The organism is Microbacterium sp. STN6, from assembly GCF_026410545.1.
Classification (GTDB): domain Bacteria; phylum Actinomycetota; class Actinomycetes; order Actinomycetales; family Microbacteriaceae; genus Root112D2.
Genome location: NZ_JAPMIT010000001.1, coordinates 915,123 through 972,793 on the forward strand (window position 1 = coordinate 915,123; position 57,671 = coordinate 972,793).

At 68.5% G+C, this 57,671-nt stretch carries 51 protein-coding genes (2 of these 51 cut by a window edge); 39 read left to right on the top strand and 12 right to left on the bottom strand.

What is annotated here, in order from left to right; translation table 11 throughout:
- Both OSC27_RS04180 and OSC27_RS04185 read left to right on the top strand, forming a co-directional pair.
- Positions 1-326 carry the 3' end of a hypothetical protein gene (locus tag OSC27_RS04180; RefSeq protein WP_267180143.1) on the top strand. 1,240 nt of this gene lie to the left of the window's left edge, so only the last 326 of its 1,566 coding nucleotides appear in the window; its start codon lies off the left edge, out of view; the stop codon is at positions 324-326.
- A gap of 90 nt (positions 327-416) precedes the next feature.
- Positions 417-671 (top strand): hypothetical protein, encoded by a 255-nt coding sequence (locus OSC27_RS04185; RefSeq protein ID WP_267180144.1) that lies wholly within the window; start codon positions 417-419, stop codon positions 669-671.
- A gap of 421 nt (positions 672-1,092) precedes the next feature.
- Here OSC27_RS04185 and OSC27_RS14450 read toward each other — a convergent pair whose 3' ends face one another.
- The 4 genes from OSC27_RS14450 to OSC27_RS04200 form a co-directional block, all read right to left on the bottom strand.
- A complete protein-coding gene (locus OSC27_RS14450; RefSeq protein WP_323373917.1) occupies positions 1,093-1,251 on the bottom strand; it encodes a hypothetical protein in 159 nt (52 codons plus the stop codon).
- Between the two features lie 169 nt (positions 1,252-1,420).
- Positions 1,421-2,122, bottom strand: a complete 702-nt coding sequence (locus OSC27_RS14455) for a DUF222 domain-containing protein (protein WP_323373919.1) — start codon at positions 2,120-2,122, stop codon at positions 1,421-1,423.
- 145 nt (positions 2,123-2,267) lie between these two features.
- Positions 2,268-3,632 carry an MFS transporter gene (locus tag OSC27_RS04195; protein ID WP_267180145.1) on the bottom strand — a complete coding sequence of 455 codons (1,365 nt, stop codon included), beginning with the start codon at positions 3,630-3,632 and terminating at the stop codon, positions 2,268-2,270.
- A gap of 112 nt (positions 3,633-3,744) precedes the next feature.
- Positions 3,745-5,484: a S53 family peptidase gene (locus OSC27_RS04200; RefSeq protein WP_267180146.1), complete on the bottom strand. Its 1,740-nt coding sequence runs from the start codon at positions 5,482-5,484 to the stop codon at positions 3,745-3,747.
- Positions 5,485-5,611: 127 nt separating this feature from the next.
- Here OSC27_RS04200 and OSC27_RS04205 point away from each other — a divergent pair, with 127 nt between their 5' ends.
- Complete coding sequence (locus OSC27_RS04205) at positions 5,612-5,770, top strand: hypothetical protein (RefSeq protein WP_267180147.1); 159 nt, start codon at positions 5,612-5,614, stop codon at positions 5,768-5,770.
- A 113-nt stretch (positions 5,771-5,883) separates the two neighbouring features.
- Here the strand turns inward: OSC27_RS04205 and OSC27_RS04210 are convergent, their stop codons facing one another.
- Positions 5,884-6,327, bottom strand: coding sequence for a hypothetical protein (locus OSC27_RS04210; protein WP_267180148.1), 444 nt, complete (start codon positions 6,325-6,327; stop codon positions 5,884-5,886).
- Between the two features lie 244 nt (positions 6,328-6,571).
- Between OSC27_RS04210 and OSC27_RS04215 the strand changes: the two genes are divergently transcribed.
- Both OSC27_RS04215 and OSC27_RS04220 read left to right on the top strand, forming a co-directional pair.
- Positions 6,572-8,809, top strand: coding sequence for a glycosyltransferase family 2 protein (locus OSC27_RS04215; RefSeq protein ID WP_267180149.1), 2,238 nt, complete (start codon positions 6,572-6,574; stop codon positions 8,807-8,809).
- Entirely contained in the window at positions 8,748-10,394 is a 1,647-nt protein-coding gene (locus OSC27_RS04220; protein ID WP_267180150.1) for a chitinase, read from the top strand. Before OSC27_RS04215 ends, OSC27_RS04220 begins: the two co-directional genes overlap by 62 nt.
- Here the strand turns inward: OSC27_RS04220 and OSC27_RS04225 are convergent.
- A complete protein-coding gene (locus OSC27_RS04225; RefSeq protein WP_267180151.1) occupies positions 10,354-11,196 on the bottom strand; it encodes a DUF1295 domain-containing protein in 843 nt (280 codons plus the stop codon). The genes OSC27_RS04220 and OSC27_RS04225 overlap by 41 nt on opposite strands.
- Before the next feature lie 66 nt (positions 11,197-11,262).
- Here OSC27_RS04225 and OSC27_RS04230 point away from each other — a divergent pair, with 66 nt between their 5' ends.
- The 4 genes from OSC27_RS04230 to OSC27_RS04245 all read left to right on the top strand — a co-directional run bounded on the left by OSC27_RS04230 (position 11,263) and on the right by OSC27_RS04245 (position 13,777).
- Complete coding sequence (locus OSC27_RS04230; protein WP_267180152.1) at positions 11,263-11,883, top strand: CDP-alcohol phosphatidyltransferase family protein; 621 nt, start codon at positions 11,263-11,265, stop codon at positions 11,881-11,883.
- A gap of 32 nt (positions 11,884-11,915) precedes the next feature.
- On the top strand, positions 11,916-12,407 hold the full coding sequence (locus OSC27_RS04235) for an FHA domain-containing protein (RefSeq protein ID WP_323373921.1): 492 nt from the start codon (positions 11,916-11,918) through the stop codon (positions 12,405-12,407).
- Positions 12,407-13,105 (top strand): MerR family transcriptional regulator, encoded by a 699-nt coding sequence (locus OSC27_RS04240; protein ID WP_267180153.1) that lies wholly within the window; start codon positions 12,407-12,409, stop codon positions 13,103-13,105. Before OSC27_RS04235 ends, OSC27_RS04240 begins: the two co-directional genes overlap by 1 nt.
- A gap of 120 nt (positions 13,106-13,225) precedes the next feature.
- On the top strand, positions 13,226-13,777 hold the full coding sequence (locus OSC27_RS04245; RefSeq protein ID WP_323373923.1) for a MerR family transcriptional regulator: 552 nt from the start codon (positions 13,226-13,228) through the stop codon (positions 13,775-13,777).
- An 86-nt stretch (positions 13,778-13,863) separates the two neighbouring features.
- Here OSC27_RS04245 and OSC27_RS04250 read toward each other — a convergent pair whose 3' ends face one another.
- The gene (locus OSC27_RS04250; RefSeq protein WP_267180154.1) at positions 13,864-14,667 is read right to left on the bottom strand and encodes a ParA family protein; all 804 of its coding nucleotides are present in this window, start codon (positions 14,665-14,667) and stop codon (positions 13,864-13,866) included.
- A 78-nt stretch (positions 14,668-14,745) separates the two neighbouring features.
- Here OSC27_RS04250 and OSC27_RS04255 point away from each other — a divergent pair, with 78 nt between their 5' ends.
- The 4 genes from OSC27_RS04255 (at position 14,746) to def (ending at position 21,587) form a co-directional block, all read left to right on the top strand.
- Positions 14,746-18,150 (top strand): pyruvate carboxylase, encoded by a 3,405-nt coding sequence (locus tag OSC27_RS04255; protein ID WP_267180155.1) that lies wholly within the window; start codon positions 14,746-14,748, stop codon positions 18,148-18,150.
- Positions 18,151-18,236: 86 nt separating this feature from the next.
- Entirely contained in the window at positions 18,237-19,580 is a 1,344-nt protein-coding gene (locus OSC27_RS04260) for a MinD/ParA family ATP-binding protein (protein WP_267180156.1), read from the top strand.
- A complete protein-coding gene (locus OSC27_RS04265; protein ID WP_267180157.1) occupies positions 19,573-21,099 on the top strand; it encodes a mycothione reductase in 1,527 nt (508 codons plus the stop codon). The genes OSC27_RS04260 and OSC27_RS04265 overlap by 8 nt, the downstream gene beginning before the upstream one ends.
- Positions 21,096-21,587, top strand: a complete 492-nt coding sequence (gene def / locus OSC27_RS04270; protein ID WP_267180158.1) for a peptide deformylase — start codon at positions 21,096-21,098, stop codon at positions 21,585-21,587. The genes OSC27_RS04265 and def overlap by 4 nt, the downstream gene beginning before the upstream one ends.
- A gap of 4 nt (positions 21,588-21,591) precedes the next feature.
- Here the strand turns inward: def and OSC27_RS04275 are convergent, their stop codons facing one another.
- On the bottom strand, positions 21,592-23,421 hold the full coding sequence (locus OSC27_RS04275) for an AMP-dependent synthetase/ligase (RefSeq protein WP_267180159.1): 1,830 nt from the start codon (positions 23,419-23,421) through the stop codon (positions 21,592-21,594).
- Between the two features lie 168 nt (positions 23,422-23,589).
- On the opposite strand from OSC27_RS04275, the gene OSC27_RS04280 reads away from it, so the two are divergent.
- From OSC27_RS04280 to OSC27_RS04290, 3 genes are all read left to right on the top strand, one after another.
- Complete coding sequence (locus tag OSC27_RS04280) at positions 23,590-24,537, top strand: ROK family glucokinase (protein WP_267180426.1); 948 nt, start codon at positions 23,590-23,592, stop codon at positions 24,535-24,537.
- Between the two features lie 32 nt (positions 24,538-24,569).
- Entirely contained in the window at positions 24,570-25,259 is a 690-nt protein-coding gene (locus tag OSC27_RS04285) for a lysophospholipid acyltransferase family protein (protein ID WP_267180160.1), read from the top strand.
- 105 nt (positions 25,260-25,364) lie between these two features.
- Complete coding sequence (locus OSC27_RS04290) at positions 25,365-26,738, top strand: class II 3-deoxy-7-phosphoheptulonate synthase (RefSeq protein ID WP_416348810.1); 1,374 nt, start codon at positions 25,365-25,367, stop codon at positions 26,736-26,738.
- A gap of 152 nt (positions 26,739-26,890) precedes the next feature.
- Here the strand turns inward: OSC27_RS04290 and pknB are convergent, their stop codons facing one another.
- Both pknB and OSC27_RS04300 read right to left on the bottom strand, forming a co-directional pair.
- Positions 26,891-28,804 (bottom strand): Stk1 family PASTA domain-containing Ser/Thr kinase, encoded by a 1,914-nt coding sequence (gene pknB / locus OSC27_RS04295; protein ID WP_267180161.1) that lies wholly within the window; start codon positions 28,802-28,804, stop codon positions 26,891-26,893.
- Between the two features lie 79 nt (positions 28,805-28,883).
- Positions 28,884-30,017 carry a lytic transglycosylase gene (locus OSC27_RS04300; RefSeq protein WP_267180162.1) on the bottom strand — a complete coding sequence of 378 codons (1,134 nt, stop codon included), beginning with the start codon at positions 30,015-30,017 and terminating at the stop codon, positions 28,884-28,886.
- Positions 30,018-30,188: 171 nt separating this feature from the next.
- On the opposite strand from OSC27_RS04300, the gene OSC27_RS04305 reads away from it, so the two are divergent.
- The gene (locus OSC27_RS04305; RefSeq protein WP_267180163.1) at positions 30,189-30,530 is read left to right on the top strand and encodes an Rv2175c family DNA-binding protein; all 342 of its coding nucleotides are present in this window, start codon (positions 30,189-30,191) and stop codon (positions 30,528-30,530) included.
- A 38-nt stretch (positions 30,531-30,568) separates the two neighbouring features.
- Here the strand turns inward: OSC27_RS04305 and OSC27_RS04310 are convergent, their stop codons facing one another.
- Complete coding sequence (locus OSC27_RS04310; RefSeq protein ID WP_267180164.1) at positions 30,569-31,666, bottom strand: polyprenyl synthetase family protein; 1,098 nt, start codon at positions 31,664-31,666, stop codon at positions 30,569-30,571.
- Between the two features lie 88 nt (positions 31,667-31,754).
- Between OSC27_RS04310 and OSC27_RS04315 the strand changes: the two genes are divergently transcribed.
- From OSC27_RS04315 to dnaE, 21 genes are all read left to right on the top strand, one after another.
- Entirely contained in the window at positions 31,755-32,153 is a 399-nt protein-coding gene (locus OSC27_RS04315; RefSeq protein WP_267180165.1) for a DUF3040 domain-containing protein, read from the top strand.
- A 348-nt stretch (positions 32,154-32,501) separates the two neighbouring features.
- On the top strand, positions 32,502-32,933 hold the full coding sequence (gene mraZ, locus OSC27_RS04320; protein ID WP_267180166.1) for a division/cell wall cluster transcriptional repressor MraZ: 432 nt from the start codon (positions 32,502-32,504) through the stop codon (positions 32,931-32,933).
- Positions 32,934-33,037: 104 nt separating this feature from the next.
- Complete coding sequence (gene rsmH, locus OSC27_RS04325; RefSeq protein ID WP_267180167.1) at positions 33,038-34,000, top strand: 16S rRNA (cytosine(1402)-N(4))-methyltransferase RsmH; 963 nt, start codon at positions 33,038-33,040, stop codon at positions 33,998-34,000.
- On the top strand, positions 33,997-34,620 hold the full coding sequence (locus OSC27_RS04330) for a hypothetical protein (protein WP_267180168.1): 624 nt from the start codon (positions 33,997-33,999) through the stop codon (positions 34,618-34,620). Before rsmH ends, OSC27_RS04330 begins: the two co-directional genes overlap by 4 nt.
- Positions 34,621-34,645: 25 nt before the next feature.
- Positions 34,646-36,403: a peptidoglycan D,D-transpeptidase FtsI family protein gene (locus OSC27_RS04335; RefSeq protein WP_267180169.1), complete on the top strand. Its 1,758-nt coding sequence runs from the start codon at positions 34,646-34,648 to the stop codon at positions 36,401-36,403.
- A gap of 13 nt (positions 36,404-36,416) precedes the next feature.
- Complete coding sequence (locus tag OSC27_RS04340; RefSeq protein ID WP_267180170.1) at positions 36,417-37,964, top strand: Mur ligase family protein; 1,548 nt, start codon at positions 36,417-36,419, stop codon at positions 37,962-37,964.
- Positions 37,961-39,373: a UDP-N-acetylmuramoyl-tripeptide--D-alanyl-D-alanine ligase gene (locus OSC27_RS04345; RefSeq protein ID WP_267180171.1), complete on the top strand. Its 1,413-nt coding sequence runs from the start codon at positions 37,961-37,963 to the stop codon at positions 39,371-39,373. The genes OSC27_RS04340 and OSC27_RS04345 overlap by 4 nt, the downstream gene beginning before the upstream one ends.
- A complete protein-coding gene (gene mraY / locus OSC27_RS04350; RefSeq protein ID WP_267180172.1) occupies positions 39,370-40,488 on the top strand; it encodes a phospho-N-acetylmuramoyl-pentapeptide-transferase in 1,119 nt (372 codons plus the stop codon). The genes OSC27_RS04345 and mraY overlap by 4 nt, the downstream gene beginning before the upstream one ends.
- The gene (gene murD / locus OSC27_RS04355) at positions 40,488-42,026 is read left to right on the top strand and encodes a UDP-N-acetylmuramoyl-L-alanine--D-glutamate ligase (RefSeq protein ID WP_267180428.1); all 1,539 of its coding nucleotides are present in this window, start codon (positions 40,488-40,490) and stop codon (positions 42,024-42,026) included. Before mraY ends, murD begins: the two co-directional genes overlap by 1 nt.
- A complete protein-coding gene (gene ftsW, locus OSC27_RS04360; RefSeq protein ID WP_267180173.1) occupies positions 41,992-43,344 on the top strand; it encodes a putative lipid II flippase FtsW in 1,353 nt (450 codons plus the stop codon). The genes murD and ftsW overlap by 35 nt, the downstream gene beginning before the upstream one ends.
- A complete protein-coding gene (locus OSC27_RS04365; RefSeq protein ID WP_267180174.1) occupies positions 43,341-44,408 on the top strand; it encodes a UDP-N-acetylglucosamine--N-acetylmuramyl-(pentapeptide) pyrophosphoryl-undecaprenol N-acetylglucosamine transferase in 1,068 nt (355 codons plus the stop codon). The genes ftsW and OSC27_RS04365 overlap by 4 nt, the downstream gene beginning before the upstream one ends.
- Positions 44,409-44,480: 72 nt before the next feature.
- Positions 44,481-45,878 carry a UDP-N-acetylmuramate--L-alanine ligase gene (murC, locus tag OSC27_RS04370; RefSeq protein WP_267180175.1) on the top strand — a complete coding sequence of 466 codons (1,398 nt, stop codon included), beginning with the start codon at positions 44,481-44,483 and terminating at the stop codon, positions 45,876-45,878.
- A 15-nt stretch (positions 45,879-45,893) separates the two neighbouring features.
- Entirely contained in the window at positions 45,894-46,940 is a 1,047-nt protein-coding gene (locus OSC27_RS04375; protein WP_267180176.1) for an FtsQ-type POTRA domain-containing protein, read from the top strand.
- Positions 46,941-47,108: 168 nt separating this feature from the next.
- Complete coding sequence (gene ftsZ / locus OSC27_RS04380) at positions 47,109-48,287, top strand: cell division protein FtsZ (protein WP_267180177.1); 1,179 nt, start codon at positions 47,109-47,111, stop codon at positions 48,285-48,287.
- A 34-nt stretch (positions 48,288-48,321) separates the two neighbouring features.
- Positions 48,322-48,999 (top strand): YggS family pyridoxal phosphate-dependent enzyme, encoded by a 678-nt coding sequence (locus tag OSC27_RS04385; RefSeq protein WP_267180178.1) that lies wholly within the window; start codon positions 48,322-48,324, stop codon positions 48,997-48,999.
- 69 nt (positions 49,000-49,068) lie between these two features.
- Positions 49,069-49,542, top strand: coding sequence for a cell division protein SepF (locus tag OSC27_RS04390; RefSeq protein WP_267180179.1), 474 nt, complete (start codon positions 49,069-49,071; stop codon positions 49,540-49,542).
- An 89-nt stretch (positions 49,543-49,631) separates the two neighbouring features.
- Complete coding sequence (locus tag OSC27_RS04395) at positions 49,632-49,931, top strand: YggT family protein (protein WP_267180180.1); 300 nt, start codon at positions 49,632-49,634, stop codon at positions 49,929-49,931.
- Positions 49,932-50,126: 195 nt separating this feature from the next.
- Positions 50,127-50,879: a DivIVA domain-containing protein gene (locus tag OSC27_RS04400; protein WP_267180181.1), complete on the top strand. Its 753-nt coding sequence runs from the start codon at positions 50,127-50,129 to the stop codon at positions 50,877-50,879.
- Complete coding sequence (gene lspA / locus OSC27_RS04405; RefSeq protein WP_267180182.1) at positions 50,869-51,531, top strand: signal peptidase II; 663 nt, start codon at positions 50,869-50,871, stop codon at positions 51,529-51,531. Before OSC27_RS04400 ends, lspA begins: the two co-directional genes overlap by 11 nt.
- A 16-nt stretch (positions 51,532-51,547) precedes the next feature.
- On the top strand, positions 51,548-52,471 hold the full coding sequence (locus OSC27_RS04410; protein WP_267180183.1) for an RluA family pseudouridine synthase: 924 nt from the start codon (positions 51,548-51,550) through the stop codon (positions 52,469-52,471).
- Positions 52,472-52,574: 103 nt separating this feature from the next.
- On the top strand, positions 52,575-56,036 hold the full coding sequence (dnaE, locus tag OSC27_RS04415) for a DNA polymerase III subunit alpha (RefSeq protein ID WP_416348823.1): 3,462 nt from the start codon (positions 52,575-52,577) through the stop codon (positions 56,034-56,036).
- Between the two features lie 59 nt (positions 56,037-56,095).
- Here dnaE and OSC27_RS04420 read toward each other — a convergent pair whose 3' ends face one another.
- Complete coding sequence (locus OSC27_RS04420) at positions 56,096-56,608, bottom strand: flavin reductase family protein (RefSeq protein ID WP_267180429.1); 513 nt, start codon at positions 56,606-56,608, stop codon at positions 56,096-56,098.
- A 224-nt stretch (positions 56,609-56,832) separates the two neighbouring features.
- Between OSC27_RS04420 and hisD the strand changes: the two genes are divergently transcribed.
- Positions 56,833-57,671, top strand: partial view of a histidinol dehydrogenase gene (gene hisD, locus OSC27_RS04425; RefSeq protein WP_267180185.1) — the 5' portion only. Its footprint extends 487 nt past the window's final position; only the first 839 of its 1,326 coding nucleotides appear in the window; the start codon lies at positions 56,833-56,835; the stop codon falls past the right edge of the window.

A 57,671-nucleotide genomic window follows, 5' to 3' on the forward strand; every position in this document is an offset into this window, starting at 1 on the left:
CGGGAATACTCCCGATCGTCCTACGTATCGGCTCTGAGCCGGTGGTGGCGGTCGGCGTAGGCTCCGATCCGACGTCCGATTCGCCTGCGGTGACGGCCCCTGTCGCTGACACTCCATCAAGCGAGGGAGACCTGGTGGCAGGCGATCCTGGCATGGCGGGTCTCGGTTCTGGTGTTCAGGCTGCCGGCCTCGTGTCGTCCGCGATTCCGACGGCACTTGCACAGACCGGTGTGGACGCCGCTGGTGGCCTTGCCGCTATGGGTCTGCTGCTCGTTGGCGGCATGGCGTTCATCGGCCTCGCGCTGAAGCGCCGAGGTCACGTGTAGCGCCGGGCGAGCTGTAACGAGGCCGCATGCAGGCAGTCGCGGTGCAGGCGTGATCCCGCCTGCACCGTCGACGCCTTCGCCTACCGTCTCTTGACCACTTCGCTCACACGCCCGCGAATCCACGTCGTCGTCACCAACGTCGTCGTCACCAACGTCGTCGTCACCAACGTCGTCGTCACCAACGTCGTCGTCACCAACGTCGTCGTCACCCACGTCGTCGTCACCAACGTCGTCGTCACCCACGTCGTCGTCAACCCGCCTCGTCGTCAACCAACGTCGTCGTCAACCAACGTCGACGACATCACGGGCGGTGGCCGCATGACTACCGCCGGGAGTGTTCGGTAGGTGTGGCCGCTCGGTGAGGTCCAGGTCAGAGCGCCGTCTCGCGCATGTGCCACCTGCCACGCCGTGTAGTGCTTCATCGCGTGGTGCATGGGGCAGAGATGCGCGAGATTGTCGTGCTGGGTCGAACCATTGAAGGCCCAATCGCGGGTATGGTCCACATCGCACCGCTCAGCCGTGCGGTTGCACCCGGGGAAACGGCAGGTCTCGTCGCGCACCCGCAGCCAGGTTCGCAAGTCTTTCGGGACTTTGTAGTGTTCGCGGCCGACCGAGAGCACCGTTCCCTTCTCGGGGTGAGTGAGCAGCCGCGTGAAGCTCGGGGCATGACCGGCGAGTTCGCGCGCCGTCTGCGGGTCGATCGGCCCGTAGCCCTCGAGCTCGCCGGGTTCTTCACTCAGCCCAAGGAGCGTCATGACCGGGACAGTCACGAGTACGCGCGGGCGAATCCCGCGCCCGATGCCGTGCTTGGGTCGCCCGGTACTGCCGTCATGCTCGGTACCGCCGCCTTGCTCGGCACCTCGGTCTCTGCCAGTACCTTGCCCAGCGCGTTGCCCAGCGCATCGCGCAGTGCATTGCCCAGCACCGTGACCAGTGCAGCCGTTGTGCCCCGTTCCGCCGTCGCCCGAATCCGCGCCCAACGTCACGCCCTCGAGAAGCAGATCGGCGAACGTATCGGCCCGCAGCTGCGTGATCGTTCGCGGCTCGTCAGGGCATTGCAGGCTCGCAGCGATGTCGCTGACGCGACGGTAGATTCAGTCGGCCACGTGCGCCGGCAGGTAGCTGTTCAGCCACGCCATCCCGTCGTTCGCAGGAACGAACTCCACATGGCGGTCGCCCACCGCCTGGGTGTGCCGCTGGGTGATGGTCTGCGGATGCATGTGCTCGCGCACCTGCCTCGCCTTGCGTTCCAGGCGTGAAACCGTCTGCGTCGCCGCGATCGGCAGTACCTGGGTTTCGAACTCGTCGCGCGCATCGGCGGGGACCGACAGCGCGTGATCGATGATCCGCTGCGCGTGGCGATAGCTGATCTCGCCCTCACGCAGAGCCTGAAGAGTGGCGGGAAGCTCGTGCATGAGCGCCTCGCTGTCGGCGACCAGCGTCTCGGTGGTACGTTCCGGCAGGCGTAGCGCGGCGGCGAGCTCGCTTACGAGCACTTTGCGCGCGATCGTCGCGGCGCTCCAACCGGGCTGCCCGGCAAGCGACGATGCATTCGTGCTCAACTCACTCCACTGACGCGCCTGATCGATGAGCTCGGCGCGCATGGCCGAGACGTTGGCGAGCATGCGATCGAGGGCAGCGACGCCATCGACGAGGTCACCCAGAGTATCTGCCATGACGGCGTTCAGACTCGGCTTCTCGTCGCGCTCGGGTACGCCGGCACGAGGCGGCGAGGGCGCGAGGGCAGGCGCGGTCGGAGCCGGCGTCGCCTGGCCGATCTGCCCTGTGTTCCTCATAGAACCAAGTCAACACGTGACCACCGACATTCACGCGAGGCGTGAGAACCGACGCCCTCGCATCGCCCGCCCGCCCACGCTCGCATCGCCCGCCCGCCCACGCTCGCATCGCCCGCCCGCCCACGCTCGCATCGCCCGCCCGCCCTCACACCCGCCCCGCCGGCCGCCACACCGCGGAAAGCACCACCGTCACCACGGCCAGCGCGGCCATGATCGGCACCATCGAGCCCCACTGCGCCGTCGTCACGCTCGAGCCGAACGCCACTCCGATGATCGTCGTCGCCGAGATCGCCCCGAAGTACCGCGACGTCTGATAGATGCCCGCCGCCACGCCCCGGTCCTCGGCCCGCGCCGACGCGTACATGCCCTGGCTCGACGCGATGCTGAACGCGCAGTACGGCACGCCCATCGCGGCCACGAGCAGCAGAACGACCAGAACGCCGATCGTCGCGGTGAAGAGCCATAACAGAGCGGATGCCGCAACCAACCCCACCGTTCCCACCATCAGCACCGGGCGAACTCCCCAGCGGTCGATCGACCGCGCTGCCACGGGCGTCAGGAATGCCGACATGGCAGCGAGCGGCAGCATCAGCAGCCCGACGATTCCCGCGTCGTAGCCACCTGCCTCCTCGAACAGCTGCGGCAGCCCGAAGAATGCGCAGTAGTAGACGGCATTGAAGACCGCGACGCTCAGGTACACGATCATGAGCGAGCGGTTGCGAACGAGCAGTGCCAGGTCGAGAAAGGGGGAGTCGAACCGCAGCTCGCGCCAGACGAAGAGGGCGCCCGATACGACGGCAAGCCCCGCCATCCACCAGGTGAGGGCGGGCAGCGCCCCGAGCACCGCGATGAGCCCCGCCACGAGGGCCACCGTGAAGGCGAGGATGCCCGGTACGTCGGAGTCGCGCAGGGTCACGGCCATCCGCTCTGCTACTCGAGGCGGGTCCGCGGGCGCGAACCGGGCGACCGCCACGAGTGAGAGCAGCGCCAGCGGAACGTTGAGGAAGAACAGCGCCTGCCAGCCCACGAAGCTCACGAGCAGCCCGCCGATCACCGGGCCGAGCGCAGCACCCGTCGTGTTCGCCATCTGCATCGCGCCGAGCGGGCGGGTCGAACTCACCTGCGCCTGCCTGCTCAGCGTGGTCACCATCGCGACCGCGCACGGGAACGCCGTCGCCGTGCCGACCGCCATGAAGACCCGGGAGACGCACACGAGCGCGAACGTGGGGGAGAATGGCGCGAGCACGCACGTGACCGCGACGACCGCCATGCCGCTCACGAACAGCCTGCGCGGGCCGAAGCGGTCGGCCATGCGCCCGATCACCGGCTGCAGCGCCGCCGAGGCCAGGTAGAAGCACGTGATCACCCAGGTGACTTGCACGACGGTCAGGTCGAAGTCGTCGCGCAGCTGCACGAGCGCCACCGCGATCATCGACGAATTCAGCGGGTTGAGGGCGGTGCCGAGGCTCAGCGAGGCGACGGCCACGCCGATTCGTCGATGTTCAGTCACGGTGTCATTCAGCCTAGGGGTCGGCACGCGAGCGAGGCGGGTGCCTGTCACGTACGAGCAGCGGATGCGCCCGCCGCGCGCGGCGGCCGGCGCGGCGACACCTCTGCGAGGGCTACGCGCCCGCCCCTCCCAGCTCTGTCAGCAGCGCCGACCCGTCGGGGGAGCCGAGACCCGTGCACGCGTCCCAGCCGGCCGTCGCGCCGTAGGCGCCGTTGCTTCCGCTCGTGATGTCACGGAACCCCGCCGCCGCCTGCCCGGGCGCCACCGACGCGTAGATGCTCGAGTGCAGCGGGCCGGCCGGCCGATCCGTCAGCTGGGCGAGCCGCGCGACGAGGGCCGACCAGAGCGGCGAGACGGCGCTCGTGCCACCGATCACCATGTCGCGGCCATCGACACGCACCTGGTACCCGGTCTGCGGGTCGGCGTTGCCCGCCACATCCGGCACCCCGCGCCCCGACGCGGTGCTCGCCCCTCCCGCACGCGCCGGCACCCCTGCGTTCGCCTGCCACGACGGCATCGGGAACGCGTCGCTCACCCCGCCGCCGGTCGCCCCGCCGCCCGCTCCGTCGTTCCACACGACCTCGCCGCGAATCGATCCCGACGACACGTCCGCGTCGAGCCGCGTTCCCCCGCACGCGAGCGCATGCGGGCTCGACGCGGGAAAGTCCACGTGCGCCTGACCGGACAAGGCAGCCGAGGCGCCCCCGGTCTTGCCCGCACCCGCAGTCCCGCCTGCACCTGCACCCACAGTCCCACCCGCACCTGCACCCGCACCCCAACCGTCCGCGGCCCCCTGCGCGGGCGAGTCCGAACTGCCGTTGTCTCCGGCGGCGGCACAGACCACGATGCCGAGGGCCCCGGCATCCGCCATCGCCTCGTCCAAAGCCGTGCGCGCCTGCGCGGTCCACTCATCCTCGCTCTGACCCCAGCTGATGCTGATCGCCGCGGGCGCGGGCGTCGCATGCGCGGCCTCGCTCACGGCGTCCACGAACCCGGCGTCCGTGTTGGGGGCGAAATACACGCGGATGCCGCTGGCCGGTGCCAGCGCCCCGATCACCTCGATGTCGAGCATCACCTCGCAATCCGCGCCGTTCGCGTCACCCTCGGGCGCGTTCGCGCCACCGTCGACCCCGATCGCACTCACGGAGGGAGTCGGGATGCCGAGCGAGCCGAAGTACGTCGAGAGGTCGTCCATGACGTAGCCGCCGCCGAGCTCGATGATCGCCACGCTCTGCCCGCTGCCATCGGTCTTCGCGGGGAATCCGTAGAGCTCGCCGACCTGCACAGGGGTGTAGCTCGTGGTCACGGCTCGGGCTGAGGCGATGCGAAACCAGGCGCGCGACTGCGGGCGGTCGTCCAATCCGAGTACCGCAACGACGATTCCGTCGAGCTCGGCCGGGATCGACAGGCCGCCGGTACGGTGGCGGTGCTCGACGTGGCGGCCGTCCACGGCACGGCTGCGCACCTGCCGCAGGTCGGTGCCGAACACGTGCGTGACGAGTTCGACGGGGCCGGCGGCGCGCACACGGCGGGATGCGGCATCCGTCGACACGATCTCGAGCCCGAGGCCCGAGAGCACCTGACCCACCGCCCGGACATCGGCTTCCGAGGCCCCGAACCGCGCGCCGAGCTCAGCCGCGTTCAGCGGCGTAGCGAACTCGGTCGCCTCCAGCGGCCGCTGCCGACGCAGCACGAGCGTCACCTCGATGCGCGTGCCGGGTGGAACGCCCGGGGGAGTGGCGCTGACCTCCGGGGCCGCGGCGCGTTCGCTGCCGGCGAGGGGAACCAGTCGAACGGCGGGCAGGGAGGAGGGGGCGGATGCGGCGTCGCCATCACGGTGGTCAGTGCTCATGGCCCCGGTCTAGCACTCGCATCCGAGCGCGGTAATGGACCGCGAGGCCGCAGGAGAACCCGGCGGCCATCGAGCAACCTCTCAGATACCCCTGACGCGATCGGCACGAGGGGGGTAGCTTGCAGGCATGATATCCCTCGCAGTGATTCTCATCATTATTGGTCTGATCGGCCTTTTCCTGGGCATCTTCATCCCTGTGATCAAGTTTCTGCTCTGGATCGGCATCATCATTCTCATCATCGGCATCATCATCGGAATTCTGAGATTCATCAGGCGCAGCGTGTAGCACTCATGCGTCGCTGAGCCGCAGGAAAGGGCGGCTCAGAAGCAGGACCGGCCCGATGACCGTCGCCGCCGCCGAAGGGCGGTGTGCGACGGCATCCGGGCCGGTTCGTGATTTCACGCGTCGACGAGACTGCCCTTCCAGGCCACGAGGCTGCGCACCGTCTTGCTTCGGTCGTTCGCCAACTGCTCCATGGCGTCGGCGGGCACGAAGTAGTTGACCGCGACCCATCCGCGCACCTGCTCCGACGAATCCGACGCGAGTCGTCGAAGAATGTCGCACGGCGTCGCCTCGTTGCGCGCCACGCAGGAGCGCACGCCCTCGTCGGGGTCGGCCGCGAGCGTCTCGAACAGGTCGGCTGGCGTGTTGTAGCTGCTGGCGACCGATTCGCGGATCTTCGGGTTCGTGCTCGTGGCGAGCAGCCGAAGCCGCCTGATCTTGCTCTCCGTCACTGGCGGCGAGGGGTGCAGCGCGGCCGCCTCCTCGGCGGTGAGCATGGCGGGGGCGTACTTGCGCATGGCCTCGCGCTGAGCCGGCGTATTGAATCGGATGCACGACATACATCGACGGTACCGCCGAGAGCAGTGTGTTGCGTTACGAACGCGCGGGCGAGCCGGCGGTCGGGTCGTGTCGAGTGCACCCCCGAACTGGGACATTCGCCCGCTTTCCCCCGCTCGATAGCATCACGGTGCAGGACACCCGACTGGCGAACCCGACCTTCGCCGCCTGCGCTGGGGAACCCGAATGCCCGAAACCTCCTCGCCTTCTGCTGCCCGAAAGCGCCAGTGGGGCGCAGAGCGACGAATGACGCCTCTGCCCATCACCCACCCGATCCCTTCAGACCGCAAGATCGTCGTCGGCAGGCTGGCCATCATCGTCACGGTGCTCGCCTGGCTCACCTATGTCGTCTCCACGGTGCTCCGCCAGCTGCTCGACGGCAACGTGGGCGGCTTCCGCTTCACCATGGACACCATCTCGTACGTGGTCGTCGTCACGTTCCTCACGTTCTCCGCTCTCATGTACCTGCTCGCCCGCCAGGGCGCGCTTGTGCGCTTCAAGCTGCACGGTCGCGCACCGCGCGCCGAACTCGACCGGCACTTCGACGGCGAGCGCTCGTCGATCACCGTGCTCGTTCCCTCCTACGCCGAAGAGCCCGGCGTCGTCCGGCAGACCCTCTGGTCCGCGGCGCTCCAGGAGTACCCATCGCTGCGCGTGGTGCTGCTGCTCGACGACCCGCCGTTCCCGACCGATCCCGCCGTTCGCGCCAGGCTCGACGCGACCAGGGCACTGGGCGCCGAGATCGAGGAGGCGCTGCGCGAGCCGGCCATCCGCTTCAGCGACGCCAGCGTCATCTTCGAGCTGCAGGTCTCCGAGCACGGGCCCGTCACCATCACGCAGACCAACGAGCTCGCCGGGCACTACCGCTGGGCGGCCGAATGGCTCACCTCCATGGCTGCCGCCGAGCGCGTGGAGGACCACGTCGACCGCTTCTTCGTCGACCAGATCCTGGCCGCGCCGGCCGAGGAACTGCGCATGACGGCCCTGGCGCTCGAGACGGCGACGGCCGAGGGAGAGACGCTCTCGCTCGAGCGCATCCGCCAGCTCTACCGTCGGCTCATCAGCACATTCACAGCCGAGGTCACCGTCTTCGAACGCAAGAAGTACGTCTCGGTATCCCACGAGGCGAACAAGGCCATGAACCTCAATGCCTACATCGGTCTCATGGGCCGCGACTACATCGAGGAGCAGACGCCGCAGGGCGTCGTGCTGCGCGCCACCTCCCGCCGCGCCGAGGCCGACCTGCTTGTGCCTGACAGCGAGTTCGTGCTCACGCTCGACGCCGACTCGCTGCTGCTGCGCGAGTACTGCCTGCGTCTCGTGCACCTGCTGCAGCAGCCGGGCAATGAGCGGGTCGCCGTCACGCAGACGCCGTACTCCTCGTTCCGCGGCGCCGCGACGCGCATCGAGCGGCTCGCGGGGGCGACCACCGACATCCAGCACATTCTGCATCAGGGCATGAGCCAGTACAACGCGACCTTCTGGGTCGGGGCGAATGCCGTCATTCGCAAGAGTGCCCTCGAGGACATCGTTGAGGTCGGCTACGAGCGTGGCTTCGAGGTTCGCCGCTACGTGCAGGACCGCACCGTCATCGAAGACACCGAGTCGAGCATCGACCTCGGCACGCACGGCTGGACGCTCGTCAACTACCCCGAGCGGCTGAGCTACAGCGCCACGCCACCCGACTTCGGCTCGCTCGTCGTGCAGCGCCGGCGCTGGGCCAACGGCGGGCTGCTCATCATGCCCAAGCTGTGGCGGCAGATCCGTGAGAACCGCCGGCGCCACGAGAGGGTCGGTCTCGCCGGCGCCATGCTGCGCATCAACTACATGATGTCGATCGCGTGGGCCAGCTTCGGGCTTGTCTTCCTGCTCGCGTACCCGTACGACAGCCGACTGCTGAGCCCCTTCGTGCTGCTCGCCGCCCTGCCGTACTTCATCGCGATGGGCGCCGACCTACGGTACTGCGGGTACCGGTTCTCCGACATTCTGCGTATCTACGGGTTCAACCTCATCCTGCTCCCGGTGCAGCTCGCCGGAGTGCTGAAGTCGCTGCAACAGGCCATCACCGGCAAGAAGATCCCCTTCGCTCGCACGCCGAAGGTGAAGAACCGCACCGCGTCGCCGCTCCTCTACGTGCTGTGCCCCATTCTCATCATCGCGTTCTCGGTGTTCACCCTGTGGCGCGACGTGAACGCGCACAACTGGGGCAATGCCGCTTTCGCCGCCTTCAACGCCGTGCTCGCGTCGTGGGCGTTCGTATCGTACATCGGCATCGGCCACGCCCTCGTCGACATCTGGATGGGGCTGACCGCCTGGCTCTGGGTCGACGACTCGAAGAAGAAGGGCGTCGCGGTCACGCCCGCCCACACCGAGAGCCTCGACTGGCGCGCCGTGCTCTACAACGGCACCGCCGACTCGGCCCATGTTGCCAAGCGCCGTCGCGGCGCGTCAGATCGTGATCGGAGCGGTGTTGTCTCTCGCTGATTCCCCGGCGCCCCAGCAAGGCCAGGGCGCCATCGCATCCGAGCGCTCGAGCCGGCGCCTGTCGCCGCTGCGCGTGGTCATCGCCATCGTCGTGGTGCTCGCGCTTGCCGCCGCCGGCTACTACGGGTTCCGAATCGCCGGCGCCCAGGCCGCACCCAAGCCGCAGAAGTGGTTCGCCGGTTACGTCGACGTCACGGCGACGCCGACGTACGCCTTCGAGAGCGCCAAAGAGGTGCGCGCGCGCAACGTCGTGCTCTCGTTCGTCGTGGCCGACCCTGATGACGCGTGCCAGCCCAGCTGGGGCGCCGCATACTCGCTCGACGCGGCTGCGGCATCCCTCGACCTGGACCGTCGCATCGCCCGGCTCGAGCAGCGCGACGGCAACGTCATCGTCTCGTTCGGCGGCCTCGCCAACCAGGAGCTCGCGAGTGCCTGCACGGACAGCGCCGAACTCCTCGCCGCCTACCGCTCCGTGGTCACGCGCTACGACCTGACAACGATCGACCTCGACATTGAGGCAGGTTCGTTGACGGATGCCGCGTCCGCATCCCGACGCGCCGACGCCATCGCCGCCCTGCAGAAGGAGAGGCGCAAGGCCGGCTCGCCGCTCGCCGTCTGGCTTACGCTCCCGGTCACGCCGGCGGGGCTCAGCGAGGACGGCACGAATGCGGTCGCCGCCATGCTCGCCGCGGGCGTGGACGTCTCCGGCGTCAACGTCATGACCATGGATTACGGAGCGTCCCGCACGCAGGGCGACTCGATGGCTAAAGCCTCCGAGAAGGCGCTCACCGCAACCCATCGCCAGCTCGGCATCCTCTACAAGCAGGCCGGAATCAGCCTCGGCGACGCATCGGTGTGGTCGAAGCTCGGCGCGACGCCGATGGTCGGCCAGAACGACGAGGTCGGCGAGGTTTTCTCGCTCGCCGACGCGAAGGCTCTCAACGCTTTCGCCCGCGAGAACGGCGTGAGCAGGCTCTCCATGTGGTCGCTGAACCGCGATGCGACCTGCGGCCCGAACTATGTCGACCTGCAGGTCGTCTCCGATGCATGCAGCGGCATCGACCAGAAGGGGCAGACGTTCGTCAACGCGCTCTCGAAGGGCTACGACGGCAACCCACGCGCATCCGCGGGTGTCGTCACGACGTCCGAGCCGACCTCGGCCAGCACTGCAACCGACGACCCCAGGACCAGCCCGTACCCCATCTGGAAGGCCACCTCGGCCTACCTCGAAGGCACCAAGGTCGTGTGGCACCGCAACGTCTACGTGGCCAAGTGGTGGAGCCGGGGAGACGTGCCAGACAACCCGGTGCTGCAGGAATGGTCCACGCCCTGGACGCTCCTCGGGCCGGTGCTGCCGGGCGAGACGCCGATCCCTGTGCCCACTCTCGCTCCGGGCACATACCCGGATTGGGCGGGCACGGCGATCTACGACAAGGGCGACCGGGTTCTGTTCGACGGCGTACCGTTCGAGTCGAAGTGGTGGAACCAGGGCGCGAGCCCCGATGCGGCCTCGGCCGACCCAGACAGCTCGCCGTGGGTCGCCCTCACTCAGGCGCAGATCGACCAGGTCGAGGCGGGCGACTAACGGCAGCGGATCGCGCCGGCCACGGCACGACGGCCGAGGTGCGGCTCTGGTAGTCGCGATACTCCTCGTAGCGCGAGCGCGAGATGCTCTCGGTGAACCACGTGGAGCCGACGAACAGCAACGTCAGCAGCACCGCGCCCACGACGGTCCACTGAGTGAGGGAACGGGCGGCGATCGCCCCGAAGAAGAAGATCACCCACCACTGCGAGATTTCGAAGAAGAAGTTCGGATGCCGGCTGACGCCGAACAGTCCGGTCTGCACGAACCCCGGCCGAACCTCACTGCCCGCGGCGAGCGCACGCTTCTTGGCCTGCTGGAATCTCCACTGCTGCTCGTCGGCGATCGTCTCGCCGGCGAGCAGCGCGAGGAACACGACCGCTGCCGCGACGTCGAGTGCCGTCAGCGGGGTCTGGTTGCGGTAGGCCGTCCACGCCGGCAGCGTGATCAGCAGCAGGAGCACGTTCTGGTACACCACGATGAAGAGCAGGTTGACGAGTCCGAACTGCCACGGCCGCATCCGTGCCCTCAGGATCGCCCACCGGTAGTCCTCGCCGCCCGACGCGTACCCGCCCTTGCGCGCGAAATTGAAGGTCAGCCGCGCGCCCCACACGCTCACGAGCGCCGCCATCAGCGTCACTCGAGGCTCCAGAGCGGATGCCGCGGCGAACACCCACACGTAGGCGACCGGCAGGATCGACCACACCCTGTCGACCCACGAGTGCTCGTGCGTCACGAGTGACAGCAGCCAGGTGAGCACGCAGGCGACGACGAGGATCCAGATCGAGACGCCAAGCGGTTCCATGAAACGTCAGTCTAGAGTCGCCCGGCGGGCGGTCGGGCGTTCGACGGGGCATTAGACTCGACACCCATGACGGGGAACGGGGCGGGCGGCAGCGCACCCGATGCGAAGGCCGCGGTGAGTTCGAAGATCCTCACCATCCCGAACCTGCTCAGCTTCTTCCGCCTCGCGCTCATCCCGTTCTTCCTCGGGTTCATCATCGCCGGCCAGGGCGGCTGGGCGCTGATCGTCCTGGTGGTCTCGTCTGTTACCGACTTCCTCGACGGCTACCTCGCGCGCCGGCTGGGCCAGATCTCGCGACTGGGCCAGCTTCTCGATCCCGCCGCCGATCGCCTCTACATCTTCGCGGCTCTCATCGGGCTCGCCTTCCAGGGCGTCATTCCCTGGTGGCTCATGGGGGCGATCATCGGGCGCGACGTCATGCTCCTGGTCCTCGGCATCGTGCTCGCCAATCACGGCTACGGGCCGCTGCCGGTGCATCATCTCGGCAAGGTGGCCACCTTCTGCCTCTTCTTCGCGCTGCCGCTGCTCATGCTCGGCGAGGCGGTGCCGGTCGTCGCCGCCGTCTCCCTTCCGCTCGGATGGGCGTTCGCGCTGTGGGGCGCGTTCCTTTACTGGTGGGCCGGATTCATCTATATTCGTGAGACCCTGCGGGTGATCCGGATTCCGGTCGACGCCGCCGCCGAATGATCAGATACGCTTGAGGGAAAGGAGGTTGGGCCATGGACGCATCTGACGACCGCCACTTGTCCGACAGCAACCCCCTGCGTGATCCGGCTCGGGGAAACGACGAGACGACGGCGCGTTTCGGCGAGGAATTCGCGGCAGCGCTCAGCGCTCTCGACGGCGCCGTCAGTGCCGAGGAGCAGGAAGCGATCGCCGCCCTTCCCTCGGGTTCCGCGCTGCTCATCGTGCGCCGCGGGCCGAACAGCGGGGCGCGTTTTCTCCTCGACTCAGACGCAACGAGCGTGGGCCGCCATCCTGATGCCGACATCTTCCTTGACGACGTCACGGTCTCGCGGCGGCACGCCGATTTCATCAGGCACGGCACGGTGTTCGAGGTGCGCGACCTCGGCTCACTGAACGGCACGTACTACGACGGTGTTCGCATCGAGACGGCGACCATGGCCGACGGCGCCGAGGTGCAGGTCGGCAAGTTCCGGCTCACCTTCTACTCCTCGCGTGCCGACGTCGGCGCCGCGAACCCGAACTAGTGGCGCGCGCAGGCGCACAGGCGCGCTCCACTGCCGCGCCGGGGCTCCTGAGCATCGGGCAGGTGCTCGGCAAGCTCACACCCGAGTTCTCCGACCTCTCGCCCTCGAAGCTGCGGTTTCTCGAGGAGCAGGGCCTCATCACACCCGCACGCACCCCGAGCGGCTACCGAAAGTTCTGTGCAGAAGACGTGGAGCGCCTCCGCGTCATTCTCACGATGCAGCGCGACCACTACCTGCCGTTGAAGGTCATTCGCTCCTACCTCGACGACCTCGACGCCGGCCGCTCGCCGTCGCTTCCCGGCATCGGTGCGGGCGGGCCGTCCATGCTCGGCGGCGGCCGGCGCTTCAGCCGCAGCGAGCTGCTGAGAGAGGCCGGAGCGAGCGGAACCCTGCTTCAGGATGCGATCTCAGCATCCGTCATCGTGCCGGCGGATACGTATGACGAGGAGGCGCTTGCCGTGTTGAGCTCCCTCGTCGAGCTGCAGCGCTGCGGCATCGAGCCGCGCCACCTGCGGGGCGTGCGAGCCACCGTCGAGCGCGAGCTCGGGCTCATCGAGAGCGCCCTTCTTCCCGTTTCCCGCCGCAAAGACGCGTCGAGCAGAGCGCGGGCCGCCGAACTTGCGCGAGACATCGCCGCACAGCTCGACATCGTGCGCGCGAGCCTTGTTCGCACGGCGCTCGGGCGGATGCTGCCATGATGCATCTCGACACGCCGAAGCCGTTTTCATGGATGTCGTTGCCCGAGGCCCCCGGCATCGGTAGCGTTGTCTCAACGACGCTTCGGCGCCGTTCGATTGGTCGGGGCGAGAGGCAAGCGGATGACTGAACTCAACACGAGCGGTGCCCGCTTCGATCTCGGCCTGCTCTTCACAGACGGGCTTCCCGAGATGGATGACCAGGCCGGCTACCGTGGCGCGGTCGCCGCGCGTGCGGCCGGCATCAGCTACCGCCAGCTCGACTACTGGGCGCGAACCGGCCTCGTGGAACCCACCGTCCGGGGCGCCGCCGGCAGCGGCTCCCAGCGCCTGTACGGCTTCCGCGACATCCTCGTGCTCAAGCTCGTCAAGAGGCTGCTCGACACGGGCATCTCGCTGCAGCAGATTCGCACAGCCGTGAACCAGCTGCGCGAGTCCGGCGTGAGCGATCTGGCCCAGACCACCCTCATGAGCGACGGGGCCAGCGTCTACCTCTGCACATCCAACGACGAGGTCATCGACCTGGTCAGCCGCGGGCAGGGTGTCTTCGGCATCGCCGTGGGCAAGGTGCTTCGCGAGGTGGAGTCGAGCCTTGTCGAGCTCGACACGCAGACCGTCGACCCCATGGACGAGTTGGCCGCTCGCCGAGCCGCCGCCCGCCGCAAAATCTCCTAGAGCCCGCAAAACCTCTTAGAGCCCGCAAGATCTCCGAGAGCCCGCGCGTCAGCGTGGGGTGCACTGCCGTGTTGGCGTAGCGCCGCTCAGCGTTCGGAGTACTCGCCGATGCGGGCAGCGCGCAGAACACGGTCGAGCAGCACGTCGAAGTTGTGCGCCATCTCCTGGGCGCTCTCTCCCGGCCAGATGTGCAGCGGCTTGGCCGCGCCCTGCGCCTGCTGAAGCGACGTGCGCTCCGGCAGCTGGGGGCTCAGCACGAGCGGGCCGAACATGTCGCGCAGTTCCTTGATGCGGAACTGGTGCTCGAGCGACTGCACGCGAACGCGGTTGACGATGATGCCGAGCGGCTGCAGCCGGGGGGAGAGTCCGCGGCGAATCTCCTCGATCGCCCGCAGCGCGCGATCGGCCGCAGCCACCGAGAACAGGCCGGGCTCGGTGACGACCGTCACGCGGTCGCTCGCGGCCCACGCGGTGCGCGTGAGGGCGTTGAGCGAGGGCGCACAGTCGATGAGCACCAGGTCGTAGTCGTCCTCGACGTGCGCGAGCGCCTCTTCGAGCTTCCAGATATCGCGGATCGACGGATGCGGACCGTCGAAGTTGATGGCGGACGGGCTGCCGATGAGCACGTCGATCGTGCCGGTGCGCCCCTTCGTCCACCCGCTCGGCGCGATGGCCGCGCGCACGATCTTCTCCTTGGGGGAGGCGAGCACGTCGGCGACGTTCAGATGGCCGGCGAGAGAGATATCCATGCCGGTCGAGACGTCCGACTGCGGGTCGAGATCGACGACCAGCGTGCGCAGTCCTCGAGCGAAAGCGGCGGAGGAGAGGCCCAGGGTCACTGTGGTCTTTCCGACGCCGCCTTTGAGGGAGCTGACGCTGAGTACGTGCACAAGAAGCTACGTTACCTTCACTAGTCTTAGAGAACCTAACCATTTGCTGAGTGGGTCGTCCCCGGTCGAAAGGTTCGCATGTTCCGCAAAATCCTCGTTGCCAATCGCGGTGAAATCGCCATCCGGGCCTTCAGGGCCGCCTATGAACTCGGGGCGCAAACCGTCGCCGTCTTCCCGTTCGAGGATCGTAATTCCATGCATCGGCTGAAGGCCGACGAGGCCTACCAGATTGGTGAGCCGGGGCATCCGGTACGCGCCTATCTCGACGTGAGCGAGATCATCCGCGTGGCGAAAGAGTCTGGGGCCGACGCGATCTACCCCGGTTACGGCTTCCTCTCCGAGAACCCCGACCTGGCAGAGGCGGCACGCGAAGCGGGCATCACGTTCATCGGTCCGGGCTCGCATGTGCTCGAGATGGCGGGCAACAAGGTCACGGCCAAGGAGCACGCCCAGGCGGCTGGCGTTCCTGTGCTGAAATCCACTCCGCCGTCGAAAGACATCGACACGCTCATCGAGAAGGCCGACGAGATCGGCTTTCCGATCTTCGCCAAGGCGGTCGCCGGCGGTGGCGGGCGCGGCATGCGCCGCGTCAACAGCAAGGATGCTCTTCGCGCTGCGCTCGAAGAGGCGATGCGCGAGGCCGACAGCGCGTTCGGCGACCCCACGATGTTCCTCGAGCAGGCCGTTCTGCGGCCGCGCCACATCGAGGTGCAGATCCTCGCGGACGCAACGGGCGAGACGGTGCACCTCTTCGAGCGCGACTGCTCGGTGCAGCGGCGTCACCAGAAGGTCATCGAGATCGCGCCGGCGCCGAACCTCGACGACGAGACCCGCGCCAGCCTCTATCGCGACGCCATCGCCTTCGCCCGCTCCATCGGCTACGTCAATGCGGGCACCGTCGAGTTCCTACTCGACACCGAGGGCGAGCGCGCAGGGCAGCACGTCTTCATCGAGATGAACCCCCGCATCCAGGTCGAGCACACCGTGACGGAAGAGATCACCGATGTCGACCTCGTGCAGTCGCAGATGCTGATCGCAGCGGGCCAGACCCTGGCCGACCTCGGCCTCACCCAGAACGCGATCACGCGCCGTGGCGCGGCCCTGCAGTGCCGCATCACGACAGAAGACCCGACCGCGGGGTTCCGGCCGGACACGGGCAAGATCACCACGTACCGCTCGCCCGGCGGCGGCGGCATCCGTCTCGACGGCGGAACCATCAACCCGGGCGCGCAGATCAGCCCGCACTTCGACTCGATGCTCGCCAAGCTCACGTGTCGCGGACGCGACTTCCCCGCCGCCATCAACCGGGCCAAGCGGGCGCTGGCCGAGTTCCGCATTCGCGGCGTCTCCACGAACATCCCGTTCCTGCAGGCCGTGCTCGACGACCCCACCTTCGTCGCCGGTGACCTCAGCACGTCGTTCATCGAGGAGCGACCCGAGCTGTTCCAGGGCCGGGTCTCCAAGGACCGCGGCACCAAGATCCTCAACTGGCTCGCCGATGTCACGGTCAACCGCCCGAACGGCGAGCTGCCCGAGACGGCCCCGCCCATCGAGAAGCTGCCGTACGTCGACCTCAACGCTCCCGCGCCGGCCGGCTCGCGCCAGCGGCTGCTCGAACTCGGCCCGGCCGGCTTCGCCAAGGCGCTGCGCGAGCAGACTCCGCTGGCCGTCACCGAGACGACGTTCCGCGACGCCCACCAGTCGCTGCTGGCTACCCGCGTTCGCACGCGCGACCTGCTCGCGGCGGCGCCCTATGTGGCACGGATGACGCCAGAGCTTCTCTCGGTCGAGGCCTGGGGCGGCGCCACATACGACGTGGCCCTGCGCTTCCTCGGCGAAGACCCGTGGCAGCGGCTTGCGTCGCTGCGCGAGGCTCTGCCCAACATCAACATCCAGATGCTGCTGCGTGGCCGCAACACGGTGGGCTACACGCCGTACCCGACCGAGGTGACCGACGCGTTCGTGCGTGAGGCCGCCACGACCGGTGTCGACATCTTCCGCATCTTCGACGCACTCAACGATGTCGACCAGATGCGACCCGCGATCGACTCGGTGCTCGCGACCGGCACGGCGGTCGCCGAGGTCGCGGTCTGCTACACGGGTGACCTCCTGGACCCGGCCGAGAACCTGTACACGCTCGACTACTACCTGCGCCTCGCGGAGCAGATCGTCGACAGCGGCGCGCACATCCTCGCCATCAAAGACATGGCGGGACTACTGCGCCCGTCGGCGGCCGAGAAGCTGGTCGCGGCGTTCCGCGAGCGGTTCGACCTTCCGGTGCACCTGCACACCCACGACACGCCGGGTGGCCAGCTGGCGACTCTCCTCGCCGCGAGCCGGGCCGGTGCCGACGCCGTCGATGTGGCGAGTGCGCCCATGTCCGGCACGACGAGCCAGCCGTCGGCATCCGCTCTCGTGGCCGCCCTCGCCCACACCGAGCGCGACACCGGCATCTCGCTGCAGGCGGTCAGCGACCTCGAGCCGTATTGGGAGGCCGTTCGCGCGGTGTACAAGCCGTTCGAATCCGGGCTGCCCGGCCCCACGGGGCGCGTCTACAAGCACGAGATCCCCGGCGGGCAGCTCTCGAACCTGCGCACGCAGGCGAAGGCGCTCGGCCTCGCCGACGACTTCGAGCTCATCGAAGACATGTATGCGGCCGCTGACAAGATCCTCGGCCGGGTGCCCAAGGTCACACCGTCGTCGAAGGTCGTCGGCGACCTGGCCCTCTCGCTCGCCGCGGTGCGCGCCGACCCGGCCGACTTCGAGCAGCACCCCGAGAACTACGACGTTCCGGAGTCGGTCATCGGCTTCATGGCGGGCGAACTCGGCGATCTTCCGGGCGGATGGCCCGAGCCGTTCCGTTCGAAGGTTCTCGCTGGCCGAAGCGTTCGCGTCGCCACGGCAGAGCTCACGAGCGAGGATCGCGCCGGGCTCGAGGCGGGCAGCGAGGAGCGGCGGGCGACGCTCAACCGGCTGCTGTTCCCGGCGCCGACGCGGCAGTTCGAGCAGGTGCGCGAGCTGTTCGGCGACCTGTCGGTCGTCGACACCATCGACTACCTCTACGGCCTGCGCCCCGAGGCGGAGCACGTCATCGAGATCGAGAAGGGCGTGCGGCTCTACATCGGGCTCGAGGCTATCGGCGAGGCGAACGACCAGGGCATCCGCACGGTCATGACCACGCTCAACGGCCAGCTGCGCCCGGTATTCGTGCGCGACCGCAGCATTGCGGTCGACACGGCGAGCGCCGAGAAGGCTGACGCGGCCCGACCCGGGCACGTCGCCGCACCGTTCTCGGGCGTGGTGACGCTGCAGGTCGAGGTCGGCGAGCGGGTCGAGGCGGGCCAGAGCGTGGCGACGATCGAGGCCATGAAGATGGAGGCCGCGATCACGGCGCCTGTCGGCGGTACGGTCGAGCGGTTGGCGATCTCGAAGACCCAGCAGGTCGACGCGGGCGACCTGCTCGTCGTGGTCACACCCGTCTGAGCCTCCACGGGGAACGCGCCGGAGGGGCCACAACGGCGTGTCACGCTAAACTGGAGGGGCAGACATGACTGAAGGAGCCTGCCCACGTGCCAGAGCGAACGGATAAGAAGGATGCGCGCACCCGGACCTCCGGGCCCGATGGCGCGGCGTCCGGCGACGAGCTCCGCGCGGGTCTCGAGTCGCAGAGCGACGAGTCGGCATCCGTCCCGTTCGTGACGGAGCGCACCCAGAACCTGAACGTCGTGCTCGACCTGCCTCCCGTGCCGCGGCACGAGGTGCCGGAAGACGAGGTCGCGGTCGCGATCGACGATGTCGCCGTGAACCCGGGCGGCCTGGTGAGCCCCGAGGCGGCGACGACCACGTCGGTCACCATCGTGGCGTCCCGTGCCGCTCGGCTCGAGATGGCGGAGGCAGCGGAGGCCGCCTCGAACGACGCGTTCTCCCAGTCGCGACGCGATCGCCTTCGTGGCGAGCACTCGGCGCAGCCCGAGCCTGCCTCGATGCTCACGGCGGATCGGCTGCTCGAGGTCAACCGCAAGACGAGGGTCGCACCGGAGGGCGGCTGGAACCGTTTCCTTTACGCGCTCACGTTCCACCTGGTGAATCTGGGCGACTCCGCGAAGGTGCGCGCCCGCAAAGAGCTTGACCACCGCATCCAAAAGGCCTTCGAAGGGGGCACGCGGTTCGTTCCCGTGCTTACCCGGAAAGGCGGCGTCGGCAAGACCACCGTCACGACGCTGCTCGGCATGGCCCTCGCCGATGCCCGCGAGGACCGCATCATCGCGATCGACGCCAACCCCGACCGCGGCACCCTCTCGGAGCGCGTGCCCAAGCAGACCAGGGCGACGGTACGAGACGTCGTGACGAAGGCGCCCTCGATCGGCGGCTTCACCGACTTCTCCGCCCTCGTCTCGCGCGACGAGACCCGGCTCGACATTCTCGCCTCAGATACCGACCCTCTGCTGTCCGAGGCGTTTGATGAGAACGACTACAACGTGGTCGCTGACCTCGCCGCGCGCTTCTACTCGATCGTGCTCACCGATTGCGGCACCGGAATCGTGCACTCGGTCATGCGCGCCACCCTGCAGCGTGCAGACTCGGTCGTCATCGTCTCCGGCGGCAGCGTCGATGAGGCGCGGCTCGCGTCCGAGACGCTCACCTGGCTCGAGGCGAACGGGTACGGCGACCTCGTGCGTAACGCCATCGTCGCGCTCAACACGGCGACCCAGGGCACCAACCTCGTCAAGCTCGACGAGATCGAGTCGCACTTCCGGTCGCGCGTTCGCGAGATCGTGCGCATCCCGTATGACCCGCAGCTCGCCGCAGGCTCCGTCGTGTCGTACAAAGACCTCAAGTCCCTGACCAAGGAGTCCGCGCGACACCTCGCGGCGCTCGTCGTCGAGGGCCTGCCGGCGAAGCGCGGTGCCTGAGCCCGCGGCGCCCGAAGGGGCCGCGGCATCCGCTGGGCACTTCGATCTGATCATCGTCGGTGCCGGCAGCGGCAACTCCATCATCGGCCCCGCGTTCGACGAGAAGCGCATCGCCCTGATCGACGACGGTCGCTGGTTCGGCGGCACGTGCCTGAACGCCGGCTGCATCCCCACGAAGATGTTCGTGCGCCCCGCCGACATCGCCGCCGATGCAGCGGATGCCGGTGGCCTCGGCATCGACGCCCGTATCGACTCGGTCGACTGGCCCAGCATGCGCGAGCGCATCCTGGGCCGCACAGACGCCATCTCGGCGAGCGGCCTGCGTTACCGGGTCGAGGACTGCCCGAACGTCACGGTGTTCCGCGAGACGTTCGGCTTCGAGAGCAGGAAAACGCTGGTCAGTGCGAGCGGTGTGCGCATCAGCGGCGAGACGATCGTCATCGCCGCCGGCTCCCGGCCGCGCGCGCTGAACGCGGCCTGGCAGAGCGAGGCGGCCATTCACGACTCGGACTCGATCATGCGAATCGAGACGCTGCCGCGCTCGCTCGTGATCCTCGGCGGGGGAGCGGTCGCCGTGGAGTTCGCGCACATCTTCGGCGCCTTCGGGGTCGACGTGACACTCGTGATCCGCGCCGAGACGCTGCTGCACGGGCACGATGACGATATCTCGCGTGCCTTCGCCGAGCAGGCGTCGAGGCGGTGGCGGCTCGTGCGCGGCCAGCGCGTCGAATCTATAGAGCGTGTGGAGTCCGCTGAGCGCGTGGAATCCGCCGAGCGTGCGGGGGAGCAGTTGCACGTCGCGCTCTCCGGCGGCGACGTGCTCGAGGCGGAGTGCGTGCTCGTGGCGCAGGGACGCGTGCCGAACACCGACACGCTCGCCGCGGCATCCGTGGGCTTCGACCTGGCCGAGGACGGCACGCTCGTCGTCGACGAGCGCCAGCGGGTGCTGGCCGGCGGGCAGCCGCTCGACGACGTGTACGCGCTCGGCGACATCTGCAACCACTGGGAGCTCAAGCACGTCGCGAACCACCAGGCGCGCGTGGTCGCGCACAACATCGCGCATCCCGCCTCGCCCGCAGCCGGCGATCCCGGGCCTGTTCCCTCGGCGATCTTCAGCCACCCGCAGGTCGCCCAATTTGGCCTGACGGAGCGCGAGGCCCGCGCCGCCGACCACACAGGCGAGAGGGTCGTCACCGTGACGCAGCCGTACAGCAGCACGGCGTACGGGTGGGCGCTCGAAGACACGACGAGCTTCTGCAAGCTCGTGATCGAGGCGCCTGGCGGCCGCATCCTCGGCGCGCACATCATGGGGCCGGAGGCGAGCATCCTCATTCAGCCACTCGTGCAGGCGGCCAGCTTCGGCCGACCGGTCACGGGCCTGGCCCGCGGGCAGTACTGGCCGCATCCGGCGGCAACCGAGGTCGTGGAGAACGCTCTGCTGGCCGCCGAGGAGGCGCTTGCCGAGGCTGCCGTGCGGCGACGCCGCGACTCGACGACGATGCCGGGGAGGCATAAGTGACCGAACGGCAGATCCGCATCTTCGGCGACCCGGTGCTGAAGACGATGTCCGAGCCGATCGGCGCCATCGACGCGGGCGTGCGCGGCCTCGTCGACGACCTGCTCGACAGCGTGCGCCCGCCCGGCCGCGCGGGCGTCGCCGCCAGCCAGATCGGCGTCAACCTGCGAGCCTTCAGCTACAACGTCGACGGGCGCATCGGCTACCTCATCAACCCGGTGCTCGTCGAGCTGTCGGGGGAGCCCGAGGCCATGGACGAGGGGTGCCTGTCGGTGCCCGGCCTGTGGTTCCCGACCATGCGGTACCCCTACGCGCGGGCGCGCGGCGTCGACCTCGAGGGCCACGAGGTTCAGGTGGAGGGCACCGGTGTGCTCGCGCAGGCGCTGCAGCACGAGACCGACCACCTGAACGGCATGCTCTACCTCGACCGGCTCGACAAGGAGCGGCGCCGCGAGGCCATGAAGCAGATCCGCGAGAGCGACTGGTTCTAGAAACTCAGTGCTGCAGCGAGATTCCCTGCGTCGCCGGCGTCGTCTGGTACATGCCCTCGATCACGTCGGCGAAGTCCTTTAGAATCACGTTTCGCTTGATGCTGAGCTTCGGTGTCAGGTGGCCGCTGTCCTCCGTGAGCTCGGTGGCGAGCACGACGAACTTGCGGATCGACTCGGCGCGCGAGACGGTGGAGTTCGCGACGTCGACCGCGCGCTGGATCTCGGCGATGACCGCCGGGTTGACCGACGCTTCGGCGACGGTCATGCCCGCATCCTCGCCATTGTTGTTGAGCCACACCGGCAGCATCTCGGGGTCGAGCGTGATGAGAGCCCCGATGAACGGCTTCTGGTCGCCCACGACCACGACCTGACCGACGAGCGGATTCGAACGAATCGGGTCTTCGAGCGCGGCGGGCGCAACGTTCTTGCCGCCGGCCGTGACGATGATCTCCTTCTTGCGGCCCGTGATCGTGAGGAACCCGTCGTCGTCGAGTGAGCCGAGGTCGCCCGTTCTGAACCACTCGCCGTCGAACGCCTCGGCGGTGGCCTCGGGATTCTTCCAGTACTCCTTGAAGACGTTGATGCCCTTCACGAGCACCTCGCCGTCCTCCTCGATGCGGATGCCGACCCCGGGAAGCGCCGGGCCGACGGTGCCGATCTTAAACTTCGACTCGAGGTTGACGGTTGCCGGCGCTGTTGTCTCCGTGAGCCCATAGCCCTCGAGCACCGTGATGCCGAGGCTGTGGAAGAAGTGGCCTAGGTGCTCGCCGAGCGGCGCGGAGCCGGAGACGGCGTACTTCACGTTGCCGCCCATCGCCGAACGCAGCTTGCCGTACACGAGTTTGTCGAACAGGGCGAAGCGCAGCCGCAGCCCGAGGGGCACGGGGCGGCCGGTGGCGAGCACCTTCGAGTGCTCCACCGCGACCTTCGCCGCCGCGCGGAAGATCTTGCCCTTGCCGCCCGCCTCCGCCTTCTGCTCGGCCGAGTTGTAGACCTTCTCGAACACGCGGGGCACCGCGAGCAGGAACGTCGGCTTGAACGAGGCAAGCGACGGCAGCAGCTGCGAGGTGTCGGGCTGGTGGCCCACCTTCACGCCGGCGTGCACCGACAGCACCGCGATGAATCGGGCGAACACGTGGGCCGTCGTGATGAAGAGAAGAGTGGATGCGCCGGGCGCGTTCACGACCTTGCCCATCGCGGCGGCCGAGTTACGCGAGAGCTCGACGAAGTTCTTGTGCGTCAGCACGCATCCCTTCGGCTTGCCCGTGGAACCCGAGGTGTAGATGAGGGTCGCGATGTCGTCTTCGTTGGCGAGGTTGCGGCGGCGCTCGACCTCGTCGTCGGCGACGTCGACGCCGCCCGCCGCGAGCTTGTCGAGGTCGCCGAGGTCGATCTGCCAGACACGCGAGATGCCGGGGAGCTCCGGGTGCACCTCATCGAAGCGGGTGAAGTGCTCCGGGGTCTCGAGGATCACGGACGTCGCACCGGAGTCGCTGAGGTTCCAGCGGATCTGCGTGGGCGAGGAGGTCTCGTACACGGGAACGAGGATCGCGCCCGCGAACCAGGTCGCGAAGTCGATGAGGCTCCACTCGTAGCGCGTCTTGCACATGAGCCCGATCTTGTCGCCTGGCTGAATGCCGGCAGCGATGAGCCCCTTGGACAGCGCGATCACCTGGGCCAGGAACTCGGACGATGTGACGTCCTGCCACCCGCCGTCGACGGGGCGGGCGAACAGCGGCGCATTCGGTGTCAGCGCCACCCGGTCGATGAGCAGGTCGGTCGCGTTCGCCTGAGGATCGGCGGGAACGGCAGCGGGTGCATCGAACTCTTCCACGGTAACTCCTTCGGTACCGGCGCCACGGGCGGGGGTGGTGCGGGTGCGCCACGACCTCGTGGATAACAACTGGGTGGTTGACTACACTCTAGATGGTGCGGACCGCGGGCGCTGGCGGTGCCCGGTCGCGCACGTCACGCTCATCCCACATTCGGAAGGCCGGTGTCTGTGCACGCGATCGGAATCGACATCGGCGGTACCAAGATCGCGGGAGCGGTGGTCGATGAGCTCGGCACGATCCTCGCCGAGGATCGCCAGCCGACTCCTGCGGGAGAGCCGCGCGAGATCGAGAACGTCGTGGTCGAGATGATCGAGCGTCTTTCACGAGGCCGCGAGGTCACGGCGGCGGGGGTGGCCGCGGCGGGGTTCATCGACGCCTCCCAGTCGACCGTGTACTACGCGCCGAACATCAACTGGCGCAACGAGCCATTCCGCGAGAAGCTCGAGGCCAGACTCGACATTCCCGTGGTCATCGAGAACGATGCGAACGCGGCCGGTTGGGCCGAATTCCGTTACGGAGCCGGGCGTCTGGTGAGCGACATGGTCATGCTCACGATCGGCACGGGCGTCGGCGGGGCGATCGTGAGCGAGGATCGGCTCTTCCGCGGCGGCTTCGGCGCGGGCGCGGAGATCGGCCACATGCGTGTGGTGCCCGGTGGCCTGCCCTGCGGATGCGGCGCACACGGCTGCATCGAACAGTACGGCTCCGGCCGGGCCCTTCAGCGCATGGCCAACGTTCTCGCTGACGCCGGCGGTATCGGCCAGCCCCTCGCCGAGGTGCGCGCACGGAACGGCGCCCTCTCGGGCACCGACATCAGCGAACTCATCATGGCGGGCGACCCCGGCGCTCTCGCGGCCCTTCGCGAGCTCGGCGGCTGGCTCGGACAGGCGTGTGCGAGCCTCGGCGCCGTTCTCGACCCGCAGCTCTTCGTGTTCGGCGGCGGCGTCGCCCAGGCCGGGGAGCTACTGCTCGAGCCCATCCGTCTCGCCTACTTCGACAACCTGCCCGCGCGGGGCTACCACCCGGAACCGGAGTTCCTCATCGCCGAGCTCGTGAACGACGCCGGTGTCGTCGGCGCTGCCGACCTCGCCCGCGTGCACGCGGGCCAGTTGTAGGATTGGCTCGCTCGCCGAAGGGGCCGATACCCATGTTCTACTGGATCCTCAAGCTCATCGTCGTCGGTCCGATCCTGAAGTCCATCTTCCGGCCGTGGGCGGTCGGCCTCGAGAACATTCCCGAGAGCGGCGGCGTGATCCTCGCGAGCAACCATCTGTCGTTCATCGACTCGGTCTTCCTGCCGCTTCTCACCAAGCGCCGCGTCTCCTTTCTCGCCAAGAGCGATTACTTCACCCGTAAGGGCCTGAAGGGCTGGCTGACGAAGAACTTCATGCTTGGCACCGGCCAGTTGCCGATCGACCGCTCCGGGGGCAAGGCATCTGAGGCGTCGCTCAACACCGGCCTCGCCGTGCTCGCGCGTGGTGACATGCTCGGCATCTACCCCGAGGGCACGCGCAGCCCCGACGGCAACCTGTATCGGGGCCGCACCGGTGTCGCTCGCATGATTCTCGAGGGCAAGGTGCCGGTGGTTCCCGTCGTCATGGTCGGCACGGAAGAGATCATGCCCATCGGCAAACGCCTGCCGAAGGTGCGCAGGCTCGGCATCATCGTCGGGGAGCCCATCGATTTCTCGCGCTTCGCCGGGATGGAAGGCGACCGGTTCATCCTTCGCTCTATCACCGACCAGATCATGTACGAGCTGCACGCGCTGGGTCGGCAGCACTACGTCGACGTGTACGCCTCGACCGTCAAGGAGAAGCGAGCCACCCTTTCGCGGTAGGCTCGATGTCCTACGCCCCGTGTCAGCGCGGGGCGGACCTCTGCCTGAGACGTCCGGCGCGTCGGCCACGAGAGTGCACGCGCCCCGAATGAGAAGTGAGCATTGGTGGTAGATCCGTTCGAACCCGTCGTCGAGGCCGATGAGTCCGTGATCGCGGGGCTGGATCACTGGCGCGAGCTCCCGATCAGGCAGCAGCCGGTGTGGCCCGACGAGCACGCGGCACATGCGGCATCCGCTCAGTTGTCGACGCTGCCGCCACTGGTGTTCGCCGGCGAGGTCGACCAGCTGCGCACGAGGCTCGCCAGGGCCGCCGAGGGCAAGGCGTTCCTGCTGCAGGGCGGCGACTGCGCCGAGACGTTCGCGGGCGCGACGGCCGACCAGATCCGCGACCGCGTGAAGACCGTGCTGCAGATGGCGGTCGTGCTCACGTACGGCGCCTCGGTGCCGGTCATCAAGATGGGTCGTATGGCCGGCCAGTTCGCCAAGCCGCGCTCGAGCGAGACCGAGACGCGCGGGGGAGTCACGCTTCCCGCCTACCGCGGCGACATCGTGAACGGCTACGACTTCACTCCGGAATCGCGCCAGGCCGACCCGGGCAGGCTCGTCACGGGCTACCACACGGCGGCGTCGACGCTGAACCTCATCCGCGCGTTCACGCAGGGCGGTTTCGCCGACCTGCGCCAGGTGCACAGCTGGAACCGCGGATTCGCCGCGAACCCGGCGAACCAGCGTTACGAGGGCCTCGCCCGCGAGATCGACCGCGCCATCAAGTTCATGGAGGCGGCGGGCGCCGACTTCGACGAGCTGAAGCGCGTGGAGTTCTACGCGAGCCACGAGGCGCTGCTGATGGACTACGAGCGGCCCATGACCCGCATCGACTCGCGCACCGGGCTGCCGTACAACACGTCGGCGCACTTCGTGTGGATCGGCGAGCGCACCCGCGACATCGACGGCGCACACGTCGACTTCCTCTCACGCGTGCGCAACCCCATCGGCGTGAAGCTCGGGCCAACGACGAGCGGCGACGACATGATGCGGCTCATCGACCGGCTCGACCCCGACCGCGAGCCGGGGCGGCTCACGTTCATCACGCGCATGGGCGCCGGCAAGATCCGGGATGCGCTGCCGCCGCTGCTCGAGCGAATCAAGGGCGAGGGCGCCACGCCGCTGTGGGTCACCGACCCGATGCACGGCAACGGGCTCACCACCCCGGCGGGCTACAAGACCCGGCGCTTCGACGAGATCGTCGACGAGGTGAAGGGGTTCTTCGAGTCGCACCGCGCGGTCGGCACCAACCCAGGCGGCATCCACGTGGAGCTCACGGGCGACGACGTGACCGAGTGCCTCGGCGGCTCGGAGCACATCGACGAGGCCACGCTGGCGACGCGTTACGAGTCGCTGTGCGACCCGCGCCTGAACCACATGCAGTCACTCGAGCTCGCCTTCCTCGTCGCAGAGGAGCTGGGCGCCACGCGCTGAGCGGGTTGAGGAACTGCGCGGGTTGAGGAGCGCGAAGCGCGTCTCGAAACCTGAGCGGGTTGAGGAACTGCGCGGGTTGAGGAACTGAGCGGGTTGAGGAACTGCGCGGGTTGAGGAGCGCGAAGCGCGTCTCGAAACCCCTCCGCCGCGAGTCAGTATTGCGCCTTGACCGTAACGGCCGAGCCCTTCTTCACAGGCGTGTTTGCCGCGGGATCGGTGGATGTGATCAGGATGGTTCCCCAGAGACTCTTCGGCACGTTGGTGTCGATTGTCACGACGTAGCCCTCCGCTTCGAGCGCGGCCTTTGCCGCGTTGATCGTCTTCCCACTCACGTCCGGCAGCGGGAACAGCTGCGGCCCCTTCGACGTATTCAGCAGGATCTCGTCGCCCTTGTGCACCGGCCCGTCGGTCGCGGGCGCCGCGCTGATGACACTGCCATCCGGCACGGTGTCGCTGTAGTCCTGTGAGCCCTGCACGCCCTTCAGGCCGGCGCTCGCCAGTGTCGCCACAGCCTCGTCGAACGTCTTGCCGGTCACGTCGGGCACCGGCCCGAGCGACACAACCAGGCTGATTCTCGCCCCCTGCAGGCTCGCGCCGCCCTTCGAAACGTCGGTGCCGTCTGCCGTCGCCGCGGAGATCACGACGCCCTTCGCCACGTCGGCGCTGAACTGCTCGGCCACCGGCGTCGCGACTTTAGCCTTCAGCGCCGTGATCTTCGCCGTCGCGTCGGCCTGCGTGAGGCCCGCAAGGGCCGGCAGCTCGATGGGCTTCGGTCCCGCCGAGATCAGAATGGTGACGGCGCTGCCGCGGTTCACTCCCGTGCCCGATGGCGGGTCGGTCTCGACCACCTTGTTCTGTGCGACGGTGAGGCTGTTGACGCTGCGCGTGTCGACGGCGAGGCCCAGATCCTTCAGCTGCGTCGTGGCGGATGCCGGATCCGCTCCTTTAAGCGACGGCAGCGTCACGACCGACCCCGGCCCCTGGCCGAAGTACCAGCCGGTGCCGCCCGCGCCCGCGGCGAGCAGCAGCACCAGAAGGAACAGCCACCAGCCCTTGCCCTTGCGCCGACGGGCCGTCGAGGCGAGGGAGTCGATGCGATTCGGCGCGGTTGCCTGGGTGTGGGCGCGCACGGCGGGGTTCAGGATGCGCGTCTCGTCCTCGGTGCCGGAGAACGCCGGCGCGAGCACCATCGTCGGCTGCAGCGTCGTCGTCGGCTGCTCGCCGCGGATCACCTTCTCCACCTCGATGAGGCGGTCGAGCATGGCGCCGGCGTCGGCCGGGCGGTGCTCGGGGGCCTTCGCCGTGGCCCACATGACCAGCTCGTCGAGCTCGGCAGGTACCGCGGGGTTCTTGCTGCTCGGCGTCGGCACCGAGTCGTTGGCGTGCTGGTACGCGATCTGCATGGGCTGCTCGCCCTGGAAAGGCTGCTCGCCCGTGAGCATCTCGTACAGCATGATGCCGAGCGCGTAGATGTCGCTGCGCGCGTCGGCGATGCCGCGGGTGACGAGCTCGGGCGAGAGGTACGCGATGGTTCCAAGCAGCGCCTGCCCGGTCGCCGTGTTCGCTGTGGCGGCGCGCGCGAGCCCGAAGTCGCCGATCTTGATGCGGCCGTCGTCGGCCAGCAGCACGTTCTCGGGCTTGAGGTCGCGGTGCACGATTCCCGCGCGATGCGCCGCGGCCAGGCCGGCGAGTACGGCCTCCATGATGTCGATCGCCTGCTCGGGCGTGAGCTTGCCGTAATCCTTCAGCAGCTCACGAAGGGTGATGCCGGGCAGGTACTCCATGACGAGATACGCCATGTCGGAGTCCTGACCCTGGTCGAAGACGTTGACCACGTTGGGGTGCGCCAGACGCGCGGCGCTGCGAGCCTCCTGCACGAACCGGCTCTTGAACGACGTGTCGTCGGCCAGATGCCCGTGCATGATCTTGATGGCGACCCGGCGCTCCAGGCGCAGATCGGTCGCGAGATACACCGTCGCCATGCCGCCCCGGGCGATCCGCGAGCGCACCTGATAGCGGCCGTCGATGAGACGGCCGATCATCGGGTCGGTCGGCGCGGTGGTCACCACAGAAGTCTAGGGATGCAGTGCCTCGGAATCCGGATAAAACACCGTGAACGCGACCGCCGCATCCGAGAGCTCGCGCTCAGCCCAGTGCGGCGAGCCATGCCCGCGCATCCGACTCCCACTTCGCGTAGGCCTCTGGGTACGCGGAGATCTGCACGGATTGCGCCGCGACGGTCACCGGCATCGACTGCCAGCCGGCAATGTCGAGCAGGCCGCGGGTGAGGCCAGCGTTGGGGTTCGACGGGCCGCCGAAGAAGGCACGCGTCGAGCGCACCGGGTCGAGAATCTGCGCTGCCGTGCCCCAGCCGGTGCTCGGGCGCTGCTGGAACAGCCCGAGCGAATCCTCGTCTCCGTAGCCGAGGTTGCGCAGGCCGGACTCCTGCATGGCGGCGGCGAGCGCGACGACGATTCCGTCATCGGGCACCCCGAGCTGGCGCCCGACGGCGATGATCGTCTGCGCGTTCTGGCGCATCTCGGCGGTGAACGCGGTGACGGATGCCGCACGCTGCGGCGTGAACGCCTCCGCGGCGCGGGCCGGAGCCGGCGTCGGCGCAGGTGCCTGCGCGGCCGGGGCCGATGCCGCGCCGCCGGGGATCGCGAGCGACTGACCTGGGTAGATGATGCTCGACGAGTTCAGCCCGTTGGCGGCGAGGACGGATGCCGTGCTCACGCCGTGCGCCGCCGCGATGCCGCTCACGGTGTCGCCGCGCACGACGGTGTATGTGGCCGAGGTGGGCGACGGTGCGGGCGCGCGGGTCGGCGCTGCGACGGGAGCGGGCGCAGCATCCGTCAGTGTCAGAACCTGACCGGGGAAGATCAGGCTCTTCCAGCTGAGACCGTTGAGCGCGAGCACGCGAGCCGTCGCGAGGCCGTAGCGTGCGGCGACGGCGCTCACGGTGTCGCCGTTCGCCACGGTGTACGTGTGCGGTGCGGGCAGTGACGCAGCGACGATGCCGGCTGTGCTGAGAGCCGCGGCGGCTCCGGCAGGCGAGGACGCGGCCGAGGAAGCGGTCGAAGACGCGGTCGAGGCGAACGCGGCGCGGGGCCCCGCCGCGCTGACAGTCGGCTGCATCCCGATGCTGTCCGTGTGTGAACCAGCATGCTCGTGCCGTTTGATCGTCGCGGCCTGTGCGGGCGCGGCTGCCCCGACGGCCATCGCGACCGACCCGATCACCGCAAGCGGAATCGTCAGAAAGCGACCGTGATTCGCCATGAAACCCCCAGAGGTGTCGAATGCACCTCGCTCCACGCTGGCACACATCGGTAGAGGAGTCAACGCCAGTGGCAGGAGTGACGAGGGTTAACACGACCGTAACAAAGTCTCTGCGGGCGCCACGACCGGTGGTTCTTCAACGCGGGCGCCTCGCCATGGCAGGCTTGTGCTGTGACTGAACACGACGCATCCCGCACCTGGCTGACCGTTCCCGACCTCGTCGAGCTGCTCTCCCTCACTCCCGGCCGCGTGCGACGCCTCATTGAAGACCGCCACCTGGCGGGCGCCCGCATCGACGGGGTGCTGAAGGTTCCCGCGGATTTCGTGCGTGACGGGCAGCCGTTGCCCGAGCTGAGAGGAACGCTGATTCTGCTCGGCGACGATGGCTTCTCCGATGAGGAGGCCGTGGCATGGCTGCTCGAGCCGGAGGCGAGCCTCGGCGTCGCACCCATCGACGCGCTGCGCTCGGGCCGCAAGGCCGAGGTGCGGCGCGTCGCACAGGCGCTCGGCTAGCTGCGTTGCCCAGGCCGAGCGGCGACCGGCCAAGCGTCTCAGGAGTCGCGGCGAGCGACGCGCGCGGCCAGTTCGCGCAGGCGCTGACGCGACGCGTCGTCGAGCGCCGCCGCATCCAAGGCCTCGAGAGCCGCAGAGACGTTGTCGTCGATCATGGTCTCGACCGCGTCCCGCGCGCCGCTGCCCGCGATCGCCTTCTGCAGCTCGGCAACCTGATCGTCGTCGAGCGATCGGTCGCCGATGAGGTCGTCCAGCATCCGTACGCTGTCCGGGCTCATGCGGCGGCGGGCGAGCGCGATCAGCACTGTGCGCTTGCCCTCGCGCAGGTCGTCGCCGCTGGGCTTGCCGGTCACCTCGGCGTCGCCGAAGACACCGAGCAGGTCGTCACGCAGCTGGAACGCCACGCCGAGCGGCAGACCGAACGCGCGCAGCGCCTCAATAAGTGCCCCGCTCGCGCCACCAAGCGAGGCGCCGAGAACGAGCGGAGCCTCCACACTGTACTTGGCCGACTTGTAGACGATCACGCGCATCGCGCGGTCCAGCTGTTCGCCCTCACCCCGCGTGCGCCACGCATTCTCCTCGAGAATGTCGAGGTACTGGCCCGCGGTGACCTCGAGCCGCATGCGGTTGAACTCGCCGCGGGTCGCCTCGCGCACCGCGGCATCCGCGTGCCCGAGTGACGCGTCGATCAGTTCGTCGCTGAAGCCGAGAAGCAGGTCGCCGATGAGCAGCGCGGTGGCGCGGCCGTACGCGCCGGCGTCGGAAGAGAGACCGCCGTCGCGGTGCAGCTGCTCGAACCGGCGGTGCGCGCTGGGGGCGCCGCGCCGCGTATCCGAATTGTCGATGATGTCGTCGTGAATGAGCGCCGCGGCGTGAAAGACCTCGAGCGCCGCTGCCGCGGTGACGACCGACGGATGCGGCTCGCCGCCCCACCCGCTCGCCGTGCCCGTGGCCGCCTGCCACCCGTGGTAGCAGAACTGCGCGCGGAAGCGTTTGCCACCACTGAGAAACTCCCGTGAGAACACCGATATCGGCGCCAGATCCGGCGAGACGGAGGCGAGAATGGAAGTGCGGTCGGCGAGGAAGTCATCGATTCTGGCCTGAACCAGGTCGGCGAGTCGAGTGCTTTCAGCCACACGCCTAGCCTAGCTATCGCAGCCGGACTAGAATTGGTGCTACAACGCCTGTTACACAGCGTCGAACCCGATAAGAGGGGGGATTTGGATGCCGCTTTCGGAGCACGAGCAGCGCCTCCTCGATGAGATGGAGCGCAGTCTCTATCAGAACGATGCAGACTTCGTCGCCAAGGTCGGTGGCGGGGGCCATCAGCGGCCCGCCTACCGGTCGATCGTGCTGGGCGTTCTCGTCGTCGTTCTCGGCATCGCGACCCTTATCACGGGCGTGTTCATCCAGGTTCCCGTCGTCGGCATCATCGTGGGCGTCGTGGGTTTCGTGCTCATGTTCGTCGGCGTTCTTCTCGCGGTCGCGCCCGGGCGCAAGCCTCGCGGGTCAGGGGCGGCAACGGGGTCCGGTCGCGCCAGCGACAACCGCGGGCCGGCGCACGCCGGCTTCATGGACAGGCTGAACGAGCGGTGGGAGAAGCGCCAGGACGGCGAGCAGTAGCCGCCGCTCCACATCGCACCACCGTCACGATCCGCAGTACGTAAAAGCACAGCACTACGTAAAAGCAGTACATAAAGGGACTGGCTCACTGAGTCGGTCCTTTTCTCGTTAATCGCCGTCTCTCGACAGCGGAGTCTGCGCCGTGACGCGCAGCCCGTGCGACGCGCGCCGCTTCGGAACAGCTTCGTGCAATCCGCTCCCTTTCCCTCCACCGCGCACTTCCGCGTGCTTTCGCGGACTCTCGAGTGCGTTTGCCCCCAAAACGGGCGCATATCGTTGATTGGTGGTGGAGTGTGGAGTAAAGTGGAGCAATCGTGAGGGATCGGGCAAAGAACGGGGGAGCTGCCGGTGTTTCTTGGCACGTACAACCCCAAGCTCGACGAGAAGGGCCGCATCATCCTGCCGGCCAAATTCCGCGATGAACTCGCCGGCGGCATCGTCATGACGCGCGGTCAGGAGCACTGCGTCTACGTCTTCAGCCAGCGCGAGTTCGAGTCGCTGCACGAGAAGATCCGTCAGGCGCCCGTCACGAGCAAGCAGGCCCGCGACTACCTGCGCGTCTTCCTCTCCGGCGCAAGCGCTGAGAGCCCCGACAAGCAGCACCGCGTCACCGTTCCGCCCGCCCTGCGCAGTTATGCCGGCCTCGACCGCGACCTCGTCGTCATTGGCGCGGGCAGCCGAGCCGAGATCTGGGACGCGGAGGCCTGGCAGACGTACCTCGCCGAACAGGAAGCCGCGTTCTCCGACACCGCCGAGGAGGTGATCCCGGGACTCTTCTAGCCCCTTGCGCCCGACTCCCAGCCATTCATGCTTCCTGACACACTTCCCCGGTGCCAGGCCCGTAAATGGATGGGGATCCGGCCCCAGGAGCACTCCCGAACACCATGGCAGCCCAGAATCCGCGTGACCTGCACACCCCGGTGCTCCTCGAGCGGTGCATCGAGGTGCTCGCCCCGGCCCTCAGCGCGCCAGATGCGGTGCTGGTCGACGCCACGCTCGGCATGGGCGGGCACGCCGAGGCATTCCTGAACCGGTTCCCCGAGCTCACCCTCGTCGGCCTCGACCGGGACCCCGAGGCCCTGGCGATCGCGGGGGAGCGGCTCGCCCCGTTCGGCGGTCGCGTGCGACTCGTGCACGTCGTCTACGACGACATCGACGACGCCCTCGCCGCGGAAGGCTTCGACGAGGTGAACGGCGTGCTCTTCGACCTCGGCGTCTCCTCGCTCCAGCTCGACCGCGTCGAGCGCGGCTTCTCCTATTCGAAGGATGCGCCGCTCGACATGCGCATGGACTCGACGAGCGCGCTGACGGCCGAGACGATCCTCGCCGAATACAGCGAGGAGGACCTCCGCCGCATCTTCCGCGAGTGGGGGGAGGAGAAGCTGGCGTCGCGTTACGCGAAACGTATCGTCGAGGAGCGGATGCGGCATCCGCTCGTGTCGTCAGGGCAGCTCGTCGACCTCATTACGCAGGCCACCCCCGTGGCCGTGCAGCGTCAGGGACACCCGGCCAAGCGCGTGTTCCAGGCGCTGCGGATCGAGGTCAACCAGGAACTCTCGGTGCTCGAGACGGCCCTTCCTCGTGCGATTGACGCCCTCGCCATCGGCGGCCGCATCGCTGTGATGGCGTACCAGTCTCTCGAGGACCGCATCGTCAAGCGCACGCTCGCCCGTCTCAGCACGTCGAGCGCGCCGGCCGGGCTTCCCGTGGAACTGCCGGAGCACCGGCCCGAGCTTCGGCTCGTGACCAAGGGCGCCGAGCGCGCCAGCGAAGACGAGATCGCCGCCAACCCGCGTGCGACCCCCGTGCGCCTTCGGGTTGCAGAACGAGTGAGGAGACGCGCATGAGCACTCCGCTGGCCGACACCTGGCGGGACGTCTGGGGCTCCGCCGCGCCCGCGGGCGCGCCCGAGGAGCGACGCGGTCACCTCGAGGTCGTGGCGACGCGCAGCCAGCGGAAGGCGCGGCCGCGTGCCGTCTACGCGATCGTTGCCGTCGCCTCTCTCATGGGGATCGTCGTCGCCCAGCTGCTCATGAGCATCGCCGTCTCGCAGGGCGCGTATGAGCTCGACGGGCTCACGGCGCGTCAGATGACGCTGCAGCGCAGCTACCAGGCCGTCACCGAGTCGCTCGACACGACGGCGTCGCCGCAGAGCCTCGCCGCCAAGGCGACCGCTCTCGGCATGGTGGCCAACCCCAATCTCGTGTACCTCAGGCTCTCCGACGGGGCGGTGCTCGGCTCACCTGCACCCGCGCCCGCCGCCGGCGGCGCCGCGACCGACGGCACGCTCGTCGTACCCAACGCCCTGCTCGAGCCCGCGAAGGGCGCCGCCGGCTCATCCGCGGCAGGGTCGACGGCAGCGAAGTCGAACGCAGCCGGTTCCGCGGCTTCGAGCGCGCCTGACGCTCTCACGCCCGACCCGAACGTACCGTTTGTAGGAACGCTGCCGTCGCCGACCACACGGTAGTTCCGACACGGAAAGACACGAGGCTATGACCAAGAGCTCGATCAGACGCAGGTCGCTCGTCACCGTCGTCGCGGTGGCCGCCGTCATCGGCGTCTTCCTCGTCAAGCTCGTCGACATCCAGGTCGTGCACGCGGCCGACCTCGTGAGCCAGTCGACCAAGGACCGCTCGGTGACGCAGACGATGACGGGCCTGCGCGGCTCCATCGTCGACGCAAACGGTGTCACGCTCGCGGCGAGCGTGCAGCGCTGGAACATCCAGATCTCGCCGTCGGTCGCCAAGCAGGAGGCGACGCACGACGGCCAGGCCAAGTACACGAAAGACACCGACGCGATCGGCACGGTGACCGGCCTCGGCGGGGCGAAGATCCGTCAGATCATCGATGACGCGCTGACGGTCAACCCGGACTCGCAGTACGCACCCATCGTCGACGGCATCGACGTGACGAAGCTGAACAAGCTCACCGCGCTGAACATCCCTTGGCTCTACGCCAAGCGCACCCAGGCCCGCACCTACCCTGACGGCGCTGTGGCCGGCAACATCGTCGGCTTCGTCGGCTCCGAAGGCCAGGCCCAGGCCGGCATCGAGCTGGCCCAGAACTCGTGCCTGGCGGGCGAGAACGGCGCGACGGTCTACCAGCGCGGCGCCGACAACGTGCCCATCCCGGGCAGCTCGCAGACGACCAAGAAGGCGAAGGACGGCGGGGAGGTTGTGCTCACCATCGACTCCGACCTGCAGTGGTTCGCGCAGCAGAAGCTGGCCGAGGCGGTCACCGACCTCGGCGGCACCTCGGGGATCGTCACGGTGATGGAGGCCAAGACCGGCAAGCTCAAGGCCGTCGCCGAGTATCCGTCGGTGGATCCGAACAACGTGAGCGGCAGCGATCCCAAGTACCTCAACTCCCGCGCGTTCACCTCGCCGTTCGAGCCGGGTTCGACATTCAAGCCCATCACGGCCGCCGCGCTCATCAACGACGGACTCGCCACGCCAACCAGCCAGGTGCTCGCGCCCTACCACTTCACCTCCGGCCATGGCGCATCGCTCTACGACGCCTTCTACCACGATGACTGGCGGCTGACGCTCACCGGCGTGCTCATGTGGTCGTCGAACACCGGTATCTCCAAGCTCGGCTCGCGCCTGAGCGACAAGGAGCACTACGACTACCTCAAGAAGTTCGGGATCGGCACGAAGACGGCCGTCGACTTCCCCGGCGAGAGCGGCGGCATCCTGAACCCGTACCAGGGCTGGGACGACCAGACGCGCTACGCGACCATGTTCGGTCAGGGCGTCTCGGCCACCGCCATCCAGATCGCGAGCGTGTACCAGACCCTCGGCAACGACGGCGTACGCCTTCCGGTGCAACTCGTGGAGGGCTGCAAGCAGCCCGACGGCAGCATGACCGAGGTGCCGTCGACGAAGGGTGAGCGCGTGGTCTCGGCGTCGACCGCCAAGCAGGTGGTCGGCATGCTCGAGAGCGTCGTCACCGGTGGTGAGGTCAGCAAGGAACTCACGATTCCGGGCTATCGGGTCGCGGCGAAGACGGGAACCGCGCAGCAGGCCGACGGCAACGGTGGCTACAAGTCCACGTACCTGGTCTCGGTCACCGGCCTCGCTCCGGCGGGCGACCCGCAGTACGTCGTTTCAGTCAACATCGCGAACCCGGTTAAGATTAGAACGTCCGCCGCGGCCGCTCCGTTGTTCAAAACGATGATGTCGCAGGTGCTGAAAACCTACCGGGTGAAGCCGTCGACAACGCCGTCGCCGAACTACCCGCCGTATTACTAGAAAGTGAGCGTGCGTGAACGCATCCGCGTCCTCCGCCTTGCGTCCAGAGCATCCTCTCTCACGGTCCCTGGCCCAGCTGGTCGCTGAATTCTCGCTTGAGACGCGAGGATCGGTCGACGGGCTCGAGGTCTCCGGGGTTTCGCTGAACTCGGCATCCGTGCACCCGGGGGACCTCTACGTGGGTGTACCCGGGCGCAACTCCCACGGCGCGCGGTACGCGCAGGCCGCTGCGGATGCCGGCGCGGTTGCCGTGTTGACGGATGCCGCCGGTGCCGACACTGCGGCCGGGAGCGGCCTGCCCGTGCTTCTCACGCCCGATCCGCGCGCCGCGCTCGGCGCCGTCGCCGCCTGGGTGCACCGCACGCAGGAGAACCCGGCGACGCTGTTCGCCGTGACGGGCACGAACGGCAAGACGAGCGTCGTCTATCTTCTGAGTGCCCTGCTCACCCAGCTCGGCGTCGTGTCAGGCCTCAGTTCGACCGCGGAGCGCCGCATCGGAGACACGGCCGTCGTGAGCTCGCTCACAACCCCGGAGGCCACGGAGCTGCACTCGCTTCTCGCCCGCATGCGCGAGGAAGAGGTGCGTGCGGTCGCCGTCGAGGTGTCGGCACAGGCGCTCACCCGGCATCGCGTCGACGGCGTCGTCTTCGACGTCGCCGGGTTCACGAACCTCAGCCACGACCATCTCGACGACTACGACGAGATGGAGGAATACTTCGAGGCGAAACTGGCCCTCTTCGACCCCGAGCGCTCACGCCGAGGAGTGGTCACGCTCGACTCCGACTGGGGCAGGCGGCTGGCAGCGCAGTCCCGCATTCCCGTGACGACGCTCTCGAGTTCGGCTGGTGCAGACGCCGAGTGGATCCTTCAGATCACGTCCGAGTCGCTCGAGCGCACCGAGTTCTCGCTCGAGGGACCGGAGGGGCGCCGCCTCGTCACGAGCGTTCCGCTTCCCGGCTCGTACATGGCCGCGAACGCGGCCCTTGCCATCGTCATGCTCGTCGAATCCGGCTACGACCTCGACGCTATCGCCCACGTGCTTGAGCGTGACGGCAGCATCGACGTCTACATCCCGGGCCGGCTCGAGAGGGTGTCCGGCGAGGGTGGGCCGACGGTCTTCGTCGACTATGGTCACACCCCAGACGCGTTCCTGTCGACGCTGGCCTCGCTGCGCCGCGTCACCGACGGCCGCATCGTCATGGTCTTCGGAGCAGACGGCGACCGCGACACGACCAAGCGCGGCGACATGGGCGCCATCGCCGCCCGCGGCTCGGACGCTCTCGTGATCACCGACTTCCACCCCCGCAGCGAAGACCCGGCCGAGATCCGCGCCGCGCTCATCGCGGGCGCCAGGCACGCGGTGCCCGACCTCGAGCTGTACGAGGTGGCGGATGTGCACGAGGCGTTCCGCAAGGCGCTCTCGCTCACCGGCGAGGGCGACGTGCTGCTCTACGCCGGTCCCGGCCACGAGGACTACCGCGAGGTTGCGGGGCAGCACCTGCCGTACTCCGCCAGAGACGACGCGCGCCTCGCTCTGCGTGAGGCCGGGTGGCTCGCATGATCGCGCTCACGCTGGACGAGATCGCCACGGCAGTCGGGGGCGAGCTCGTGCTCGGCAACGCGGAGGCCGCCTCCGGCACGACGACCGTGTCGGGCCTCTCGCACACCGACTCGCGCGAGGTGACGCCCGGCTCCCTCTTCTTCGCCAAGCGCGGCGAGACGACCGACGGTCACCTTTTCGCGCCGCAGGCGGTCGCCAACGGTGCCGCTCTGCTCATCGTCGACCACGAGCTCGACGCGCCGGTTCCCCAGATCGTGGTGCCAGACACGGTCGTGGCGCTCGGCGATCTCGCCACCGAGGTCGTTCGCCGCGTGCGCTCGCTCGGCCGGCTGCGCGTGGTCGCCGTGACGGGCTCGAACGGCAAGACCACCACGAAGAACCTGTTGCGCGCCATCCTGAGCCGTGCCGGCGAGACCGTTGCCCCGCGGGCCTCCTTCAACAACGAGGTCGGCGCGCCCGTCACCATGCTCGAGGTCACGGAGTCGACCGACTTCCTCGTCGCCGAAATGGGCGCGAGCCGCATCGGCGAGATCGCCCGGCTCGTGCGCATGGTGCGGCCCGACGTCGGCATCGTGCTCAAGGTCGGCCTCGCGCATGCCGGCGAGTTCGGCGGCATCGAGGCGACGCTGAAGGCCAAGACCGAGATGGTCTCCGACCTGCTGGCCACCGACACGGCGGTACTGAACCTCGATGACGCGCGAGTGGCATCCATGGCAGACAAGACGGCGGCACGCGTGCGTTGGTTCGGCCTCGACGACCGAGCGGATGTGCGCGCTCGCGCCCTGGCGAGCGGCGCAGACGGCACCTCTTTTATGCTGCACCTTCCGTCGGGCGAGGAGCGGGGTGTGCACTTCCGCGTGCTGGGCGAGCACCACGTCATGAACGCCCTCGCCGCGGCGGCTGCCGCAGACGAGCTCGGCGTGGGAATCGACGACATTGTTGCCGGGCTCGAGTCGGTCACCGTCGCCGAGCGGTGGCGCATGGAGGTGATGGGTGGCGGCGGCGTCTCCATCATCAACGATGCGTACAACGCGAGCCCGGACTCGATGGCCGCCGCGCTGAAGACGCTGGCGCAAATCGGGGCACCTGGCGGGCGCACCGTGGCGGTGCTCGGCGAGATGAGCGAGCTCGGCGAGTTCTCGGGAGAGGAGCACGACCGCATCGGCCTGCTCGCCGTGCGACTCAACATCGACCGCCTCGTCATCGTGGGCGCGTCGGCCAGGCGCATGCACATCTCGGCCATCAACGAGGGGTCGTGGGATGGCGAGTCGGTGTTTGCCGAAAGCGCCGACGAGGCGTACGACTACCTGAAGGCGGAATTGAAACCGGGGGACACCGTGCTCGTGAAATCGTCGAACTCCGCGGGGCTCAGATTTCTGGGCGACCGCCTCGGGCAGGCGTTCTCGTGATCGTCCTCATCGCCTCCGGCGCCCTCTCTCTCGCGTTCACGCTCTTCCTGACGCCGGCCTTCATCAAGCTGTTCAGAAAGCTTGAGTGGGGCCAGTTCATTCGTGACGACGGCCCGAAGAGCCACCACTCGAAGCGCGGAACCGCCACCATGGGCGGCATCATCATCATTCTCGGCGTGCTGTTCGGCTACTTCACGTCGGTACTTCTCGCGGGTCAGCGGCCCAGCATCTCGGTCCTGCTGGTTCTCTTCATGATGGTGGGAATGGGCATCGTCGGCTTCGTCGACGACTTCCTGAAGACGCGCAACCAGAGGAGCCTCGGCCTCGGCGGCTGGGCGAAGGTGCTCGGCCAGGTCATCGTGGCGTCGATCTTCGGCGTGCTCGCGGTCAACTTCCCGACCGAGGCGGCGAACGGCAACACGCCCGCCAACATGACGATCTCGTTCATCCGCGATCTGCCCATCAACTTCATGGCGCTCTCGGCGTTCGGGGCCATCGGCGTGGTGGTGGCGTACATCCTGTACTTCATCTGGATCAACTTCATCGTTGCCGGCACCACGAACGGCGTGAACGTGACCGACGGCCTCGACGGGCTGGCGACCGGCGCGTCCATTCTCGCCCTCAGCGCCTACATTCTCATCGGCTTCTGGCAGTCCATCCAGTCGTGTTACAGCACGAAGCTCGACCCTGCCAACATCAGCAAGTGCTACGAGGTGCGAGACCCGCTCGCCCTCGCAGTGATCGCCACCGCGGTCGCCGGCGCCCTCATCGGGTTCCTCTGGTGGAACACGTCGCCCGCCCAGATCTTCCTCGGCGACACGGGCTCGCTCGCGCTCGGCGGCGTCATCGCGGCGCTGGCGATCCTCAGCCACACCGAACTGCTGCTCGTTCTCATCGGCGGGCTCTTCGTGATCGAGACCGGGTCGGTGATCGTGCAGCGAGCGTACTTCAAGCTCACACACGGCAGACGCATCTTCCTGATGAGCCCCATCCACCACCACTTCGAGCTCAAGGGCTGGGCCGAGGTCACGGTCGTGGTGCGCTTCTGGATCGTCGCGGGCCTCCTCATCGCGGCCGCGGTCGGCATCTTCTACCTCGAGTGGCTGACGCACTGATGGGTGGCGGGTCCGAGGCTCTCCACGAGCGTCTCGCCGCGCTCACGAGCTGGCATTCCGATTGGCGCGACCTGCGGGTGGCGGTGCTCGGCCTTGGAGTCACCGGCTTCGCGGCCGCCGACACGCTCGCCGAGCTCGGTGCCCGCGTGCTCGTGGTGGCGTCGTCGGCGCCGGACGAGCGGGCCCGTCTTCTCGATGTGATCGGCGCGGAACTCCTTGTCGACGACATGGCGGCCACGCCGGACGCCCTCGTCGCGTTCGAGCCCGAGCTGATCGTCGTGTCGCCGGGGTTCCACCCCGAGCATCCGGTGCTGAACTGGGCACAGCAGGCGGGCGTCCAGCTCTGGGGCGACATCGAGCTGGCGTGGCGACTGCGCGACAAGGTCGGACGCCCGGCGGACTGGATCGCGGTCACGGGCACGAATGGCAAGACCACGACAGTGCAACTCACCGCCACCATGCTCGCCGCCGCTGGATATCGCGCCGCCCCGTGCGGCAACATCGGGGTGCCGGTGCTCGACGCCATCCGTGACCCGCAGGGGTTCGACGTGCTCGTCGTCGAGCTCTCGAGCTACCAGCTGCACTGGGCGAACCGCAACGACGCCGGCCGGCTCTCGCCGTACTCCAGCGCCTGCCTCAACATCGCCGACGACCACATCGACTGGCATGGCTCGGCCGAGCGATACCGGCAGGCAAAGGCGAAAGTGTACGAGGCGACCCAGGTGGCGTGCGTCTACAACAGGGCCGACCAGGTGACCGAGGCCATGGTGCGGGATGCCGACGTTCTCGAGGGTGCGCGCGCCATCGGCTTCGGGCTCGACGTGCCGGGGCCGAGCGACCTCGGCATCGTCGACGGAATCCTGTGCGACCGGGCCTTCCTCGACGACCGTTTCACGAGCGCCATCGAGCTCACCACGCTCCCCGAGCTCGCCGAGGCCGGCCTCGATGCCCCGCATGTCGTGGCCAATATTCTGGCCGCGAGCGCTCTCGCCCGTTCCTATGGGGTGGCGCCGGGCGTCATCCGCCAGACGCTTCGCACGTTCAGTCTCGACGCCCACCGCATTCAGGTGGTGAAGGTGGCCGGGGGCATCCGCTGGGTCGACGACTCGAAGGCGACCAACCCGCACGCGGCGGACGCATCGCTGCGCGCCTTCGACTCGGTGGTGTGGATCGCGGGAGGCCTGCTGAAGGGCGTCGACGTCGAGCCGCTGGTGGCCACGCACGCCGGGCGCCTGCGAGCCGCGGTGCTGATCGGCGCCGACCGCGCCGAGCTGCGTGAGGCATTCGAGCGACACGCCCCCGCACTGCCGGTGTTCGAGGTGGCGCCGAACGAGACTGGTGACGTAATGCCGACCGCGGTGCGACTCGCCGCGTCGGCGGCCGTGGCGGGAGACACCGTGCTCCTCGCCCCGGCCGCGGCGTCAATGGACCAGTTCGCCGATTACGCAGAGCGCGGGCGCCTGTTCGCGTCGGCCGTGCACGAGTACCTGGGAGGTGAGGCGGATGACGGCTCCGACTCGCCTCGGCAAACCCACTAGCCCGAGGCCGAAGCCATTCGTGCGCCGCCCCGGGCCGCGTCTCCCGGTTGACGCCACGCCCAGGCAGGAGCCGTCCGGCCCCGGCTCGGGCGCCGGCATCGGTTCGGGCGCTGGCATCGGTTCGGGCCCCGGCATCGCGCGCATCTCGCTCGGCCGCGTGTTCCATGCGGAGTCCGCCAACTACGTCTTTCTCCTTGGCGTAACCCTGTTCATGGTCGTCTTCGGCCTGATCATGGTGCTCTCCTCGTCGTCGGTCGACGCACACTCGACGAGCGGAAGCTTCTTCGGTCAGTTCCTTCGCCAGGGCATGTTCGCCATGGTCGGCGTGCCGCTCATGCTTGTCGCCTCCCGCGTTCCCTCGAGATTCTGGAAGAAGTGGGCGTGGGTACTTCTGGCCGGTGCGTGCGCTCTGCAGCTTCTCGTGGTGTTCACGCCGCTCGGCCATGGAGCGTTCGGAAACAAGAACTGGCTGCAGATCGGCTCGCTGCCCGCGTTGCAGCCCTCCGAGGCCATCAAGGTCGCGATGGTCGTATGGATGGGCATGTTCTTCGCCAAGAAGTGGGATCGCGTGCGCGAGTGGCGCTACGCTCTGTTCCCCGCTGTGCTCGTCATGGGAGCCGCGATCGGCCTGGTTCTGCTTGGCAACGACCTCGGAACCGTCATCATCATGGCGGGAATCCTGCTCGGCTGTCTGTTCTTCGCCGGAGTGCCCCTGCGCCAGCTGACGGTCGTTCTCCTCGCCGGTGCTCTCGGCGCATTCCTCTTCACGGTCACGAGTTCGAACCGCATGGGACGCATTCTCGCCCTGTTCAGCCCGGATACCGCGGGCGCGACCGACCCGTGGCAGATGCAGAACGGTATGTTCGCGCTGGCCTCCGGCGGTGTTTTCGGGGTGGGGCTCGGCAACTCTCACTCGAAGTGGAACTGGTTGCCGTCGGCCGACACCGACTTCATCTTCGCGATCATCGGAGAGGAACTTGGGCTCATCGGAGCGGTCCTCGTTCTGGCACTGTTCGTGCTGCTCGCGGTCGCATTCCTGCGCATCCTGCACTCCACCGCCGACCCCGCCGCCCGCGTGACAACCGCCGGCGTCATGGTGTGGCTCATCGGTCAGGGGCTCGTGAACATCGGTGTGGTACTCGGGGTGCTGCCGACGCTCGGCGTGCCGCTTCCGCTCATCTCCTCGGGCGGCACCGCGCTCATCAGCTCGCTCGTCGCCATCGGCATCGTGCTGTCGTTCGCGAGGGAGACCGGCCGCGACGCGCCTCAGCCCGTCTCGGCCGTTGCGGCACGGCGCGCCTCGCGCAGGCTTTCGTGACGACGTACCTGCTCGCGGGCGGTGGAACGGCCGGGCATGTGAACCCGCTCCTGGCGGTCGCCGACCGCATCCGCGACACCGAGCCCGCCGCCCGCGTCGTCGTCCTCGGCACCGCCGAGGGGCTCGAGGCGCGGCTTGTGCCCGCCCGCGGCTATGAGCTCGTGACGATCCCGAAGCTGCCGTTCCCTCGACGGCCCAACGCGCAGGCGCTCTCGTTCCCTGGCAGGCTGAGGCGGGCCGCGGCATCCGTAGCCGGCCTCGTTCGCGAACGCGGCGTCGACATCGTCGTCGGCTTCGGGGGTTACGCCTCGGCGCCGGCTTACCTGGCGGCGCGCCGGGCGGGGGTGCCGCTGGTGCTGCACGAGGCCAACGCCAAGCCCGGCCTCGCCAACCGCCTGGGGGCGCGCCGTGCCGCGGGCGTCGGCGTGGCGTTCGCGGGCACCCCGCTGCCTCGCGCGACCGTCGTCGGCATGCCGCTGCGGCACGAGATCGAGACGCTCGACCGGCCAGCCAGGCGTGGCGAGGCTCTCGCTCGCTTCTCGCTTGCGGCGAGTGTGCCGACACTTCTCGTCACGGGCGGCTCGCTCGGGGCCAGGCGCATCAACCGCACCGTGCACGAGGCCGCGCGCCGCATCACCGGCGCCGGGTGGCAGGTGCTGCACATCCAGGGCGACCGTGAGGGCCTCGACGACCCGCACATCGAGGGATACCGCCTGCTCGACTACTGCGACCGAATGGATCTCGCGTTCGCCGCCTGCGATCTCGCGCTCTCGCGTGCCGGGGCCGCGACGGTGTGCGAGCTGGCCGCGCTCGGCATCCCCGCGGTCTACGTGCCATACCCGGTCGGCAACGGCGAGCAGCGCTTCAACGCGAAGGGCGTCGTCGCGGCCGGCGGCGGAGTGCTCGTCGAGGATTCGGCGCTCGATGCCGCCTGGGTCGAGGGGGTGCTGCTTCCGATGCTCGCCGATCGCGCCGGCATCGCGCGGATGGGGGAGCGGGCGGCAAGCGTCGGCATGCGTGACGGTACGGAACGCATGGTGTCGCTCATCCACAGCGCCCTTTAGACCGCGTACCGTGATACTGGGTGTCCGGGGGTAGCCCCGGCGCCACGTACGAGAAAGAGACGCACCAGAACCGTGATCAAACCCGACCCTTCTGTCACGATTCCCGACGATCCCGGCACGCTGCACTTCGTCGGCATCGGGGGCAGCGGCATGAGCGGCATCGCCCGCATGTTCCTCGAGGCCGGCTACACCGTCACGGGTTCCGACGTGCGAGAGTCCTCGAACATCGATGCCCTGCGCGAGCTCGGTGCCCGTGTCGCCATCGGCCACGACGCGGCGAACGTGGGCGACGCCGGCACTCTGGTCGTCACCGGCGCCCTCTGGGTCGACAACCCCGAATACCAGCTCGCCCTCACGCGCGGCATCCCCGTGCTGCACCGGGCGCAGGCACTGGACTGGCTGATCGGCCATCGCCGGCTCATCGCGGTGGCGGGAGCGCATGGCAAGACCACCTCGACGGGCATGATCGTGACCGCCCTGCGCGCGCTCGGGCAGGATCCCAGCTTCGTCAACGGTGGCGTGATCGAATCGTTGGGCGTGAGTTCCGGCCACGGCGAGGGTGAGCTCTTCGTCGTCGAGGCCGACGAGTCAGACGGCTCGTTCCTTCTCTACGACACCGCTGTCGCCCTCATCACCAATGTCGACCCCGACCATCTCGACCATTACGGATCACTCGAGAACTTTGAGCATGCCTTCGTCGACTTTGCGCAGGCCGCGAGCGAGCTCGTCGTCGTCTCGGCCGACGATCCGGGTGCCGTTCGCGTCTCGCATGCCGCCCGCCACGCCCACACGATCACCTTCGGTGAGGCCGCGAGCGCTGACGTGCGACTGACCGGCATTGCGACGGATGGCCCCGTCGCCTTCACCCTGGCCTGGCAGGGGGCCGAGTACTCCGCGCGGCTCGCCGTGCCTGGCCGGCACAACGCGGTGAACGCAGCGGGCGCCTTCGCGGTGCTCGTGGGCCTCGGCTTCGAGCCGGCGGCAGTGCTGGCGGCCATCGCGACGTTCGGCGGCACCGAGCGCCGCTTCGAGCTGCACGGCACCGTCGACGGCGTGAGCGTCTACGACGACTACGCGCATCACCCCACCGAGGTCGCCGCCGCGCTCTCGGCGGCCCGCACCGTGGTGGGCACCGGGCGCATCATCGCCGTGCACCAGCCGCACCTGTACAGCCGCACCCGCCTCTTCGCGCAGGAGTTCGCAGACACGCTCGAGACCTACGCCGACGAGACGGTCGTGCTCGACGTCTATGGCGCGAGGGAGGACCCCGAACCCGGCGTCACCGGCGCCCTCGTCGCCGAGCGCTTCCGCGATCCGGCCAAGGTGGCCTTCATCGCCGACTGGCAGGAGGCCGCCGACCACACCGCTCGCATCGCCCGAGACGGCGACTTCGTCATCACCCTCGGCTGCGGAGACGTCTACCGCATCGTTCCCCAGCTGCTCGCCTCCCTGCACGCGGCACGGGACTGACACGGTCGATCGACGATGAAGAGACCGAGCGGCTTCGACCCGGCGCGCCAGGCCGCACTGCGCGAGGCGCGCCGTCGTGGCAGCACGACGCCGGGCGCCCGGGCCGGCGAGACCGCAGGGGCCAGAGCCGGCGACACCGCCAAGGCCGGCGCCCGCGTCGCTGAGGTCGAGCGTGTGCCCGCCGACCCGGCCGGCAACGAGAGCGAGCCGACCACAGAACCGATTCCCATCCAGGCCCCGGCGACCTCCGAGGCCGCGGAACCACGAGACGAAGCGGATGCCGCGCCGCCGCCTGGCGGTGGCCGGTCCCGCTCCGCTGGCGCCGCCCTGCGCGCCGCGCGCCGCGAGCGCAGGCGATACGAGCGCGGCGAGGTGCGTCGGTTCACCCGCCGCTCGCGCCATCGTCGGCTGGCCTGGCTGATCGGGCTCGGCTCGGTCGTCCTCGTGGTGCTACTGGCCTTCGTGGTGTCGCTCTCGCCGCTCATGGCCGTGCGCACGATCGACGTGACCGGGGTGAGCGGGGCGAGCAAGGCCGCCGTCGAGAAGGCACTCGACGGTCAGCTCGGCCGCCCGCTGCCGCTCGTGGACTTCGGCGCCATCCGCGCGAAGCTGGCCGCGTTCCCCGCCATCCGCAGCTACACCACCGAGAGCCGGCCGCCCGGCACGCTCGTGGTGCGTATCGTGCCGAGAACGCCCGTCGGCATCGTGACCCATTCGACGACGTTCGATCTCGTCGACGCGGCAGGGGTGGTGCTCTCCTCGTCCCCCACGCGGCCGGAGGGCTACCCGACGATCGCGCCCGCCCCGGGTACGAGCGGGTTCGAGGCCGTCGTCTCGGTGCTCGAGGCACTGCCGGCATCCGTTCTGACCCAGGTCGATACCGCGACCGCGACGACACGTGACGACGCCACGTTCACCATGCGCGGCACCGGAGCCACCGTGGTGTGGGGCAGCGGGGACGACTCCGAGCTGAAGGCCGACATTCTCGCGAAGCTGCTCGTTTCGGCGCCCTCCGCGTCGCGCTACGACCTCTCATCCCCGCACAACGTCGTCCTCGGCTGAGGTTCCTCGATGACCTCCGCGCGGCGATTGCGAGCGCGAGTTTCCGACACGCGGGAGCCGATACGGCGCGCACGGGGGAGTGCACCTAACGTCGAATCAAGAATTGCATACTGAGCATAACTTTAATCCTCGACCTGAGGTTGAGAGTTTTTCCAGCGGAGGCCCGACGTGTCAACAAACCAGAACTACCTCGCCGTGATCAAGGTCGTCGGCATCGGCGGTGGCGGCGTCAACGCCGTCAACCGCATGATCGAACTCGGCCTTCGCGGCGTCGAATTCATCGCCATCAACACCGACGCTCAGGCGCTGCTCATGAGCGACGCCGACGTCAAGCTCGACGTGGGCCGCGAGCTCACGCGCGGCCTTGGCGCCGGCGCGGATCCCGAGGTCGGTAGGCGTGCCGCCGAGGACCACGCCGAGGAGATCGAGGAGGCCCTCGCGGGTGCCGACATGGTCTTCGTGACGGCGGGCGAGGGCGGCGGCACCGGCACGGGCGGCGCGCCGGTCGTGGCGCGCATCGCCAAGTCCATCGGCGCCCTGACCATCGGTGTCGTGACCAAGCCGTTCGGCTTCGAGGGCCGCCGCCGCAGCGAGCAGGCCGAGGCCGGTGTCGTGCGCCTGAAGGAGGAGGTCGACACCCTCATCGTCGTTCCGAACGATCGCCTTCTCGAAATCAGCGACCGCGGCATCAGCATGCTCGAGGCCTTCTCGACCGCCGACCAGGTGCTCCTCGCCGGCGTGCAGGGCATCACCGACCTCATCACGACCCCTGGCCTCATCAACCTCGACTTCGCCGACGTCAAGTCCGTCATGCAGGGGGCAGGCTCGGCCCTCATGGGCATCGGATCGTCGCGCGGTGCGGATCGCGCCATCAAGGCCTCCGAGCTGGCCGTCGCGTCGCCGCTGCTCGAGGCGTCGATCGAGGGCGCGCACGGCGTGCTGCTCTCGATCCAGGGCGGGTCGAACCTCGGCATCTTCGAGATCAACGACGCGGCGCGCCTCGTGCAGGAGGCCGTGCACCCCGAGGCGAACATCATCTTCGGTGCCGTCATCGACGACACACTGGGCGACGAGGTGCGCGTCACGGTGATCGCCGCCGGCTTCGACGGGGGAGAACCGAACTCCATCGTCTCTGCCGAGTCCGACCGCCGCGCGGCGTTCGCGACCCCGCCCGCGAGCGACGAGCTCGGCGCGGCCCTCGAGGACACGCAGGCTCTCGCCGACGAGGACCTGCCGACCGCGACCGGTGCGTGGGGCAGCCCCGAATCCGTCTCCGTGGCCGCCGCGCCGCTCGACCCCGCGTTCGATGACGACGGCGACCTCGACATCCCCGACTTCCTGAAGTAGGGGTGGGCGGCACACTCTCCCGGGCCGGCGCGCGATGAGCGCGCCGGGCCTGGGCGAGCGCCTCGAGGGCGTGCGAGCGCAGATCGCGGATGCCGCGCGCGCGGCCGGTCGCCATCCGGGCGAGCTGACGACGATCGTGGTCACCAAGTTCCACCCGGCCTCCCTCATCCGCGAGCTCGCGGAACTCGGCGTGCGCGACGTGGGGGAGAGCCGGCACCAGGAGGCGAAGGCCAAGGCTGACGAGCTCGCCGACCTGGGCCTCACCTGGCACTTCGTGGGTCAGCTGCAGAGCAAGAAGGCCAGGGCGGTCACGGCATACGCCGGCGTGATCCACTCGGTCGATCGCGCCTCGCTCGTCGACGCGCTTGATGCCGGCGAGCGCGCCACCGACTGCTTCATCCAGGTGAATCTCACGGATGACGCCGCCCGCGGCGGCGTCGCCCCATCCGGCCTCGAGCCCCTCGCCGAGCGCGTGCTCACCTCCGGCCGGCTGCGCCTCCTCGGCGTGATGGCGGTGGCCCCGCTCGGCCAGGAGCCGCGACGGGCCTTCGCGCGCCTGCGCGCGACATCCGCTCGTCTGACGGCGCTGGCGCCCGAGGCCACGGCCATCTCGGCCGGCATGTCCGAGGATTTCGCGGCGGCGATCGCCGAAGGGGCGACACACCTACGAATTGGCAGCGCAATCACGGGCAAACGCCCCGACCGCGGTTAATCTCGTGGGAGAGAAGAAGGTGCCGTGCAATGAACGTGGCACCCCAGGGTTTCACTTTCGGAGGATGACATGAGCAACCCGCTGAAGAAGACGATGGTCTACCTCGGGCTGGCCGATGAAGAGCTGGAGTACGAGGAGGAGCAGCAGCCCCGCCACGTCGCGCCCGTCGCCCCCGTGCAGAGTGCGCCCGCGCCCGCCGGCCGTGCACCGGTGACCCCGCTCCGCAAGACCAACAACGCACGGAATGCGACGGTTCAGGAAATGAACGAGATTCTCACGGTTCACCCGCGTCAGTATCGCGACGCCCAGGTCATCGCGGAGTCGTTCCGCGAGGGGGTGCCGGTCATCATCAACCTCTCCCAGATGAGCGACGGGGATGCTCGCAGGCTCATCGACTTCGCCAGCGGACTCTCGCAGGGCCTCTACGGCAAGATCGAGCGCGTCACCTCGAAGGTGTTCCTGCTCTCGCCCTCGCACGTGGTCGTCTCGGGGGAGCACACGCAGGAATCGGAGAGCGAGTCGTCGTTCTTCGCCCAGGCGTGAGCCCGGCCCGGCTCGGACACAGACGTTGACCGCGCTGCCCGCGCCAGGGTTGGCGCGGCGTGTCGCGTTCATCGCCCATACTTGAAAGCGTGAATCCCGTCGTCTCGCTCGTTGCGACCGTTCTCTATTTCCTCCTCCTGATCTTCTTCTTCCTCATGTGGGGTCGATTCATCCTCGATCTCGTGCGCACGTTCAACCGCTCGTGGCGGCCGCATGGGTTCGGTCTCGTGGCGGCCGAGGCGGTGTACTCGGTCACGGATCCGCCCATCCGCATGTTCCGGCGCATTCTGCCGCCGCTGCGCCTCGGCCCCGTCGCGATCGACTTCGGCTGGAGCCTCACGATGCTGGTCTGCATCATCTGCCTGTACATTGCGTTGGCGTTCCAGTGAGGGCTCCGGCGTTCACGTGAGCGCACTCGCGGTTCCGTGAGTTTTGCTCTGCCTTCTCGGCGCCGCCGCGCTGTATCCTTGATCGCAGCCGGTGCGCGAGTGATCGCCGTGGCGGACTGTGTTCCGCCCGGCGCTTTGCTAGCGTTGGCTGAACGTTACGTTTTCGTTCACGACGAGCAGTAAGGGTGGCAAGCCATGGCGCTAACTCCGGAAGATGTGGTCAACAAGCGGTTCCAGCCGACGAAGTTCCGGGAGGGCTATGACCAGGACGAGGTCGACGACTTCCTCGACGAGGTCGTCGTCGAGCTGCGACGCCTGAACCAGGAGAACGAGGAGCTCAAGCAGCGCCTCGTCGCCAGCGACTCGCGCATCGCCGAGCTGCAGCGCGCCGGCAACACCGGGCCGCAGGCTGCGGCCCCGCAGGCGGCAGTGCAGCCCGAGCCGGTGGAGCAGCCGGAGCAGGTGGCGGCCGCCCCCGTCGCGGCGCCCGTGCCCAGCTACGCGCCGCCCGCCAGCGCCGAGAGCGACACGCAGAGCACGAACAACCTGCTGCAGCTGGCCCGCCGCCTGCACGAGGAGCACGTGCGCGAGGGCATCGAGAAGCGTGACGCGCTCGTCGCCGAGGGCCACGCCACCGCCGCCCGCATCGTTGCGGAGGCGGAGTCGAAGCAGCGCGAGCAGATCAGCAGGCTCGACGCCGAGCGCACGTCGCTCGAGAACCGCATCGAGGAGCTGCGCACGTTCGAGCGTGACTACCGGCAGCAGCTGCGCGGGTACATCGAGGGCCAGCTTCGTGAGCTCGAGGCGAACTCGGGAACGCAGGCCGGCCACTCGGCTCCGTCGTCGAACTCTGAGCCGGTCCCGGTGAGCTCGGGCGCCGGCCAAGCACCTGCCGACGGCAACGCCGACGCGCAGCAGCCGCCCACGTTCCAGGGCTTTGGAGTCTAGCCCGCGGGCGAAGGTCAGCGTTCGGGCGCTCGTCGTCCTGGTCGCCGTCGCGGTCTGCGTCTATGCCATCGACCAGATCGCGAAGTACCTCGTTGTCACGAACCTTCCGCTCGAGCGCAGCGTGCCGGTACTCGGCGACCTGCTGTCGTTCTTCTACATCAAGAACTCCGGCGCGGCCTTCTCCATCGGCAGCGGCTCCACGTGGGTCTTCTCGATCATCGGTGTGGGCGTGCTCGTCTTCGTCGTGTGGTTCGCCCGCCGCATCCGCTCGATGGCCTGGGGCGTGTTGTTCGGCCTGCTGCTCGGCGGTCTGCTCGGCAACCTGACCGACCGGCTGTTCCGGGAGCCCGGGTTCGGCGTCGGCCACGTGGTCGACTTCATCAAGATCCCGCTGCTTCCCGCCTACTTCAACATCGCCGACGTCGGCATCGTCTCGAGCATGGTGCTGTTCCTGATCCTGACGCTGCTCGGTGTGGGGCTGGACGGCAAGCGGCACGCCTCGCACGAGGCGGTTGCGGGTTCAGAAGCGGATGCGGTCACGCCTGACGGCGAGACCGATCCGGTGGCTGGTGCCGCCGCCTCACAGGCCCCTGCCGCCCCGGAGACACCTGCCGCGCCGCGCCGCGAGACCGACCGACACGGCGACGCGTAGGAAGCACGGCGAGCCGATGGAGACCAGAAGCCTGCCGCTTCCGGATGGGCTCGCGGGAGCGAGGGTGGACGCGGGGCTGGCGAAGCTGCTCGGCTTCTCCCGCACGTTCGCGGCCGAGATCGCCGACGCGGGCGGAGTCAGCGTCGACGGAGTGGTGCTGGGCAAGTCCGACCGCCTCAAGGCGGGAGGTTGGCTCGAGGTGCAGTGGGAGCCGAAGCGCGAGCTCACGATCGAGCCGATCGCGGTGCCCGATCTCGGCATCGTGCACGACGACGACGACATCGTGGTGGTCGACAAACCGGCCGGGGTCGCCGCGCATCCGTCCGTGGGCTGGCAGGGCCCCACAGTTGTCGGGGCGCTGAGCGCGGCAGGGTTCCGCATCTCGACCTCCGGCGCGCCCGAGCGAGCAGGCGTCGTGCACCGGCTCGATGCGGGCACGAGCGGGCTCATGGTGGTCGCCAAGTCCGAGCGGGCGTACACGGCGCTGAAGCGCGCCTTCCACGACCGCGAGGTCGAGAAGATCTATCACACGGTGGTGCAGGGGCACCCCGATCCGCTGGCAGGAACCATTGACGCGCCCGTCGGGCGCCATCCGCGTTCTGACTGGAAGTTCGCGGTCGTCTCGGACGGTAAACGCGCCGTGACGCACTATGAGACGATCGAGGCTTTCGCGTCGGCGAGCCTGCTCGAGATCCATTTGGAGACGGGGCGCACGCATCAGATCCGCGTGCACATGGCGGCGCAGCGGCACCCATGCGTCGGCGATTCGATGTACGGGGCAGACCCGACGCTGTCGGAGCGCCTGGGGCTCACCCGGCAGTGGCTGCACGCCGTGCAGCTGGCGTTCCGGCACCCGGCGACGGGGGAGTGGGCCGAGTTCGCGTCGGATTACCCGAGCGACCTGCGCTACGCCCTCGACGTGCTGGCCGAGCCGCGCTGAGATGTCGGTGCGCTGAATTACTCTTGGTAGACGCCCTCGAGTCGAAAGAGAAACTGTGGCCGACGATTCGTTCGTGCATCTGCACGTACATAGCGAGTACTCCATGCTCGACGGTGCCGCGCACATCAAGCCCCTCATCGACGCGGCCGTCGAGAAGCAGATGCCGGCTATCGCGGTCACCGACCACGGCAACGTCTTTGGCGCGTACGACTTCTGGAAGACTGCGACGGCCGCCGGTATCAAGCCGATCATCGGCACGGAGGCGTACCTGACGCCGGGCACGCACCGCAGCGACCGCACGCGGGTGCGCTGGGGCAACGGCGGCGGTGACGACGTCTCGGGCTCGGGCGCCTATACGCACATGACCCTGCTCGCCGAGACGACGGAGGGCATGCACAACCTGTTCCGGCTGTCGTCGAAGGCGTCGATCGAGGGGTACTACTTCAAGCCCCGCATGGACCGCGAGCTGCTGTCGACGTACGGCAAGGGCCTCATCGCCACGACCGGCTGCCCGAGCGGCGAGGTGCAGACGAGGCTGCGGCTCGGCCAATACGACGAGGCTGTGAAGGCCGCCGCCGACTTCCGCGACATCTTCGGCAAAGAGAACTTCTTCGCCGAGATCATGGACCACGGGCTCGGCATCGAGCGCCGCATCATGAACGACCTGCTGCGCCTCGCGAAGCAGCTGTCGCTGCCGCTGGTGGCCACGAACGACCTGCACTACACGCACGCCGCCGACGCCAAGAGCCACGCCGCCCTGCTGTGCGTGCAATCCGGCTCGACGCTCGATGACCCCAACCGGTTCAAGTTCGATGCAGACGAGTTCTACCTGAAGAGCGCCTCCGAGATGCGCTCGGTGTTCCGCGAGCACCCCGACGCCTGCGACAACACGCTGCTCATCGCCGAGCGTTGCGACGTCAGCTTCGACACGAGCGCCAACTACATGCCCCGCTTCCCCGTGCCCGAGGGCGAGAGCGAGCAGACCTGGTTCGTCAAGGAGGTCGAGAAGGGCCTGCACGAGCGCTATCCCGCCGGCATCCCCGATGCCGTGCGCGCGCAGGCCGACTACGAGATCGGCGTCATCTCGCAGATGGGCTTCCCCGGCTACTTCCTCGTCGTCGCAGACTTCATCAACTGGTCGAAGCGCAACGGCATCCGCGTCGGCCCCGGGCGCGGCTCGGGCGCCGGGTCGATGGCGGCGTACGCCATGCGCATCACGGATCTCGACCCCCTGCAGCACGGGCTGATCTTCGAGCGGTTCCTGAACCCCGACCGCGTCTCGATGCCCGACTTCGACGTCGACTTCGACGACCGTCGCCGCGGCGAGGTCATCAAGTACGTGACGGAGAAGTACGGGGCAGAGCGCGTCGCCCAGATCGTCACCTACGGCACCATCAAGGCCAAGCAGGCGCTGAAAGATTCGTCTCGCGTGCTCGGCTTCCCGTTCGGAATGGGTGAGAAGCTCACCAAGGCAATGCCGCCACCCGTGATGGGCAAAGACATTCCGCTGACCGGGATCTTCGATCGCGACCACCCGCGCTACAAGGAAGCGGGCGACATCCGTGCCGTGGTCGAAACCAACCCCGACGCGAAGACCGTGTTCGACACGGCGCTCGGCATCGAGAACCTGAAGCGGCAGTGGGGCGTGCACGCGGCTGGCGTCATCATGTCGAGCGACCCGCTCATCGACATCATCCCGATCATGAAGCGGGAGCAGGATGGGCAGATCGTCACGCAGTTCGACTACCCCGCCTGTGAGTCGCTCGGCCTCATCAAGATGGACTTCCTGGGGCTGCGCAACCTCACCATCATCAATGACGCGCTCGACAACATCGAGGCGAACCGCGGCTTCCGCCCGGTGCTGGAAGAGCTGACCCTCGACGACAGGCCCGCATACGACCTGCTCTCGCGCGGCGACACACTCGGCGTCTTCCAGCTCGACGGCGGGCCCATGCGCTCGCTGCTTCGCCTCATGAAGCCAGACAACTTCGAGGACATCTCGGCGCTTATCGCGCTGTACCGCCCCGGCCCCATGGGCGCGAACTCGCACACCAATTACGCGCTGCGCAAGAACGGCCTGCAAGAGATTACGCCCATCCATCCGGAGCTGGCGGAGCCGCTTGCCGAGATCCTCTCGACGACATACGGCCTCATCATCTACCAGGAGCAGGTGATGGCCATCGCGCAGAAGGTCGCCGGGTTCTCGCTCGGCCAGGCCGACATTCTGCGCCGCGCCATGGGCAAGAAGAAGAAGTCCGAGCTCGACAAGCAGTACGCCGGCTTCGAAGGCGGCATGAAGGCGAACGGATACTCGGACGCCGCCATCAAGATGCTGTGGGACATCCTTCTGCCCTTCTCCGACTACGCCTTCAACAAGGCGCACTCCGCGGCGTACGGCGTCGTGTCGTACTGGACCGCGTACCTGAAAGCCCACTACCCGGCCGAGTACATGGCGGCCCTGCTCACGAGTGTCGGCGACTCCAAAGACAAGATGGCGATCTACCTCAACGAGTGCCGTCGCATGGGAATCAAGGTGCTGCCGCCCGACGTCAACGAATCCATCGGCTTCTTCACCGCCGTGGCGGAGGACGTGCGGTTCGGCATGGGCGCCGTGCGCAACGTCGGCATGAACGTCGTCGAGGGCGTGCGGGGAGCGCGGGAGAGCAAGGGGCGCTTCGAGACGTTCCACGACTTCCTGCGCAAGGTGCCCATCCACGTTGCCAACAAACGCGCGGTCGAGTCACTCATCAAGGCCGGGGCGTTCGACTCGCTCGGCGCCACCCGCCGGGCCCTCATCGAGATCCATGAGGATGCGGTGGAGGCCGCCGTCAGCGAGAAGCGTGCCGAGGCCAACGGCCAGGTCGGGTTCGACTTCGACAGCCTGTGGGACGAACCGCAGCAGGTTCAGCAGGTGCCGGAACGGCCCGAGTGGTCGAAGCGCGACAAGCTGGCATTCGAGCGTGAGATGCTCGGCCTCTATGTGTCCGACCACCCGCTCGCCGGCCTCGAGCTGCCGCTCGCCAAGCACGCCAGCACGTCGATCGCCGACCTCATGGCGTCAGAGAGCATCCAGGATGGCGAGACGGTCACGATCGCCGGTCTCGTCACCTCGGCCCAGCACCGCGTCGCGCGCAACTCGGGCAATCAGTACGGCATGATCCAGGTCGAAGACTTCGGCGGCGAGATCACCGTCATGCTCATGGGCAAGGCGTACCAGGAGTACGCCAATGCCATGGTCGCCGACAGCATCGTCGTCGTGCGCGGGCGCGTGAGCATGCGCGACGACGGCATGAACCTGCACGCGTTCAACATGTTCACACCCGACGTGGGCCAGAGCGTGGATTCGGGGCCGCTCGTGATCTCGATGGCCGACCAGCGCGCGACCACCGACACCGTGAAGGCGCTCAACGAGGTGCTCATGCGCCATGCGGGCGAGAACGAGGTGCGGCTGCGGCTGCTCAAGGGCGGTGTCGCGCGCGTCTTCGAGGTGCCGCACCCGGTCACGGTGACGGCCGACCTGTACGGCGACCTGAAGGGGCTTCTGGGGCCGGCCTGCCTGAGCTGAGCCGAACCGGATCAGGCGAGGCGAACTGAGCCGAGCCGAGCAGAACCGAGCTCGTGGCGCTAGGCCTCGTGGCCCGGGCGCAGGTACCGGCGCTCGTGGTACAGCAGCGCCTCGTCTTCGGCGCCCAGGCCGCCCTCCTCGATCTGCACGACGACAACGACGTTGTTGTGAACCCGCACACGCTCGACGATGCGGCCGCACATCCATGCCGTCACATCGTCGATCAGCGGAAGCCCATGAGGCCCGGGATGCCAGTGTTCGCCCTGGAAGCGCCCCGCACGGTCGCCCGCGAGCTTCTCGGCGACGCCTCGATTGCGGGAGCCGAGCATGTGGATGATCACGCGATCCGTCTCGGCGATGGTCGGCCAGCTGCTGGCCGAGAGCGCCATGTTGAACGTCGCGAGCGGCGGCACCGCCGCGAGCGACGAGAGCGAGGTCGCGGTGAAGCCGACGGGCGTGCCGTCGGCGCCTAGGGCCGTGATGACGGCGACGCCCGCCGCGTGACGGCGGAACGCCTGTTTGAACGCCGAGAGGTCCGGCGGTGCCACCGCCTCCTCGGCCGATTCCTCCAGCGCCTCCGGCACCTCCGGCGCCTCCTCGGCCGCATCGGCGGGGATCGGTGCTCCGCTCTCGTCGCCGCCGATGAATTCGCTCTCACTCATACTGCTGTCACGCTCGTACCCATCCTCGAAACTGGCGGCCGATCCGCCCACCGCGACCCCGACGCCCATGGCTCTTGTCACGTGCCGCTCGTGCCGACTCTCGCTCGTCACCGAGCCGATAGGCTGGTTCGGCCATGATCCAGACCATCGACCTCCGCGGAATCCAGCCTACCGGCGAGCGTTTCCGCGCACTCCTGCCGAGGCCCGTCGTCGACGTCTCCGTCGCCCTCAAGGCCGCCACCGAGCTGATCGACGACGTGCGCGCCAACGGGGCGGATGCGCTGCGCAGCCAGGCAGAGCGTTTCGACGGCGTCTCACCCGAGCACCTGCGCGTGCCGGCCGAATCGATCGAGCGCGCGGTCGCCGAACTGGCCCCCGAGATGCGAGAGGCGCTCGAAGAGGCCATCCGGCGGGTGCGCCTGGCCACGGCGGCACAGGTGCCGCCAGAGGTCGTGACCGAGATCGGCGCTGGCGCATCCGTCGTTCAACGCTGGCAGCCCGTCGCCCGCGCCGGCCTCTACGTGCCGGGGGGCAAAGCGGCATACCCCTCGAGCGTCATCATGAACGCGGTGCCGGCGCAGGTCGCGGGCGTCGCCTCGCTTGCGCTGGCGAGCCCCGCGCAGAAGGAGTTCGGCGGGGGAGTGCACCCGAGCGTGCTCGGCGCGGCCGGTCTGCTCGGCATCGATGAGGTCTACGCCATCGGCGGGGCCGGCGCCATCGGCGCGCTGGCGTGGGGCGTGGCCGAAATCGGCCTCGAGCCCGTGCAGATGATCACCGGGCCAGGCAACATCTATGTTGCGGCGGCCAAGCGCGTCGTGCGCGGCACAGCCGGAATCGACGCCGAGGCGGGCACGACCGAGATCCTGGTGATCGCCGACGAGAGCGCGAACGCCGCGTTCGTGGCGGCCGACCTCGTAAGCCAGGCGGAGCACGACGAGGCGGCGGCCTCGATTCTCGTGACCGACTCACCGGC

Bases quoted from the DNA above. Each gene is read 5' to 3' on its own strand.
- OSC27_RS14455 (WP_323373919.1), bottom strand. From the start codon at position 2,122: ATGAGGAACACAGGGCAGATCGGCCAGGCGACGCCGGCTCCGACCGCG.
- OSC27_RS04245 (WP_323373923.1), top strand. From the start codon at position 13,226: ATGACTGAACTCAACACGAGCGGTGCCCGCTTCGATCTCGGCCTGCTC.
- rsmH (WP_267180167.1), top strand. From the start codon at position 33,038: ATGGCAGCCCAGAATCCGCGTGACCTGCACACCCCGGTGCTCCTCGAG.
- OSC27_RS04375 (WP_267180176.1), top strand. From the start codon at position 45,894: ATGAAGAGACCGAGCGGCTTCGACCCGGCGCGCCAGGCCGCACTGCGC.
- OSC27_RS04205 (WP_267180147.1), top strand. From the start codon at position 5,612: ATGATATCCCTCGCAGTGATTCTCATCATTATTGGTCTGATCGGCCTT.
- OSC27_RS04230 (WP_267180152.1), top strand. From the start codon at position 11,263: ATGACGGGGAACGGGGCGGGCGGCAGCGCACCCGATGCGAAGGCCGCG.
- OSC27_RS04315 (WP_267180165.1), top strand. From the start codon at position 31,755: ATGCCGCTTTCGGAGCACGAGCAGCGCCTCCTCGATGAGATGGAGCGC.
- OSC27_RS04385 (WP_267180178.1), top strand. From the start codon at position 48,322: ATGAGCGCGCCGGGCCTGGGCGAGCGCCTCGAGGGCGTGCGAGCGCAG.
- OSC27_RS04255 (WP_267180155.1), top strand. From the start codon at position 14,746: ATGTTCCGCAAAATCCTCGTTGCCAATCGCGGTGAAATCGCCATCCGG.
- OSC27_RS04285 (WP_267180160.1), top strand. From the start codon at position 24,570: ATGTTCTACTGGATCCTCAAGCTCATCGTCGTCGGTCCGATCCTGAAG.
- OSC27_RS04215 (WP_267180149.1), top strand. From the start codon at position 6,572: ATGACGCCTCTGCCCATCACCCACCCGATCCCTTCAGACCGCAAGATC.
- OSC27_RS04335 (WP_267180169.1), top strand. From the start codon at position 34,646: ATGACCAAGAGCTCGATCAGACGCAGGTCGCTCGTCACCGTCGTCGCG.
- OSC27_RS04200 (WP_267180146.1), bottom strand. From the start codon at position 5,484: ATGAGCACTGACCACCGTGATGGCGACGCCGCATCCGCCCCCTCCTCC.
- OSC27_RS04210 (WP_267180148.1), bottom strand. From the start codon at position 6,327: ATGTCGTGCATCCGATTCAATACGCCGGCTCAGCGCGAGGCCATGCGC.
- ftsW (WP_267180173.1), top strand. From the start codon at position 41,992: ATGACGGCTCCGACTCGCCTCGGCAAACCCACTAGCCCGAGGCCGAAG.
- OSC27_RS04300 (WP_267180162.1), bottom strand. From the start codon at position 30,017: ATGGCGAATCACGGTCGCTTTCTGACGATTCCGCTTGCGGTGATCGGG.
- OSC27_RS04400 (WP_267180181.1), top strand. From the start codon at position 50,127: ATGGCGCTAACTCCGGAAGATGTGGTCAACAAGCGGTTCCAGCCGACG.
- OSC27_RS04225 (WP_267180151.1), bottom strand. From the start codon at position 11,196: ATGGAACCGCTTGGCGTCTCGATCTGGATCCTCGTCGTCGCCTGCGTG.
- OSC27_RS04390 (WP_267180179.1), top strand. From the start codon at position 49,069: ATGAGCAACCCGCTGAAGAAGACGATGGTCTACCTCGGGCTGGCCGAT.
- OSC27_RS04330 (WP_267180168.1), top strand. From the start codon at position 33,997: ATGAGCACTCCGCTGGCCGACACCTGGCGGGACGTCTGGGGCTCCGCC.
- OSC27_RS04235 (WP_323373921.1), top strand. From the start codon at position 11,916: ATGGACGCATCTGACGACCGCCACTTGTCCGACAGCAACCCCCTGCGT.
- OSC27_RS04410 (WP_267180183.1), top strand. From the start codon at position 51,548: ATGGAGACCAGAAGCCTGCCGCTTCCGGATGGGCTCGCGGGAGCGAGG.
- OSC27_RS04345 (WP_267180171.1), top strand. From the start codon at position 37,961: ATGATCGCGCTCACGCTGGACGAGATCGCCACGGCAGTCGGGGGCGAG.
- dnaE (WP_416348823.1), top strand. From the start codon at position 52,575: ATGCTCGACGGTGCCGCGCACATCAAGCCCCTCATCGACGCGGCCGTC.
- murD (WP_267180428.1), top strand. From the start codon at position 40,488: ATGGGTGGCGGGTCCGAGGCTCTCCACGAGCGTCTCGCCGCGCTCACG.
- OSC27_RS04220 (WP_267180150.1), top strand. From the start codon at position 8,748: ATGTTGCCAAGCGCCGTCGCGGCGCGTCAGATCGTGATCGGAGCGGTG.